Annotated in this window: 49 protein-coding genes, 1 tRNA gene and 1 pseudogene (1 of these 51 running past the window's edge); 28 read left to right on the plus strand and 23 right to left on the minus strand. The window is 60.4% G+C overall.

The features are described from left to right. The 4 genes from A9974_RS12075 to A9974_RS12090 all read left to right on the plus strand — a co-directional run. Positions 1-1,321: nucleobase:cation symporter-2 family protein (locus A9974_RS12075; protein WP_183004332.1), on the plus strand; the 1,321-nt coding region annotated here is incomplete at its 5' end. Between the two features lie 190 nt (positions 1,322-1,511). Beyond that, a tRNA-Leu gene (locus A9974_RS12080) sits at positions 1,512-1,596 on the plus strand. Between the two features lie 135 nt (positions 1,597-1,731). Further along, positions 1,732-2,862, plus strand: a complete 1,131-nt coding sequence (locus A9974_RS12085) for a site-specific integrase (RefSeq protein WP_183004333.1) — start codon at positions 1,732-1,734, stop codon at positions 2,860-2,862. Between the two features lie 61 nt (positions 2,863-2,923). Beyond that, complete coding sequence (locus A9974_RS12090) at positions 2,924-3,550, plus strand: hypothetical protein (RefSeq protein WP_183004334.1); 627 nt, start codon at positions 2,924-2,926, stop codon at positions 3,548-3,550. A 671-nt stretch (positions 3,551-4,221) separates the two neighbouring features. Here A9974_RS12090 and A9974_RS12095 read toward each other — a convergent pair. Further along, on the minus strand, positions 4,222-4,923 hold the full coding sequence (locus A9974_RS12095; RefSeq protein WP_183004335.1) for a metallophosphoesterase: 702 nt from the start codon (positions 4,921-4,923) through the stop codon (positions 4,222-4,224). A 734-nt stretch (positions 4,924-5,657) separates the two neighbouring features. Between A9974_RS12095 and A9974_RS12100 the strand changes: the two genes are divergently transcribed. The 10 genes from A9974_RS12100 (at position 5,658) to A9974_RS12145 (ending at position 15,528) form a co-directional block, all read left to right on the plus strand. Further along, entirely contained in the window at positions 5,658-6,617 is a 960-nt protein-coding gene (locus A9974_RS12100) for a hypothetical protein (protein ID WP_255468143.1), read from the plus strand. Further along, the gene (locus A9974_RS12105) at positions 6,614-7,156 is read left to right on the plus strand and encodes a plasmid mobilization relaxosome protein MobC (protein ID WP_183004337.1); all 543 of its coding nucleotides are present in this window, start codon (positions 6,614-6,616) and stop codon (positions 7,154-7,156) included. Before A9974_RS12100 ends, A9974_RS12105 begins: the two co-directional genes overlap by 4 nt. Then, on the plus strand, positions 7,153-8,148 hold the full coding sequence (locus tag A9974_RS12110; protein WP_183004338.1) for a relaxase/mobilization nuclease domain-containing protein: 996 nt from the start codon (positions 7,153-7,155) through the stop codon (positions 8,146-8,148). Before A9974_RS12105 ends, A9974_RS12110 begins: the two co-directional genes overlap by 4 nt. Before the next feature lie 27 nt (positions 8,149-8,175). Continuing rightward, a complete protein-coding gene (locus A9974_RS12115; RefSeq protein WP_183004339.1) occupies positions 8,176-8,433 on the plus strand; it encodes a hypothetical protein in 258 nt (85 codons plus the stop codon). Between the two features lie 363 nt (positions 8,434-8,796). Then, positions 8,797-9,522: a P-type DNA transfer protein VirB5 gene (virB5, locus tag A9974_RS12120; RefSeq protein WP_183004340.1), complete on the plus strand. Its 726-nt coding sequence runs from the start codon at positions 8,797-8,799 to the stop codon at positions 9,520-9,522. A 10-nt stretch (positions 9,523-9,532) separates the two neighbouring features. After that, positions 9,533-9,979, plus strand: a complete 447-nt coding sequence (locus tag A9974_RS12125) for a hypothetical protein (protein ID WP_183004341.1) — start codon at positions 9,533-9,535, stop codon at positions 9,977-9,979. Then, complete coding sequence (locus tag A9974_RS12130) at positions 9,976-10,236, plus strand: EexN family lipoprotein (RefSeq protein WP_183004342.1); 261 nt, start codon at positions 9,976-9,978, stop codon at positions 10,234-10,236. The genes A9974_RS12125 and A9974_RS12130 overlap by 4 nt, the downstream gene beginning before the upstream one ends. A gap of 1 nt (position 10,237) precedes the next feature. Then, entirely contained in the window at positions 10,238-11,290 is a 1,053-nt protein-coding gene (locus tag A9974_RS12135) for a type IV secretion system protein (RefSeq protein ID WP_183004343.1), read from the plus strand. A 1,099-nt stretch (positions 11,291-12,389) separates the two neighbouring features. Then, the gene (locus A9974_RS12140) at positions 12,390-14,096 is read left to right on the plus strand and encodes an AAA family ATPase (RefSeq protein ID WP_183004344.1); all 1,707 of its coding nucleotides are present in this window, start codon (positions 12,390-12,392) and stop codon (positions 14,094-14,096) included. Further along, the gene (locus tag A9974_RS12145) at positions 14,089-15,528 is read left to right on the plus strand and encodes a UvrD-helicase domain-containing protein (protein ID WP_183004345.1); all 1,440 of its coding nucleotides are present in this window, start codon (positions 14,089-14,091) and stop codon (positions 15,526-15,528) included. Before A9974_RS12140 ends, A9974_RS12145 begins: the two co-directional genes overlap by 8 nt. Positions 15,529-15,635: 107 nt before the next feature. On the opposite strand, the gene A9974_RS12150 is transcribed toward A9974_RS12145, so the two are convergent. From A9974_RS12150 to A9974_RS29655, 3 genes are all read right to left on the minus strand, one after another. Then, positions 15,636-16,847: a hypothetical protein gene (locus A9974_RS12150; protein ID WP_183004346.1), complete on the minus strand. Its 1,212-nt coding sequence runs from the start codon at positions 16,845-16,847 to the stop codon at positions 15,636-15,638. Between the two features lie 518 nt (positions 16,848-17,365). Then, positions 17,366-18,811, minus strand: a complete 1,446-nt coding sequence (locus A9974_RS12155; RefSeq protein ID WP_183004347.1) for an IS1182 family transposase — start codon at positions 18,809-18,811, stop codon at positions 17,366-17,368. 579 nt (positions 18,812-19,390) lie between these two features. Beyond that, positions 19,391-19,681 (minus strand): response regulator, encoded by a 291-nt coding sequence (locus A9974_RS29655; protein WP_370539627.1) that lies wholly within the window; start codon positions 19,679-19,681, stop codon positions 19,391-19,393. Between the two features lie 38 nt (positions 19,682-19,719). Here A9974_RS29655 and A9974_RS12165 point away from each other — a divergent pair. The 12 genes and pseudogenes from A9974_RS12165 to A9974_RS12220 form a co-directional block, all read left to right on the plus strand. Then, positions 19,720-20,055, plus strand: a pseudogene (locus A9974_RS12165) (ATP-binding protein); the annotation flags it as partial. Positions 20,056-20,163: 108 nt separating this feature from the next. After that, positions 20,164-21,381 (plus strand): ISL3 family transposase, encoded by a 1,218-nt coding sequence (locus A9974_RS12170; protein ID WP_155865383.1) that lies wholly within the window; start codon positions 20,164-20,166, stop codon positions 21,379-21,381. A 1,093-nt stretch (positions 21,382-22,474) separates the two neighbouring features. Beyond that, on the plus strand, positions 22,475-23,542 hold the full coding sequence (locus A9974_RS12175) for a lactonase family protein (protein ID WP_183004348.1): 1,068 nt from the start codon (positions 22,475-22,477) through the stop codon (positions 23,540-23,542). Further along, complete coding sequence (gene prpF, locus A9974_RS12180) at positions 23,539-24,735, plus strand: 2-methylaconitate cis-trans isomerase PrpF (RefSeq protein ID WP_183004349.1); 1,197 nt, start codon at positions 23,539-23,541, stop codon at positions 24,733-24,735. The genes A9974_RS12175 and prpF overlap by 4 nt, the downstream gene beginning before the upstream one ends. A 12-nt stretch (positions 24,736-24,747) precedes the next feature. Beyond that, a complete protein-coding gene (acnA, locus tag A9974_RS12185) occupies positions 24,748-27,399 on the plus strand; it encodes an aconitate hydratase AcnA (protein ID WP_183004350.1) in 2,652 nt (883 codons plus the stop codon). Positions 27,400-27,498: 99 nt separating this feature from the next. Next, the gene (locus A9974_RS12190; protein ID WP_183004351.1) at positions 27,499-28,806 is read left to right on the plus strand and encodes a CitMHS family transporter; all 1,308 of its coding nucleotides are present in this window, start codon (positions 27,499-27,501) and stop codon (positions 28,804-28,806) included. A gap of 56 nt (positions 28,807-28,862) precedes the next feature. Next, positions 28,863-29,888, plus strand: coding sequence for a tripartite tricarboxylate transporter substrate binding protein (locus tag A9974_RS12195; RefSeq protein WP_183004352.1), 1,026 nt, complete (start codon positions 28,863-28,865; stop codon positions 29,886-29,888). 58 nt (positions 29,889-29,946) lie between these two features. Further along, on the plus strand, positions 29,947-30,933 hold the full coding sequence (locus A9974_RS12200) for a GntR family transcriptional regulator (RefSeq protein ID WP_183004353.1): 987 nt from the start codon (positions 29,947-29,949) through the stop codon (positions 30,931-30,933). A 173-nt stretch (positions 30,934-31,106) separates the two neighbouring features. Then, a complete protein-coding gene (locus A9974_RS12205; protein ID WP_105560528.1) occupies positions 31,107-32,495 on the plus strand; it encodes a transposase in 1,389 nt (462 codons plus the stop codon). A gap of 219 nt (positions 32,496-32,714) precedes the next feature. Beyond that, positions 32,715-33,449: a metallophosphoesterase gene (locus A9974_RS12210; protein WP_183004382.1), complete on the plus strand. Its 735-nt coding sequence runs from the start codon at positions 32,715-32,717 to the stop codon at positions 33,447-33,449. A 191-nt stretch (positions 33,450-33,640) separates the two neighbouring features. Next, positions 33,641-34,039 carry a VOC family protein gene (locus A9974_RS12215; protein WP_183004354.1) on the plus strand — a complete coding sequence of 133 codons (399 nt, stop codon included), beginning with the start codon at positions 33,641-33,643 and terminating at the stop codon, positions 34,037-34,039. Between the two features lie 247 nt (positions 34,040-34,286). Beyond that, positions 34,287-34,493 (plus strand): hypothetical protein, encoded by a 207-nt coding sequence (locus A9974_RS12220; protein ID WP_183004355.1) that lies wholly within the window; start codon positions 34,287-34,289, stop codon positions 34,491-34,493. 564 nt (positions 34,494-35,057) lie between these two features. On the opposite strand, the gene A9974_RS12225 is transcribed toward A9974_RS12220, so the two are convergent. Together A9974_RS12225 and A9974_RS12230 are read right to left on the minus strand one after the other, a co-directional pair. Beyond that, the gene (locus A9974_RS12225; protein ID WP_370539624.1) at positions 35,058-35,456 is read right to left on the minus strand and encodes a PaaI family thioesterase; all 399 of its coding nucleotides are present in this window, start codon (positions 35,454-35,456) and stop codon (positions 35,058-35,060) included. Beyond that, the gene (locus A9974_RS12230; protein ID WP_183004356.1) at positions 35,453-36,358 is read right to left on the minus strand and encodes an SDR family NAD(P)-dependent oxidoreductase; all 906 of its coding nucleotides are present in this window, start codon (positions 36,356-36,358) and stop codon (positions 35,453-35,455) included. The genes A9974_RS12225 and A9974_RS12230 overlap by 4 nt, the downstream gene beginning before the upstream one ends. A gap of 108 nt (positions 36,359-36,466) precedes the next feature. Here A9974_RS12230 and A9974_RS12235 point away from each other — a divergent pair, with 108 nt between their 5' ends. Next, a complete protein-coding gene (locus A9974_RS12235; protein ID WP_183004357.1) occupies positions 36,467-37,381 on the plus strand; it encodes a LysR family transcriptional regulator in 915 nt (304 codons plus the stop codon). A gap of 7 nt (positions 37,382-37,388) precedes the next feature. On the opposite strand, the gene A9974_RS12240 is transcribed toward A9974_RS12235, so the two are convergent. From A9974_RS12240 to A9974_RS12250, 3 genes are read right to left on the minus strand one after another with little or no spacing between them, the layout of a single operon-like run. After that, positions 37,389-38,186, minus strand: coding sequence for an enoyl-CoA hydratase (locus tag A9974_RS12240; protein WP_183004358.1), 798 nt, complete (start codon positions 38,184-38,186; stop codon positions 37,389-37,391). Positions 38,187-38,197: 11 nt separating this feature from the next. Further along, positions 38,198-39,166, minus strand: a complete 969-nt coding sequence (locus A9974_RS12245; RefSeq protein WP_183004359.1) for a tripartite tricarboxylate transporter substrate binding protein — start codon at positions 39,164-39,166, stop codon at positions 38,198-38,200. Positions 39,167-39,183: 17 nt separating this feature from the next. Continuing rightward, a complete protein-coding gene (locus A9974_RS12250) occupies positions 39,184-40,368 on the minus strand; it encodes a CaiB/BaiF CoA-transferase family protein (protein ID WP_183004360.1) in 1,185 nt (394 codons plus the stop codon). A 273-nt stretch (positions 40,369-40,641) separates the two neighbouring features. Between A9974_RS12250 and A9974_RS12255 the strand changes: the two genes are divergently transcribed. Continuing rightward, the gene (locus A9974_RS12255; RefSeq protein WP_183004361.1) at positions 40,642-41,616 is read left to right on the plus strand and encodes a tripartite tricarboxylate transporter substrate binding protein; all 975 of its coding nucleotides are present in this window, start codon (positions 40,642-40,644) and stop codon (positions 41,614-41,616) included. Between the two features lie 101 nt (positions 41,617-41,717). Here A9974_RS12255 and A9974_RS12260 read toward each other — a convergent pair whose 3' ends face one another. The 14 genes from A9974_RS12260 to A9974_RS12325 form a co-directional block, all read right to left on the minus strand. Then, positions 41,718-43,817, minus strand: coding sequence for a 3-hydroxyacyl-CoA dehydrogenase NAD-binding domain-containing protein (locus tag A9974_RS12260; protein ID WP_183004362.1), 2,100 nt, complete (start codon positions 43,815-43,817; stop codon positions 41,718-41,720). Next, positions 43,814-44,950, minus strand: a complete 1,137-nt coding sequence (locus tag A9974_RS12265; protein ID WP_183004363.1) for an acyl-CoA dehydrogenase family protein — start codon at positions 44,948-44,950, stop codon at positions 43,814-43,816. The genes A9974_RS12260 and A9974_RS12265 overlap by 4 nt, the downstream gene beginning before the upstream one ends. Positions 44,951-44,952: 2 nt before the next feature. Then, a complete protein-coding gene (locus tag A9974_RS12270) occupies positions 44,953-46,140 on the minus strand; it encodes an acyl-CoA dehydrogenase family protein (protein WP_183004364.1) in 1,188 nt (395 codons plus the stop codon). Then, positions 46,130-46,792 carry a 3-oxoacid CoA-transferase subunit B gene (locus A9974_RS12275; protein WP_183004365.1) on the minus strand — a complete coding sequence of 221 codons (663 nt, stop codon included), beginning with the start codon at positions 46,790-46,792 and terminating at the stop codon, positions 46,130-46,132. Before A9974_RS12275 ends, A9974_RS12270 begins: the two co-directional genes overlap by 11 nt. After that, on the minus strand, positions 46,789-47,472 hold the full coding sequence (locus tag A9974_RS12280; protein WP_183004366.1) for a 3-oxoacid CoA-transferase subunit A: 684 nt from the start codon (positions 47,470-47,472) through the stop codon (positions 46,789-46,791). The genes A9974_RS12275 and A9974_RS12280 overlap by 4 nt, the downstream gene beginning before the upstream one ends. A gap of 7 nt (positions 47,473-47,479) precedes the next feature. After that, on the minus strand, positions 47,480-48,643 hold the full coding sequence (locus tag A9974_RS12285) for a thiolase (RefSeq protein ID WP_183004367.1): 1,164 nt from the start codon (positions 48,641-48,643) through the stop codon (positions 47,480-47,482). Next, positions 48,640-49,026 carry a Zn-ribbon domain-containing OB-fold protein gene (locus tag A9974_RS12290; RefSeq protein WP_183004368.1) on the minus strand — a complete coding sequence of 129 codons (387 nt, stop codon included), beginning with the start codon at positions 49,024-49,026 and terminating at the stop codon, positions 48,640-48,642. The genes A9974_RS12285 and A9974_RS12290 overlap by 4 nt, the downstream gene beginning before the upstream one ends. A 763-nt stretch (positions 49,027-49,789) precedes the next feature. Further along, positions 49,790-51,016, minus strand: coding sequence for a CoA transferase (locus A9974_RS12295; protein WP_183004369.1), 1,227 nt, complete (start codon positions 51,014-51,016; stop codon positions 49,790-49,792). A gap of 4 nt (positions 51,017-51,020) precedes the next feature. Beyond that, the gene (locus A9974_RS12300; RefSeq protein WP_183004370.1) at positions 51,021-52,217 is read right to left on the minus strand and encodes an acetyl-CoA C-acetyltransferase; all 1,197 of its coding nucleotides are present in this window, start codon (positions 52,215-52,217) and stop codon (positions 51,021-51,023) included. Between the two features lie 84 nt (positions 52,218-52,301). Further along, positions 52,302-53,078 (minus strand): enoyl-CoA hydratase/isomerase family protein, encoded by a 777-nt coding sequence (locus A9974_RS12305; protein ID WP_370539626.1) that lies wholly within the window; start codon positions 53,076-53,078, stop codon positions 52,302-52,304. Between the two features lie 43 nt (positions 53,079-53,121). Beyond that, a complete protein-coding gene (gene fabG / locus A9974_RS12310; RefSeq protein ID WP_183004372.1) occupies positions 53,122-53,871 on the minus strand; it encodes a 3-oxoacyl-ACP reductase FabG in 750 nt (249 codons plus the stop codon). Between the two features lie 58 nt (positions 53,872-53,929). Beyond that, a complete protein-coding gene (locus tag A9974_RS12315) occupies positions 53,930-54,814 on the minus strand; it encodes a MaoC/PaaZ C-terminal domain-containing protein (RefSeq protein ID WP_183004373.1) in 885 nt (294 codons plus the stop codon). A 13-nt stretch (positions 54,815-54,827) separates the two neighbouring features. Beyond that, the gene (locus A9974_RS12320; protein WP_183004374.1) at positions 54,828-56,996 is read right to left on the minus strand and encodes an acetate--CoA ligase family protein; all 2,169 of its coding nucleotides are present in this window, start codon (positions 56,994-56,996) and stop codon (positions 54,828-54,830) included. Between the two features lie 64 nt (positions 56,997-57,060). After that, positions 57,061-57,671 carry the 3' portion of a tripartite tricarboxylate transporter substrate binding protein gene (locus A9974_RS12325; protein ID WP_183004375.1) on the minus strand. Its footprint extends 364 nt past the window's final position, so 611 of the gene's 975 nt are visible here — the last part of the coding sequence; the start codon falls outside the window, past its right edge — the gene reads right to left on this strand; the stop codon is at positions 57,061-57,063.

The following is a 57,671-nucleotide window of genomic DNA, read 5'->3' on the forward strand; positions in this document are numbered from 1 at the left end:
GGTCTACGGCCCCGACGACCGCCCTGCCGCCCCCGTCGCCTTCGTCGCCGCCCTGCAGCACCTGCTGGCCATCCTGGTGCCCATCGTCACCCCCGGCCTGCTCATCTGCCAGGCCCTGGGCGTCAGCAGCCGCGACACCACCCTGATCGTGTCCATGTCGCTGGTCATCTCCGGCATCGCCACCTACGTCCAGTGCAAGCGCTTCGGCCCCCTGGGCGCCGGCCTGCTCATCGTGCAGGGCACCAGCTTCAACTTCGTCGGCCCGCTGATCGCCGGCGGCTCGGTGATGGTCAAGCAAGGCACCCCGGTCGAAGCCGTCATGGCAGCCATCTTCGGCGTCGTCATCGCCGGGTCCTTCGTGGAAATGGGCATCAGCCGCATCCTGCCCTTCGTCAAGCGCCTCATCACCCCGCTGGTCACCGGCATCGTCGTGCTGCTGATCGGCCTGACCCTCATCAAAGTCGGTCTCATCAGCATGGGCGGCGGTTTCGGCGCCATGGCCAGCGGCACCTTCGCCAGCGCCGAGAACCTGACGCTATCCGGTCTGGTGCTGGGCACCATCATCCTGCTCAACCGCGTACCGGTCGTCTGGATCCGCAGCACCGCCCTGGTCCTGGCCCTGGCCGTCGGCTACATCGCCGCCGCCTGCATGGGCCGCCTGGACTTCACCGGCGCCCGCGAAGCCGCGCTGTTCCAGATTCCCATGCCCCTGCACTTCGGCCTGGGCTTCTCGTGGGCCCTGTTCGTGCCCATGCTGATCATCTACCTGGTCACGTCCCTGGAAGCCATCGGCGACGTCACCGCCACCAGCAAGGTGTCCAAGCAGCCCGTCGAAGGCCCGCTGTGGATGCAGCGCATCAAGGGCGGCGTGCTGGTCAACGGCGCCAACTCGCTGCTGGCCGGCGTCTTCAATACGTTCCCCAGCTCGGTCTTCGCCCAGAACAACGGCGTCATCCAGCTCACCGGCATCGCCAGCCGCCACGTCGGCGTGTGGATCGCCGGCATGCTGATCCTGCTGGGCCTGTTCCCGTCGGTGGCCGGCGTGCTGCAAGCCGTGCCCGAACCCGTCCTGGGCGGCGCCGCCATGGTCATGTTCGGCGCCGTGGCCGCATCGGGCATCAACATCCTGGCCGGCATCCACCTGGACCGCCGCGCCCTGCTGATCATCGCCGTGTCCCTGGCCCTGGGCCTGGGCGTGTCGCAAGTGCCGGAAATCCTGTCGCACCTGCCGCATGCCGTGAAAAGCGTGCTGGAATCCGGCGTGGCCACCGGCGGCATCTGCGCGCTGGTGATGAACTGGTTCCTGCCTGAGAAGAAGTGAGTGGTGGCAGGCCGGGCTTGCGCCACGCCACGGCGCGCGGGGTCCGGCAGGCCACACACCAGGCCAAGCCGGCCCGCCTTGCCCGCGCCGGCCCGCCGCCTGACAATTTTTTCCAGACCGCATATAATCGCGGTCTTCGCTTCTCCCGCAGCCGTCTTCAAGTAGCACAGGACGCGTTCGCGACCCCCTTGCCCGGGTGGTGAAATTGGTAGACGCAGGGGACTCAAAATCCCCCGCCGCAAGGCGTGCCGGTTCGATTCCGGCCCCGGGCACCATCTAAAAATCTTCTGAAATTTCAATAGATTAGAAGGTTTTGCAGTACAAGCCCCGCACCGGGGGATTTCCCCAGAATTTTGGTCAGGTACAGTTTCGGTACAGTAATGCGGCGCTAGCCTCATACCGGAGTACACATGGCTACGATTGTTAAGACTTCCTCAGGCACTTGGAAAGCCCTCATTCGCAAGACCGGCTGGCCTGCCACGGCCAAGACATTCCGCACCAAGCGGGACGCCGAAGACTGGGCGCGCCGTACCGAAGATGAAATGGTACGCGGCGTATACATCCAGCGGGCTCCTGCCGAGCGCATGACGGTCGAAGCAGCGCTGACCCGCTACCTCAAGGAAGTCACGCCCACCAAGCGCGCCTCGACCCAAGTCGGCGAACACAAGAAAGCACAGGTCATCATCCGGCATCTTGGCAAGTATTCGCTAGCCGCCCTGAACGCCGAGATCGTGGCGCAGTTCCGTGACACTCGCCTGGCTGGCGACCCGGACAAGAATGGCAAGAAGCTACGCCCGCGCAGTAACAACACGGTACGCTTGGAACTAGCGCTGCTGGGCCACCTGTTCACTGTCGCCATCAAGGAATGGGGCATTGGGCTACCCTTCAATCCGGTGTCCAACATTCGCCGCCCGGCTCCCGGCTCGGGCCGCAACCGACGGTTGACCCAAGAAGAACAGAACCGCCTGCTGCAAGCCGTTGATAAGCACTCGAACCCGATGTTCGGCTGGATCGTGCGCATTGCCGTCCAGACCGGTATGCGGCTGTCCGAGATTGCGACGCTGCGTATTCGGCAAGTGGACATCGAGCGGCGCGTCGTGCGGCTGGAGCACACCAAGAACTCTTCGCCCCGCACCGTTCCTCTGACTGCCGAGGCAACGCGCGCGTTCACCGAGGCACTTGCCAACCCCGTGCGCCCAGCCGAAACCGAACTGGTGTTCTTCGGCGAACCCGGCCGGGATGGCATACGACGCCCCTACCTGTTCGACAAAGCGTGGACCGATGCCAAGCGAGCAGCGGGCCTTGAAGACTTCCGCTTTCATGACCTGCGGCACGAGGCTGTCAGCCGGTTCGTGGAAGCCGGCTTGAGTGATCAGGAGGTATCGGCCATCAGCGGCCACAAGTCGATGCAGATGCTCAAACGCTATACGCATCTTCGGGCGGAAGACCTGGTGCAGAAGCTGGACCGCATTGCGCGAAGCGCGCCGTCCGCTTCTAAAATCCGAACTGAAGCCGACCGCCATGCAGAGAACAACGCATAATCGCTCCACCGCGTTGCCATAATGAATAACTTATTGTCTTAACCTACGGAGGAAACTCGTTTTGCATACCGCTATCAAGATCGTCGCCATCAGCAGCCTTGCGCTTACCCTTGCAGCATGCGGCAGCGCCAAGGACGCCAACAAGAGCAACTTCAGCAAGGCCGTACAGGCGTACCTAGACACTCAGAAGGGCCTATGCGCTGCAATACCTGCAAAGGGCTTGCCGTTCACCCTGGCGAATCAAGACATGCTGGGTGGTCAGAACAAGAAGCGCGCCGATGCGCTGGTCGATGCCGGGCTGCTGACGAAGCGAGACACCGAAGTCAAGGCCATGTTCGGCAACAAGATGGAGCCGGCCACCGAGTACCAAGTCACTGACACCGGCAAGAAATTCCTCGTCGCCAATGGTGCCAACACGCTGGCTGGACAAGATGCCTTCTGCACCGGTAAGTACACCATCGTGGAAGTGGACAACTTCACTGAGCCCAGCGACACGATGGGCGTAAAGCTCTCGCGGGTGAACTACCGCTACAAGGTAGAGGGTGCAGATGACTGGGCTAAATCGGAAGGCATGCGTGCCAATTACAAGAATTTTGAGGAACAGACTCAGGGAGATATACAGGGCAAAGCGGCTGTCATCCTGACCAACGATGGGTGGATGCACGAACGCCTGTTCAAGCGCGGATAAACAGCGCTGAATCAGCGCCAAAACGAAAGGCCTTTCACTAATGCGTGAAGGGCTTTTTGCTTATGGAATATTGCATCAGTGGCCCGACATGCCCGGATGGTGCCTGTCATACTCTCGCATCCTGCGACGCAGCTACTCGATACATGGATTTTTCATTGGGCCGGGCCTACCCAAATCTCAAAAAAATGGCATAGCCAACCTAATGCCCCCGTGGTGGGTACACCAAGAAACGAGGAACGGAGTGACCCGCATCAGGCCATTCGGAACATTCATATTTTGTGGATGCGCCAGACAGCGCAATCGACTACATCGCAAATGCCGCCTTGATACTCACTTTATCAGGTGCTTGTTATCGTACAGCGAGACGGGGTAGAGCCAGTTTCTTTCCCGAACTGGTTAGGTTTCCACCATTCGCCTGTTTATCCTGCCGGAGTCCGGGGCGAGACCTGAGCATCAAGGGTGCAGATATGGGTTTAATGTCGTTGAATGGTTTTAAGCTGGTAGTGACAATGCTAGCCAGCCTTGCTAGGATGAGATTGCTACGTCTGGTTCCTAGCAGGTATCTGCAAGAATTAGAGTACCGAAGCCCTGTGATTCTGTCACGGGGCTTTTGTACATTTATCACCGGTCATTTTTAGACGTATGAAACGTCGGCAATGGAAAAAATCTAATTACCGTGATGGCAGTTTCAACGTATGCAGATCCAGCAACGTAAAGCGACCAGCATCCTGCCATCCCCCGGTATCAATGTAATAGACATTGCCGAGTTTCATGGGCTTGCGCAGGGTCATATGCCCATGAACCACCGCGCGTACGTTGCGAACTGGTTGGGCGTACTGCGCTCGATAACGGTCTATTGACCACAGGCAGGCATTTTCATCTTCTTGGCTGAAACCAGCGCCATGAATGGCGTTCCAATCGTCATAGGGGAAGTCGGCGTGAACCATTCCGATCAAGCCAAGCGGCGTTTCCACCTCGATAGCCAGCGGCAACGCACTCAAACGAGCCGCAATGCGCCCGCGAATATCGCTCACACACGCATCTAACCATTCGCCGCCGTGGGCACGGTGATCGAAGTCCGGAATCGGATTGCCCATTGCCCGTCGCAACGTCATCAGGTCATGATTCCCACAGATCGCATGAAACCATGGGCGTTCCAACCATTTCAGTACGTCTGGGGATTCAGGCCCCCTGTCCACCAAATCACCCACGGAAAACAATCTGTCCTTTTCGGGTGCGAACTTGACGGCGGCGAGCGCGGTATCGAGCCGGCCAAAATGACCGTGAATGTCACCCACGGCGAAATCACGACCATTAGTATTCAAGCGAAAGCGCTGGACTCGGACATTACCGACGTCATTCCTAATTTCCATGCAACTCCATAGCGACTCGTCCTGCATATCTCTCATGATACTTGGACTTTAGGGCTGCATGAAGCCAAAACGATGATCTAGCCACAATCAACCAAAGGTCCTGTTCAACGTGCGACGAAGCTTTCGTCGTTGGAAATTTTCCACAAAATTTTTCATACACAAACACGATTCCGGCGCTGAAAAGTAGCCATTCCGAAGCCCTTTCCTAAGTCGTTGATTTCCAAATTTATTTGATGCGACTCGAGCACTCGTGAAAATCCAATATGCCCTATCTTGGCATTTGACGATGCCCAATTTTGGCTTTCGCAGATACCCAATTTTGGCCTTTAGAATCAATCACTTAAGTACGTTTTTAGGTTGACATTTATGCTCCCACAGTAAAGACTCGTATTACCTACTGTGAACTTGTGAGGCATATGAATGACTACTGGAGAATACTTGTTGGGACGGTTTGGGCCGTTAATGAGCATCGTTGATGTTGCCACATTGCTAGGCCGATCTCCCGATGGCGTCCGCGTGGCGCTTTATGCAGACACTGAATTTTCGCGCAGGATGAAACCCGCGATGCTGAGGGTCGGCCGCCGCCTCTATTTCCGGACCTTGCAGGTCACGGAAGCACTGAGCCTGGAGCAACCTACAGACGACGAAACTATGCCTGCAGCGACATCGACGAAAGGGCCACGAGCATGAGTCGACAAAGAACCGTCAGCGACCAGATATGGCGCTCCACTCGCATGTCAGGCTTTACAGAAGAAGACAGATATGCGCTGCTCTACTTTCTGACTTCGCCATTCAGCAACGTCATCGGCGCGTATGAAGTTGTCATTCGGATTGCAGCTTCGGAAATGGGTTGGGACCCCGAATCACAACTGATGCCAGTGATGCGTCGTCTCATCGATGCCGGCATCTTGGATTTTGATCCTCAGGCGAATTACATCTGGGTCAAAGATTGGTGGGATCATCACTCAGCCAAGATGGCAGTGGCAACGACACTTAGGACAAAAACACTCGAACAGATTGAGGCACTACCTCATGGCTGGCGTGACGCATACGTGAGTGACTTTATCAATCGCCTGCCTGTCGGCGATCCCCTGCGCAGAACAGTGGCGAAAGCCCTCGCATACGGTCCATATAGGCTATCGACACCCTATGCAGAACCCGACGACGGTCGGATGTCCATTTCGGCATGCGCAAAGGATCTCCATAGAAATCAATCACTTAATGAAGGACATACGCTAGGGATAGCCTATCCCGAGGCTATGGACAGAGGCCCGGGTAACACTACTACTAACACTAACCTTATCTATAACCCTACTACTACGAGAGGCGACGACGGCCTGCATTACCCTAGAGCGCTCGTTACCGCTGAAAAGATGTCGATCCAAAACCTGCTGACCGACGTCCCATTAGCGGATGCGCAGGCGTTACTTGACGAACTGGAAGGGGCGATCAAGAAACCCGGGACCATCCAAAAATCAAAGGTCGCGTATTTCAAAGGACTCCTTAACAATCACCGCAAGGGTGGCTTCGTGCCGGCCGCAGGTATCCTGGTCGCAACAAGAAGGGAACATCAGACAGCGACCCATGATGCGTCGCGGGCATCGGATTCAGTGCAGCTCAGTAAGACTGAAACTCAAGCCCAGATTCAAAACCTCAAGGCTCAGTTGGGCATGCACACGAGGATGCCGAAATGAAAAACGACAAGGCCACCCTCAGTGTTCGACTCAATGGCGATCTAAAGCAGCGTTGGCAGGCGTTCTGCGCCCGCCAAGACACCAACCCCAGCGATGCACTGCGACAGGTGATCGTGCGGCTGCTCAACGGTGTGTCAGCGAGCGATTCGACCAAGCCGTCAGCGTATGAGCAACCGGACACCTCACGCCGCCGCATGGAAGTCCGCCTGACCGAAACGGAATATGCACGCGTCGAGACACTGGCCTTTCAGCAGGGCATGTCAGCCAATCGCTGGGTCATTCACCTGATACGCGCCAATCTCAGCGGCGAACCGCAGTTCGGCATGTCAGAACTGCGAACGCTGGGCGAATCGAATTCGAGGCTGCTTGCCATCGGCCGCAACCTTAACCAGATCGCCCGGCACATAAACGCAGGACGCACGCCGGAGACGGTAGTCACTGCCGAGCGTATCGACACACTGACCCGTCACATCAAAGCCCATACCGCGCGGGTGGCAGACATCATGCGCGCCAACATTGACCGCTGGAGGTTGGAATGAGTCGAGTCATTGATGGGATTCTGAAAGACTGGGGCGAACGCATCTATACCAAGCCCGTCACCAGCCAAGGGACAAAGCGCACAGTGACGCGGTCACGCACGTCGCCGCCGTCCAAGCCGCTACTGTTGACCGGTAGCGCTCGCGTTCGCGACAAGTTGATGCTGACCACCCGCAAAGCGCCCGAAGTCATGGTGAAGATCTCCGGTGGCGGCAAAGGCATCGCGCAGGTCAAAGCGCACCTCGACTACATATCGCGCAACGGCCTGGTAGAACTGGAGAACGAAGACGGCGAAATCATCCTTGGCCGTGAAGCGGTGCAGGACGTGCGCGACGAATGGAAAAGCGGCCAGTATGGCTTGCCTGACAACGGCACGCGCCGCGAAACGTTCAATATCGTGCTGTCCATGCCCCCTGGCACCGACCGGCGCGCAGTCAATGATGCCATCCGTGCATTCGCGAAAGCAGAGTTCGGCGACAACCATGCGTATGTCTTCGCCATTCATGACGATGAAGCGCATCCCCACGGCCACCTTTGCGTCAAGGCTCTGGGCATCGACGGCAGCCGGCTCAATCCGAGAAAAGCCGACCTGCAACGATGGAGAGAACGCTTCGCCGAAGCGCTGGGTGAACAAGGCATCGAGGCCAACGCCACACCGCGCAGGGCGCGGTCACACACGCGCGTTACCGTCAAGCAGGCGACGCGACATGCCGCCAAGCGTGGCAAGAGCACCAAAGCGACCGAGCGGGAACAGCGCAGGCGTTCCGGCGTTTCACGCGCCATCAGGAATGGCTACGGGCACATCGCAAAAGCCTTGGCCGCTGGTGACGACAAGGACAAATCGCTTGCCCTGAAAATTGTTCGGTTCCTCGATCCCACGCAGGACAGGAAGCTACAGGCTCCACAGCATAGCCAGAGCGACACCGAAGCGACCAAGGACGCTCAGCGACTGGATAAGACCCACCGTTCAGGCAAAGACAACCTGAGCCGTTAACTTGATTGCGCAAGAAGGACCATAAAGATGGCTTTACGCTACGACGCCCTGCAAGACTACTGCGATGATCCAGCGCGCACTGGTGACGTGCAGATCATCCTGTATGCGCACTACTGGAAGGGCTTTGCCTTGGCCGTACAGAACGGCACTACAGAGTATCCCGTCATGGATGACAAGGGCCGGCCGTTCCGATTCCGAACAGTAGAAATGGCACTGGCGGAGTTGGCGAATATCTCGTACCTGTCAGACCGCATCATCATTGACCGCAAGATGTGGTGGCCGTAGTCGGGAAGCTACTTTGCATTAACCGTAAGTACAATCAACTTCGGTTGTACTTTTAACTAATACGAACGCTGCAACCGCCCCAAGAACGCTTCGGCGTACCGGGTGCCGGCCCGAAAAGAAGGGCCTGACGCGGGGAGATAGGCCGCGTGACCGCACCGAAGAGTAGTGTGCTGACTGCCTCGGAAAAGTTGAGGATGACTGCCCCGGAAAAGCAGGGGATGACAACACGGTAGAGACGTGTCTTTGAAAGCCCCAAGAACACTGAACATGTGTGCTGGGCAAGAGCCTTAAATAAGCTCCCAATGACCGGCTGGAAAGACGGCCCAGCGTTCGCCATCAACCCTACTAAATGGAGTGGCGAACATGAAGAAATTATTAGCATCTTGCATTCTGGCCGTCGGCATTGCCGCGTCATCGGCTGCCTTCGCGCAAATCCCCGTGACGGATGGCGCTTCCATCGCCAAGAGCGTGGAAAACCAGATCGAAACGATGGCGAAGTGGAAGATGCAGTACGACCAGATGGTCAGCCAGATCGACCAGATGAAACAGCAATACGCTGCGGTCACCGGCGCACGCGGTATGGGCGAACTGTTCAACAACCCGCAACTGCGGGACTACCTGCCGCAAGACTGGCAAGGCGTCTACGATTCCGTCAAATCAAGTGGCTATGCCGGCCTGAGCGGGCGCGCTGAGTCCATCTACAACGACAACCAGGTGTATGACGCATGCACCGGCTTTGCCCTGACAGAGCAGCGCACGAACTGCGAAGCCCAAGCCGTCAAAGGTGCTCAGGATAAAGCCTTCGCGCTAGACGCCTACGACGCGGCGAAGAACCGCCTCAGCCAAATCGACCAGTTGATGCGGCAAATCAACCAGACCCAGGACCCGAAGGCTATCGCTGAACTGCAAGGCCGCATCGCCGCCGAGCAAGCCATGATTCAGAACGAGCAGACCAAGCTACAGATGTACCAAATGGTCGCGGCAGCCGAAGACCGCCTACAGCAACAACGGCAGAAGGAGATCAACGCAAAGATTGTTGATCAACGGGACTACCCCACCCTTCAAGTCTTCAACCCGCTTGCTCGCTAAGGAGGAAATCATGGCACCGTTCTACGCAATAACACTGGTCGTGGTCGTATTACTTTGCTTTCCCATCTATCGTTTTTGGGCTTGTGCTCGCCGCTTAAGTCCCGAGCATTACCGAGAGCTTATACGGCGTGCTCCGCTGATGAGAACCCTAGATGCCATTGCATTCCTCATGGCTGCGTTCACGGCCTACTACGCAGCTATGGGATTGTGGGGATTCACGCTCCCACCCCTTGACGACGAACCCTTGCCGGCATGGATGAATATCCTGCTATCGGCGGTTACGAGCGTTGGCTGCTTCGGCGTCATTTGGACAAACGCGCCAAATCGCTTCACGGACCCGACATGGGGTGGCATGCGCGAAAGCGTCGTGCGAACCCTTGCAGCGCTACGCATTATTGAGGCCGCCGAGGTGGCCCACGCACTCAACATCATCAACACACGTGAGGCGCACAAATGAAAAACACCATCTTCCCTTTCCTTGTCGTTCTCACACTCGCAGCTTGCAGTGATAACACCCCGGTTCAAACTGTCGATTGGTACAAGGCGCATGACCCCGAACGCAAGGCAATGATCGCGAAATGCGAAGCTAATCCAGGCGAGCTCGCCGCCTCCGCCAATTGCATCAATGCCAAGACCGCAGAGAACCACCTAGCCGTCGATAAGCGTGGCTATTTCGACCTTTCGCCTATTAATCCATTGAAGGGAGGCCAATAGTATGAAATTTGCGCTTTTTCAATGGGTAGGTGACAGTCTGGATTCCATGCTGAACTCCTTTATTTCGGGAACAGCATCTAATGTGATTTTCGGATTTCAGATGCTGATGCTAACGGGAGTCACCCTGTATATCACCATGACCGGTTACGCGATCAGCATGGGGGCAGTGGAGGCTCCGTTCCGGACGTTCCTCAAGCAATGCGTGAAGATCATCATCATCGCGACATTTTGCATGACGGCAGACTCCTATACGGCGACCATTGTGTCTGCCATTCAGGGACTGGAAACGGGTCTGGCCGACATCATGTCTACGTCCAACGCTCAGGCTATGAATATCTATCAAGTGCTCGACAACTCAGCCGACAAAGGGCTAAATGTCGCCTATGACATGCTCGGCAAGGTTGCGAAACGGGAGTTTTACGAAATCGGCCATATGGCCTGGGATACCGTGAACGCGCTATTAATGTCCGTCGCGGTATTTTTAGTTCACCTGCCGGCCGCAGGTACGATTATTTTGGCGAAACTATTTTTAGGTGTGATGCTCGGAATTGGCCCAGTTTTTATTGCTGCATTGATGTTCCCGATCACCGCAAAATGGTTCGACAAGTGGTTTCAACAGGTAATGACATACATATTGGAGATTGCCATTTCCATGGTTGTCGTGTCAGTAGGAATGGGCCTATTCAAAACACTCTACGACAAGTTGATTGGGACAAATACAGATATTCCTATAAATTCTTTCTTCTATATCATCATGCTGGCAGCTCTAATCTTCTTTGCTCATAGGAAGACGAGCGGCTTGGGTGCTCAACTAGCGGGGGGTCTCGCCTTTGAAGCCGTTACGCTCAGAAGCATGGCACAGGGCATGGGTAATGTGGTGAATCCCAAGACAACGCGTCGCGATATGCAGTCTGGCATGATGGTCACTGCGGGCCGCAGTAACCACATGATTGCAGGCAACACCATGTGGAACCCGGCCTATCGTCAACACGTCTTGCAGAACATGGGCAAGCACTGGGGACCGGCAACCGGTGGTTCAGTCAACGGCAAGTGACGTGCGTGTTGGCATCCGCATAGGCCTTGCCATCAGCAAGGCCTTTTCATTTATCGCCGCGCATACTCCGCGCTTCGCTTGGGCAACCCCTTCGGTTGCATCCCGCGTCCGTTCTTGCCGGACTGGCTGCGGGGGCAGGCCCGGCGGCCTTGCCTTGTTCCTACCCCCTGCCGACAGGCTGCATGGCCTCAGACGCGTCAAGGGTGAAGGCTACGCCCGGCATCCTCACCGTTCCCTACGCCTTGCTTCGGGCTGCGGCCTCCGGTCCCGCCCTTGACACCTCTTCCAGCCGGAGAATCACCAGCTTCGACCTCATACCGGCTTTTGATAGCACGGATGACGGGTCAAGGGGTTGGTGCGGCCCGCAGCCTTATGGGCGAGGACACGGCCCCTTGACGCGGCAGGAGTGACAACACGCTGCGCCCGGGGGAGGTGTTCAGGGCCGTCGGCCCGTAACCCCTGCCCCCGAGGCTCCCGCCGGCGAGGGTGGAGAGTCCAGAGAGGCAAAGCCTCTTTGGGAAGTGGCCTCGTTCGCAAATACCCGAGATAGCCGTCAATCGGGGAAATCTATTGGTTGGCAGAAAAACAAGACAATTTCTGCGCAAGGTCTTTTCTGTCGGCCTTGCCTCAAAGCCACAAAAAAATCCCACGTCTTGTAATATAGCGTTACCTAAAGCACGGGAGGCAACCATGGCTGAGAACGGTACGCATGAAACAGGGCTAAGCAAAACGTTATCCGATGTCGAGCGTGGTCGGCGTGAAGTGGCCGTTGATTACGCATGCGCATCTGTCAGCTTGGAGGGATTCTCGCTCAGCGCTTCATCAATGGAGAAATCGACCTCAACGAGTTTGTGACGCGGTGTGATGCCTTAGCGCACCTAAAAGCTTAGTCATGACGAAGAAACTTGAGGTGGTTGAGACTAGTGCAGGATAGGCTGTCGCCGGGTTTTGCATTACATGTGCATGCCAGTGTTTAGATAAGGTGGAAGTTCTGTAAAGACGCTGACTCAGAATCGTCTGCTGTCGGCCAGATTGAGACAGTCAAGTAATCAATGAAATCGCTCATTTTCATTGATATAGATTTGAAGGATTCTGCGCGGTGAAAATCAGAAAAATAAAGATCACGAACTTTCGGGGCGTGAAAGAGCTTGACTGGAGCCTTCCCAACGCCGACATATTCTGCCTGATTGGGAAAGGGGATTCTTCAAAATCCACCATTATTGAGGCCATCAGGTATGCCTTCTATCCTCAGTGGAACCTGACCCTAAGTGACGCCGATTTCTACCAGTGCAAGGTAGCCAACTCTATCATCATAGAAATCACCATTGGAGCCTTGACCGAAGCCTTCTGCGCCTTGGACAAATACGGTCAGTACCTCCGTGGCTGGGATTCCGCAGCCCTCAAGCTCACCGACGAGCCGGAAGACCACCTGGAGAGTGTCCTGACCGTGCGGCTTACGGTCGACAAAGATCTTGAGCCTAAGTGGATGGTTGTCTGTGATCGTCACCCTGACGGTGTTCAGTTCAAGCAGGGCGATAGGAACAAGGTCAGTGTCGGCCTCATTGGTGCCTATAGCGAGAAACAGTTTTCATGGGCTACAGGCACGGCGTTGGCGAAGCTCACTGAGGCCCAAAGTCTGAACGAGTTGCTGGCAACGGCCTCTCGCACGGCCAGAGCCTCTTTGGATGCGAACCGACCTGTCACTCTCAAGAACTTCGATGCTGCGGCTGAGAAGTCTCAAGACATCGCAAAGCTGTTGGGTGTGCCTGTATCGGAGGCTTACAAGGCTCATCTCGATCTGGCCTCTATCAACCTCAAGGTTGGCGGGCTGGTTCTCCATGACGGCGACATTCCTCTTCGTCAGCTAGGTCTGGGGTCACGGCGAATGCTGCTGTGCGGCATTCAGAAAATGGGCCTGGAAGAAGGACACATCACTTTGTTTGACGAGGTGGAGTTCGGCTTGGAACCACACCGAATCACTAGGCTCATCAAACACGTGCGAGAAGACAAGAAAGGCCAATACTTCCTCACCACGCACTCGCCTACAGTTCTGCGGGAACTGACGGTCAATGACCTGTACATCGTTCACAGCAAGGCAGGAACCGTACGGGTCACTCCCGCTTACTGTGAAGGGTTGGCTGCTCACGAGGCGCAAGGAAGAATTCGTTCTAGTGCCGAGGCGTTCTTGTCGAAGAAGGTTGTGGTCTGTGAGGGAGCTACCGAGGTCGGGTTCATGAGGGGCTATGACGACTATCAGGTTGGCAAGGGCAACGATCCATTCTCCTATCACGGCGTGTCTTTGCTGAATGCAGGTGGGGCGAGCAAGATTAAAGCTCTGGCAGAGGCTTTCAAGCTTCTCGGTTATGACGTCTGCGTTGTAGCTGACGGGGATGCAGAGAAACAGTTTTCTCCTGCTCATGAGGCTGAGTTGAGAGACAAGGGCATTTCGGTCCACGTATGGACCGACAAGCTCTCATTGGAGCAAAGAGCATTTCAGGACTTGCCGTGGATCAGCGTGATTTCGAGTGTGCAACTCGCCCAAACTGTTCCCAGTCTGTCTGTCTACGACAACGTGCGCTCTTGGTATAAGAAGCCACTTGATGAGGACGTTATCAAGTGGGAAGACAGCCCTGAGCTGAGGCTTGCTATCGGAAATGCAGCGAAAAGCAGCGACTGGTTTAAGGACATTACCCGTGGCGATTCGTGGATGCAGACTATCAGCCCTGCGTTCGATGACGCAGATTTCTCAAAGAAGGACATGGCCGCGAAGCTCGCCCAGCTTTGGGCTTGGGCAGAGCGTGTCTGAGGAACTGGCTCTCAAGCTCAACGACTTCACTACCAAGGGGTATGTGATAGCGCCGGCCGGCTATGGAAAGACACACCTTATCGCCATGGCGGTGAAAGCGGCTAGCAAGCGGCAGCTCGTGTTGACTCACACCTTTGCGGGTGTGAACTCCATCAGGGCCAAGATGAACAATCTTGGTGTGCCTGCTTCGAAGTACCATATTGACACGATTGCGAGCTGGTCCCTTCGGCTCTGTCTCGCCTACCCGAAGACTTCGGCGTGGAAAGCAGAGCACCCTACGGGTAAGCAGTGGAACAAGCTCTACGAGTGCTGTTCAGAGCTGCTTAGGAAGCAGTTCATTCGCCGCGTTGTCGCAGCCACTTATGCCGGCGTCTACGTGGACGAGTACCAGGACTGCTCCGATCTGCAGCATTCCCTAGTCTGTTCGTTTGCTGAGTTCATGCCGTGCCGAATTCTAGGCGATCCTATGCAGGCCATCTTTGACTTCGGTGGCGACGAAGGCAAGCCCGTTGATTGGACGGTAAGTGTCTATCCGGCCTTCACTTGCCTTGGTCAGCTAGAGACTCCATGGCGCTGGAAAACGACTGGAGATCCGACCCTTGGAGCTTGGCTCAAGAAGGCGAGAGAGACACTAAAACAGGGGCAGAAGATCAATATTTCAAACGGCCTGCCTGCATGTGTGAAACGTGTTCCCACCACCCCAGAATTCTTGGCGTCAAAGCAGTACTCCTCACTGATGGATTTGTTGGACCATCAGGAGAGTGTGATTGCCCTTCATTGCGGCGACCAGCAGTCCAAGAACAAGACCCATCTCTTGGCAAGAACCATGGGTGGACGGTTTTCTTCCATTGAAGAAGTTGAAGGCAAAGACCTTCACTCGTTCATCAGGAGACTGGTTTCAGCCAAGACACCCCAGCAAAGCTTTCTTCTGGCTTTGGATTTTTCCAAGAAGTGCTTCACCGGAGTGGGCGAGATCTTGACCGCCGGCACTAAGAGAGGCGAGGTCGCGAAGCAGAGCAAAGGAACCAAATATCCCTTGGTTCTTCATGCTGCGAATATCTACCTCAAAGAACCGACAAGTGCGCACCTTAGAGCTTTCTTCTTGGCGCTGAAAGCGAATCCCGATACATCAGCCTACCGGCGCGACTTGCTGTATCGCTTCTTCAATATCTTGAAAATTCACATTGACGGGGGAGCGGCGACATTGACGGAGGCAGCAAAATTGTACCAACGAGACATGAGGCACACGGGGCGACCGATCAGCCACCGCAAGCTCATCGGCACAACTCTACTGGTCAAGGGGTTGGAATACGACCATGCAGTCATCCTTGACGCTGACACACTGGACGCCAAGGATCTGTACGTTGCAATGACCCGTGGGTCCAAGTCATTGACGATCATTAGTTCCAAACACGAATTGCCTGTGAAGTAGCGGACGTTTAAATCCTGTTTGTACGCCAGCGGGCTTTCCTAAACGAACTTAGGCTTTTGGCCGCTAGCAGCAGGAAAGAGTAGGCACGCAAAAAGTGGCTATTTTCTTTACATTGGAATAGGGTCTGTAGCTGCGATCCAATCTGGAGGAATTTCCATTTCTCTGCCAGATTTACCCGTGTCTTCCATAAAAAGATTTAAGTGCTCTTTGTGCTGTTTTATTGCCCATGCCAAGCTCTGGAACTCAAATGCAACCCGCAGAAATGATTGCGTTGATACCCTAAACCCCCCGTCCAAAATATTTCCTGTGGCTGAAATTTGAGCATACCAATGCTCGTCCTGCAGGAAAATTATATGCAGACCATTTTTCTTAAATCTTCTCTTTATGACCTGGAAGTCTAAAAGAACCACTATGCTTAAATTTCCGTTGATGAAATTGTAGATATGCTCGGGATTTAGCGAAAGATGAAAAGGTGTATAGGGATGCCAATTCATTACTCTTTTATATTCGTTTAAATTGAGTATATGAATGTACTTTGAAGATATCTGGTCAAAAATTTCTTGCTTGAATTTTGTTATAGCTAGATAGTGAATTCCACTCTCTGGTGAAATATGGCTAGTGCCTTCTTCATAGGACTTACTTATGCAATCATTGATAGCTCGTAAGTGATACTGTTCTTTTCCTATGTGTTCGCGTCTTATTACAGGACCTACGCCTCGGAAGTTTTCAGCCTCATCTTTGATGAAAAATCCATTTAGCTCATCTATTTTCTTAAGTTGCCTCTCCCCTCTTTTGTCAAGTTTATTTGATGTTTTTACTTCAATAGGATAGGGGTCATTATGACCTAGTAGGCATACATCGCCATGCCTTAGCGTATTTGTAAGGTCGCAAAGCACTGCAGGCACATTATTTTGAGCCGCCGCTTTTAGAAGCATTATTTCCGCTTTGATGCCTTCCTTTCCGGAAATAAATCCGGCAGTTTCCTTTACATGATAATTTTCATCGTAAAGAAAGTGCTTTATTGCATATTTATCACAAAAATGAAATGCGATGCTATCTCCATACATCTTCCATATATAAATTATATACTTATAGCCCTCTATTTTTTCATCAAATCTCTTTATAAGCCCTGTTATTTCTTTCGACCGCTCTTTGGTTGGTCTATCATTTGCTTTCTCAAGACGCAGTTTTCTAATTACTTCTTTTGTGAGAATAATTGATTTTTCTGCCTCTTTAATTTTTTTCAAAAGCAACAATTGAAAATCTACGATTGCTCCTGTCGGCAAATTCTTTCGTGTCTTGATAATGTGAAGCATCATTGTTAATTGCTCAAGGCTCTTCTTGTATCTACCGACCATTATCATCCCCCCCCCCAAAAAAGCATGCTGCAAAACGTGTCATGAACTTACCACAAAGGCCGGCAGCCGTGCGGCTTGCGGCAGCCTTTAATAGCCCCGCAACAGGCGGCGAAATCTCGCCGGATCCAAAGCTCCGTTCACCCAAAAAATAATTTTGATCTTATTTTAATCGTGGTGGAAAGATAACGCGGCGTTATTCTCGAAACACCGAGCTAAAAAAGCTGCTTACCGCCACCCCATCCTTTTCTGTGCTAATGAACAGATTGGAAGCGCGACAGAAAAGCTAGATTGCGCAGGTTTGGTGACCGCTTTGGGTCGAGGCTGTGTGAAAACACAAAAATCTATCAACGTCTCAGCAAGTTGGTCAGTAGATTGCGGATGAAGCCCTATTTCAGCAGCTTTTGGGAATAAGAGCGGTCTCACCTCTTTGGTGGCGTTTCTGAGCGCTTTGATGCCCTGATTTCACACCTAAAAAGGGCTCACCCACCCACCAGACGCATTGCAGCCATTGTCTTGTCAAACCCAAGAATGCAAAGTACTCGCTTGAGGTTGTAGGCCAGTACATTCAAGCTCATCTCGGTACTGACGTTGCGCAGCCGCTTGGTCAAAAAGTGCGTGTATCCCATCCAATTCTTGAGCGTGCCAAACACGTGCTCGACTGTCCTTCTTCTGACCATCATGGCGTCGGGCATTTGCTCCAAGCGCTGTTGTGCGCGCTCCAGCACATCTTCGTGCTCCCACCGACTGATGCGGCGGTAGTCACTGGGTGTGCATTGGGATTTCATCATGCATTGCGTGCAAGCACTGCTCCAGTAGCGTCGTATCTGCAGTCCATTCTCTTCGCGCGTGAAGCGGTAGGTAGCACGTTGTCCAGCAGGGCATTGGTACTCATCCTCGCTCTGGATGTAGACGAAATCTGAACGGTCAAAGCGCCCTTGGGCTCGTGCACCTGATGTGTTGGGTTTGGGAAGAATGGCTGCAACGCCTGTGTCTTCACACGCTTTGATCTGCTCGCCGCTGTAGTAGCCACGATCCGCAATGGATTGCAGCTTGCGCTTTCCCATCGCCTTGCGTGCAGCCAGCGCCATTGATGCCAGAGCACTTCTGTCATGCCCCAGGTTGGTAACTTCCTGAGCAACGATGAGGTGATGTTTGGCATCCACCGCCACCTGAACGTTATAAGCCACCATGCCCGAGCCACGGCCACTGGTTGCCATGGAGCGCGCATCAGGGTCTGTCATTGATAGCTGCTTCTCAGGCAGTTCTTTGAGCTGCCCCTTCACTTGCTCGAGCACTTGCATTTGTTTGCGGAGCATGGCGATCTTGTCTTGGAGTCGCGCGGTACGTGCTTCAAGTTCCACAGGCTGCGTGCGATCTGCCGTATCCAGGGCCGCCAGATAGCGCTGAATACTTTCTTCGATCTGCTGCTGACGCTTGTCTATCTTTCCCAAGGTAAAGTTTTTGTCACGCGCGTTGACGGCCTTGAACTTACTACCGTCAATTGCAACCAGCGCCTTGCTGAACAGCTTCAAATCACGGCAGAGCACCACAAATCGTCGGCACACATTGCGGATGCCCGGGCCGTTGTCCCGACGAAAGTCAGCAATCGTTTTAAAGTCAGGCGCCAAGCGTCCCGTGAGCCACATCAGCTCAACATTGCGCTGAGCCTCTCGCTCCAGGCGACGACTGGATTGGATGCGATTGAGGTATCCGTAGATGTAGACCTTGAGCAGCACTGCGGGGCGGTATGCCGGGCGCCCTGTGGCTGCTGGCGTTGATCCATCAAAGCCAAGTGAGAGCAGGTCCAGCTCTTCAACGAACGCATCGACAATGCGCACAGGGTTGTCTTCGCCCACAAAGTCATCGAGACATTCTGGCAGCAAGGTCACTTGCTCGCGGCTCTGGCCTTCAATGAATCTCTTCATAGGTCACCTCGCTCAAAACGGGTGCCGTGATTTTAATTTCTGAAGCGCCTTCAACCAAGCGTTTTCACACAGCCTCGGTCGGAAGAGGTCTGCTGGCTCGACGTACTTTCCGCCCAGGTTACGGCCAACTTCAGTAAACCATGCTAAGAATCTGCCCCGGGTCCTACGTAGGGCGCGCGTCCATACGCCGTCCAATCGTCACATTCCTCGCGGCGTCTCAGCCTCTCGAATTCCGATTTCCCCGGTTCCGATAATGCCGCGATTTCGACATCTGGGCGGCCGGAGCCGGAGGCCGCCCGTTGGCGGGCGGCAGTGACGAGGTTCAGCGATCGCAGTTGTAAAAAGGTTGCCGCCTTCTTGACCCAGGGAATCTGGCGCATCCGTACCTGCCGAAGCTCAACAAGGACGTCACGGTTCGAAAAGATCATATGCAGTAATTCCCAATCCCAACAATTGACCAAATGTGGACTTCCGTCCACGCCTCCATCCTGGCATTGCGCCGCGAGCATGGAAAAAAGGACGTTCATCTCGTCCGGTAGCAAAGCGGTGCTTGAAGATAGACGAGCCAGGGCAAAGACCTTAGCGTTTAGGTACTCCCGCAGTCGCCGAGTCGGGCGCGAGCAGCACGTGCGTCAAAGTTTCAAGCGAATACGGTTTCTGCATCACCGGAAACGGGACGACCTCTTGGCCACTGATTGCGTCACTGTACCCGCTGGCGAGTACCACCCGTATGTCAGGCCATTGCGCTCGAATACGGCGACCCAATTCAACGCCATTCACACCAGGCAGGACGACGTCGAGGATCGCGATGTCACAGCCCCCCTTCCCTCCGTCAGATGCGCCAGCGCAGCCTCCGCGTCGAGAAGCCAGGTCGCATCTTGGCCCATGTCCTTTAACATCGAGACCACCACCTCGCCCACCGGCTCATGCACTCGCACGTCGTTACTCTCGACGAACTCGGGTATCTGCCATTCAGCCAAGCCGGCGGCGCGCTGCTGTTCCACCTCATCAGCAAGCTCTACGAGCACACAAGCCTCATCATCACCACCAATCTCAGCTTCGCTGAATGGGCAAACATATTTGGGGACGCAAAAATGACGACTGCTTTGCTCGACCGACTCACCCACCACTGCCACATCGTCGAGACCGGCAACGACAGCTACCGATTCAAAAACAGCAGCACACAGCCCAAAAAGGAGCGTAAAACAGCCGAATCTGTAGCAACCCTGACCCAATCAAATTAGGGCTGGGTCAGTTTTCGATGCAAACGCTGGGTCAGTTTGGGACTTCACTGCGTTGTGTGGGTTGGCAGGAGACGACCAAGATGAGCGTTGATGCGGTTAAATGTGCGCATGAACGACTCAAATCTCTACGCAAAGATTTTGGGCTTGCGCAAGCCGTGGCGAGTATTGACCATTACGGTCAGCGAGGCTTTGAAGACCATCACAGTGTTCATCGGGCCGGAGCCAGGCAGCCGGTTACGCTGCCCGCATTGCCGGCAGATCTGCCCCGGCTACGACAGTCGAGCACGTCGCTGGCGGCACTTGGATACCTGCGAGTATCAGACCTGGATAGAGGCCGATGTTCCGCGGGTGCAATGTCCTGAGCATGGTTGTGTGCAGGTCGGCATCGCCTGGGCCGGCAGCCATAGCCGATACACCAAGAAGTTCGAGATGATGGTGCTGGACTGGTTGCGCGAGACGACCATCCTCGCGGTCAGCCGCCGTCTGGGGTTAAGTTGGAGCGCGATTGACGGCATTCTGCGTCGGGCGGTAACCCGGGGCATAGATCGGCGCCGAGTCGCCAACGATGCCCATATTTGCGTCGATGAGGTCGCGTTTGCCAAGGGGCGGGATTACGTGACGATCGTTTCGTCGGCGCAGCGTGTGCTGGCGGTGGAAGACGGACGGGCTGCCGAAAGTCTGCGCCGTTACTTCAAAGTTCTGGGGCGCAAACGCTGCGAACGGCTTGAGTCCGTGTCAATGGACATGAGCGGGGCGTACATCAAAGCCGCGCTCGACAGCTTGCCCGATGCGCGAGAGAAGGTGGCGTTCGATCACTTCCACGTAGCCAAGGCGCTCAGTGAGGCAGTGGACAACACCCGCAAAAGCGAACTACACCGGGTTGACTATGGTCTGCGCCGGGAAATCCATCGCAGTCGCTACGACTGGCTGCGACGCGGCACACACCTGTCAGATTTTGGCCGCGAGCGGATGCAAGCGCTGTCAGTCAGCCTACTGGATACGGCTATGGTCTGGATGCTCAAGGAAAAGGCGCGCGAGATCTGGCATACAGGCTACCACCCGAGACAATCAGCCAAAACGTGGCAAGTGTGGATCCAGGCGGCTCGCCAAACGGGCATCACAGCATTGCGCGGCGTGGCCAACCAGATCGAGGCGCGGCTCTGGGGCATCCTCAACGCCATGCGGCTCAGGGTATCCAATGCCAGAGCCGAAGCCCTAAACAGCCAGATCCGGGCGATGCGCGTGAAGGCAAGGGGTTATCGCAACAAAGCGCGGTTCATGCTTGGCATTCTGTTCCACTATGGCAAGCTGAATATGGCTCACTAACATTTTTAATGTAGATCAGCGTCTACACACGAAGAAACCTACGATTAGCATTCCGATTAAGGTTCCGCCTATAGCCAGCGCTGCGCGCTCAGCACGCTCGGAACCGTGAAAATACAAAATGCATGAGGCCGCAGCGGTAACGGCAATTAGAAGGCCTAGGATAAATGGGCGCCAATTGTTCCGAAACGCACAGCACACCCCGCGCAAGGCAAATCTAAGTTTGCTCATGGGCTTCTGCGAAAAGAAATGGCCGGGATTTGATTCTGCCAAACATTCCGCCAGTGGAACAGTCTTTTCCGGTGGCGAGTCTAATCGCAAAAATTCAGATTTACTGCGGGGGAACCTACCTTTGGGTAGATCAGAGATGAATATCTCACGCGACCGAGTTTTTACAGAGGCCGCTGCGCCAATCGTGGCAATGAGAACTAGGCTTTTATGCCCAAGATCTCAATTCTGATTCCCCCATTCGCCCTATTAACTCGTTCTTGGGAGCTAATCCGAAGACCCACACAGATGGGTGAAGACCCGTCAGTTTTCAGTGCAAACCAACAGACACTCTAGTGATGCCCCCCCGAGGCGTCCAATTTAAAAGATTGAATCCACTATCTGCATCCTCGATAGGCACGTTGCATGAGGAGCACCCCATAGAGAAAAGGCACGACCATCCAGGAAGACGGCATCTAGTCCAGTGACGCTGCTGGCACGATCCCGGACACCGCTGCCGCGCCCGCCTTCGGCCGGCTGCCGAAAGCATCTCCCCTGCGGCCGAGTCGTTGATACCTCCATGAGGCAAATTTCCATTCGCTTGTCCGCAAGAGATTGAACTGCTTCAACGCAGCCACGGTCAACTGTGCGCGTTTGCGAGAAAGCTTGATTCCAACACCTAGGACCTCTTAGACGGTTCGCGCGACAACGAGCTTTATCTGTACACATAAGACAAAGCTGGGAACGATCACCCCGCCTAGGGATTTCCCTAAGACTTCGCTAGAACAGCAGAGTTTCGAGCAAAGAAACCCGGAGCAGACCTAAAAGACCGCTTTGCACACGTTCAATTTTCGGATTAATCTAATCACAAAATACATTAGAGGATCCGATGGAGACACAACCGAATCAACGGTGGCGCTCGGGAGCCGTCCTATACACCGGCTGTAGAAGCTCTACCGCTCGACAGGGCCGAGGCAGGGGTATCGGGGTATTCGCCCTCGCCGGCCCACGCCAGTTGGCTCCGTTGGGCGAGCAGGCAACGCCGGAAAATCCGTCCTATCTAGCATTTGGCCTCAGCGGTCGCGTGCTTTATGCCGCGCATGGCGATGGCACGACGGTCAGCGCATACCAGGTAGCGGAGGACGGCGGGCTAGCACCTATCGGCCTGAGGGACTGCGGCGGCAGAAATCCCGTGCATCTGCTGGTAAGCCGATCAGGACGCTGGATGATGGTGGCGAACTACGCCACCGGAACCCTCAGCGCGTTGCCCATTCTTGCCGACGGCGCATTGGGGCCCGTTGCGTCGTCGCTCGCCTTGCCCGGAGACGCCGGGCCGCATCGCACGCAGCAAACGGGTGCTCACCCGCACCAGCTTGTCTACCACCCTGCGAGCGACTGGATCGCGGTGCCGGACAAAGGCACGGACGCCATCCATACCGTGCGCATCGACGAGGCAACTGGCGCATTGCAATGGCAAGGCAACGCGCGCCTACCCGCCGGCAGCGGCCCTCGCCACCTCGTTTTCAGCCCCGACGGCGCCACTGCATGGATCACGCTGGAACTGTCCAGCCAGGTTCTTGCCGCCGCCGTATGCCCCGACAGCGGCACGTTCACCCCCACGCAGCGGTTATCGACCCTGCCGGACACCTACACGGGCGACAACACCGCCGCCGGCATTGTGTTGCTGTCCGATGACCGCCTGTTTGTTTCCAACCGAGGCCACGGCAGCGTCGTTGCGTTCAGCGTCCAAGGGGGCCGAATGACGTCCCCACGCTGGTACCTCACGCATGGCACGATTCCTCGCTTCATTACGGCGACGCCTGATCAGCAGCGCCTGTGGGTCGCCAACGAAGACAGCGATGTCATCGAGTGCCTGGATGGTGCAGGCCCGCTTCAACCGATCGTTCATACCGGCAGCCCAGTCTGCATCGTATTCAAGCCCGGAGTTTCAGCATGACCCAGCCCCCCCTTCCCCGCCAAGCCCCAATCCGTGCCACCTACATGCGCGGCGGCACCAGCAAAGGCGTGTTTTTCACGCTTGACGACCTTCCTGCCTGCGCACGCCGCCCCGGCGCGCTCCGCGACGCGCTGATGCTGCGCGTGAGCGGCAGCCCGGACCCATATGGCAAGCAGATCGACGGTATGGGCGCCGCCACATCGAGCACCAGCAAAGTCGTGATCGTCAGCCGCAGCGAGCGCGACGACTGCGATGTGGACTACCTGTTCGGCGCCGTCGCCATCGAAGATGCGGTAGTGGACTGGAGCGGCAATTGCGGCAACCTCAGCTCGGCCGTCGGCCCGTTCGCAATCCAGCGCGGGCTAGTCGATGCCCCAGCCGAGGGCTGGGCGACTGTTCGCATCTGGCAAGCGAATATCCAGAAGCGAATCGTGGCGCACGTTCCCGTCAGTGGAGGCCAGGTGGTGGAACTGGGTGACTTCACGCTGGACGGCGTGACGTTCCCCGCGGCGCAAGTCAAGCTCGAGTTCCTGGATCCCGGCGCCGATGACGATAGCGAAGGCGGCGCCATGTTTCCCACGGGCAACCGTATTGATACCTTGCGAGTGCCCGGGGTTGGCGATGTACAGGCAACGCTGATCAACGCCGGTAACCCGACGATCTTCGTCGCTGCCTCGGCGCTCGGTTTGCAGGGCAACGAATTGCAGCAGGACGTCAACAACAACGCCGAACTGTTGGCCCGCTGCGAAGCGATCCGTGCACATGCCACGGTTGCGATGGGCCTGGCCGCCAGCGCTCAGGAAGCGACCGAGAAGCGCCCGCATACACCCAAACTTGCCTTCGTCGCCAAGCCCACCGGCTACATCGCGTCCGATGGCAAACCCGTCGATACCGCATCCATCGACATCTGCGCGCGAATTCTATCGATGGGCAAGCTGCACCACGCCATGACAGGCACCGGCGCCGTCGCTATCGCGGTTGCCGCGTCGATTCCCGGCACTCAGGTGTCCGAACTGCTGGACAACGCCGCCCGTTCGGAGATCCGCTTCGGGCATCCATCCGGCACCTTGGCGGTCGGCGCGCAGGCAGTGCAGCGCGACGGCGAGTGGGTGGTCGAAAAAGCCCAGATGAGCCGGTCGGCGCGTCGCCTGATGGACGGCCAGGTCTACGTGCCCGCATCCCTTGTTCTGTAATTACCACGCATCATGAACGAACTTCCTATTCTGCCGCTGGCCGGCCGCACTATTTGCTACGTCCCGATCGCCAGCTTGCCCGGTGTGGAGCGGCTTCCCTTTTCCCTGCGCATCCTGCTTGAAAATCTGGCGCGGCAAGCGCGCCAGGGGCTGGATACCGCGTCCGAGATGTCCGCGCTGTTGAATCGCGACACCGGGGCCGGACTTACCTTCTACCCAGCGCGCGTCTTCGGCCAGGACATCCTTGGCCAGGTCATGCTGGTCGACATGGCGGGTCTGCGGGATGCCGTCGCCGATGCAGGCGGCGACGCCAGCGCGGTGCGCCCCAAGGTGCCGGTGGATGTCATCATTGACCACTCGCTGCAGGTGGACCGCTGGGCCAGCGCCGACGCGCGCCAGGTCAATCTGGACAAAGAGTATGAACGCAATGGCGAGCGCTTCGCGTTCTTGCGCTGGTGCAGCAGCAGCTTCGAAGGCGTGCGAATCGTGCCGCCGGGCAAAGGAATCATGCATCAGATCCATCTTGAAAACATCGGGCAGGTGGTTCGCATCGAGACGCAGCGGGGCGAGGAATTGGCCATTCCCGATACCTGTGTCGGCACCGACAGCCATACGCCCATGATCAACGGCCTGGGCATCCTGGGCTGGGGCGTGGGCGGCATCGAAGCAGAAGCCGTGATGGTCGGAAAGCCAGTTGCGCTGGCGTTGCCCGAAGTGGTAGGCGTTGAGGTGCGCGGCCAACTGCGCGAAGGCGTCATGCCCACGGATCTTGTACTGGCTATCACGCAGCAGATGCGCAAGATCGGGGTGGTAGGCCAGTTCGTCGAGTTCTTCGGCAACGGCCTTGAAACCCTGTCCCTAGGCGACCGCGGGATGATCGCAAATATGGCACCGGAATACGGCGCCACGGCGGTTTACTTTCCCATCGACCACCGCACCCTCTCGTACCTGCGCATGACAGGCCGCGACGAATCCCAACTGGAACTGGTGGAGGCCTATGCCAAGGCGCAGGCCCTCTGGCGCGATGCCGCCACGCCGGCGCCGGTGTTCGACCGTGTCATCACCATCGTGCTGGACGACATCGCTCCGTGTCTTGCCGGCCCGCGCAACCCCGAAGATCGCGTGCTGTTGGGCGAGGCGAGGCGCGCGTTCGAACAGCATCACATCGACATCGCCGGGGTACCCGTGGATGACCGTCGCAAGGTGGCCGTGCAGGGCGCGGACTACGCGCTGCACGACGGCGCCGTCGTCATTGCAGCCATCACTAGTTGCACCAACACGGCCAACCCGGTCAACATGATGGCGGCGGGCCTGGTGGCGAAGAAAGCCGTTGCTTTGGGACTGCGCACGCAGCCATGGGTAAAGACGTCACTGGTGCCCGGCAGCCATGTGACCGCCGCAGTGCTGGAAAAGGCCGGTTTGCAAAACGCCCTGGATACCCTGGGCTTTCACGTCGCAGGCTTTGGCTGCACAACGTGCAACGGCGGCTCCGGTCCGCTGCCCCAGCCCATCGCAGACGCCATCGAACGTGAAAAGCTGGTGGCCACCGCCGTGTTGTCCGGCAATCGGAATTTTGAAGGCCGCATCCATCCCAATGTGCGCGCGGCCTATCTGGCGTCGCCCGCCCTGGTCGTCGTGTATGCGCTGACCGGCACGCTGCTGCACGACGTCACCACCGACTCCATCGGGGTGGATGAGGCCGGCAACCCTGTGTACCTGCGAGACGTGTGGCCCACCGCGACCGAGATCGCCGCGCTGGTGGACACCACGTACGAACCGGAAATCTTCCGCGCCAAATACGCGGATCTTTTTGACGGCGGCCCGCAGTGGGACGCGCTATCGGGTACGGCCAGCGAACGTTTCAACTGGCAGCCCGACAGCACCTACATCCGCCAGCCCCCGTACTTCGACGGGCTGCGTGCGCAACCTTCGCCGGTGTCCGACATCATCGGCATGCGGCCGCTCGCCATCCTTGGCGACTCCGTCACCACGGATCATATTTCGCCGTCTGGCGCGATCAGCCTGGGCACGCCCGCCGCCGATTTCTTGCTGGCCAAAGGCGTGCAAAAGGCGGACTTCAACAACTACACCACGCGCCGCGGCAACCATGACGTCGCTGTGCGTGCCACGTTCGCGAACATTCGGCTGCGCAATCGTATCGTTCCCGGCGTAGAAGGCTGCTATACACGCCTGATGCCCGAAGGCGAGCAAATGCGGATCTTCGAGGCGGCAGAGGCCTATCTGCAACGGAAAACGCCGCTTACCGTGATTGCAGGCCGCAACTACGGGTGCGGTTCGTCGCGCGACTGGGCGGCCAAGGGCGTGGCATTGCTAGGCGTGAAGACCGTGATCGCCGAAAGCTTCGAACGCATCCATCGCACCAATCTCGTGGGCATGGGCATACTGCCGTTACAGTTCGAACCCGGCACCACAGCCGATTCGCTGGCGCTTGACGGCTCTGAAACGATTGATGTCCTGGGCTTGAGCGAACAACTAGCTGTTGGGGATCGTGTCAAGGCCGAAATTCACCGAGCTGACGGCACCACGACCACAATTGCGCTGATCGTGCGGCTGGACACGGCCGAGGACGTCGAATACTGGCGCCATGGCGGAATCATGCCCCTCGTCTGGCGAGACTATCTGCACCAAAACAGCCACCCCTAACCCCCTCCCCGCAGCGCGAAAGGCTCGCCCGGCATCGACCGGGCGGGGCATCGTTCGCCCTGCGATTTGATAACCATAACAAAGCCAGGAGACAAACCCATGCTTACCCTGCTTGCCTACGGGATGATCATCGCGTTCATGGCGCTCATCATGAGCGGACGAGCTACCGCCCTGATCGCCTTGATCACTGTTCCCATCCTGTTCGCCCTGCTTGGCGGCTTCGGCCCGGAGATCGGCCCGATGGTCATGAGCGGCCTGCGCGCCATTGCACCGACCGGCGTATTGCTCATGTTTGCCATTCTGTACTTCGGCCTGATGATCGACGTGGGGCTGTTCGACCCGCTGATCCGCGCCATCGTCCGCGTCTGCCAGGGCGACCCCATGCGGGTGATCGTCGGCTCTACCCTGCTCGTGCTGTTGGTGTCGCTGGATGGCGATGGCTCAACGACCTACCTGCTGTGCCTGACAGCCATGTTGCCCTTGCACCGCCAACTGGGGATCAATTCGCTGATCCTGCCCTGCCTGGCGATGCTGAGCAACAGCATCATGAACATCTCGCCCTGGGGCGGCCCGACGGCACGCGTCATGAGCGCGCTTCATCTGGATGCCTCTCAAGTCTTCCTGCCGCTGATTCCCGGCATGATCGCCGCGTCCGCCGTGACGCTGGGCATCGCATGGTGGTTCGGCCGCCGTGAACGCGCCCGGCTCAAGACCATTCAATGGCGCGACGCCGCACCGGTCATGGAATCTCCGCTGGGCGGCGACGCTCAGCTGTCCAGCCATCCTCGCAGCAAGCCGCTGATGATTTTCAACCTGATCCTGACCTGCGCGCTGATGGTCGGGCTGGTGGCCGGTGTACTGCCATTGCCGCTGCTGTTCATGGGCGCGTTCGCGATCGCGATCTCGGTGAACTTCCCGTCGCTGCAAGACCAAAAAGAGCGCATGGCAGCACACTCAGCAAGTGTGGTTGCCGTGGTTTCCGTGATTTTTGCCGCAGGGATCTTCACCGGCATCCTGTCGGGCACGAAGATGACTGACGCCATCGCCCAAAGTGTGATCGGCATCATCCCGGAGTCGGCGGGCAATTTCCTTCCGCTGATCACGGCGCTGCTCAGCGCACCGATGACTTTCTTCCTGTCGAACGACGCCTTCTACTTCGGTGTCGTGCCGATCCTGGCCGAGGCGGGCAAGGCCTACGGCATCGCGCCCGAGATCATCGCGCGCGCTTCGTTGCTGGGGCAGCCGGTCCACCAATTGAGTCCCCTGGTGGCCGCGAACTACGTACTGATAGGCATCGCGGGCGTGGAGTTCGGCGCGCACCAGCGGTTCACGTGGAAATGGGCAGTGCTGCTGGCGCTGGTGATGATTGCCGTGGCCGGTTTGATCGGCGTGGTGCCGCTGTACTGACGCGCAGCAGCAAAGCCCAGACTGAAGCACATTACAAAACACCTGAGGAGACAACCATGGACATTCACATGGCTACTGAGTATGACATTCAAAACGAATCCCGGCGCCGCGCCATGCGATCCTTATCGGGCTTGGCCATGGCGGCGCTGTCCCTGCCGCTGTCCCGGATGAGCTTGGCGGCGGGCCAGTATCCCGAAAAGGCCATTTCGCTCATCGTTCCGCAACCTGTCGGCGGCGATGCGGACGCCGTGTGTCGGCTGCTGCAACCGCTTTGGCAAAAGGCGCTGGGCCAGTCCGTAATCGTAGACAACCGCGCCGGGGCCGCGGGCAACATCGGCACGGCCGCCGGGTCCCGTGCGCCCAATGATGGTTACACGCTGACGTTTGTGAACCAGGGAACGATGACCATCAACCCCTTTCTATACAAGGACCCTGGCTATCACGTGGCAGACCTTGCGCCCGTGAGCCTCATGACGTCGATTGATCTCATCATCTGTGCGCATCCATCAGTACCCGCCGCGAACCTTGCCCAGTTCCTGGCGCTTGCCCGCAAACAACCTGGCGGCTTCACCTACGGCACTGCCGGCAATGGCAGTGCCAATCACCTTGCAGGCGAGATGCTCAAATCCATGGCGGGCGTCGATCTCGTTCATGTGCCCTATCGAGGCGGCGGCCCGGCAATGATCGGTGTTTTGGGCGGCGAGATATCCACGGTCGTTGCCTTTCCGTTGGCCGCGTTGCCGCACATACGCTCTGGCAAGCTGAAGGCCTTGGCCATTACCGGCAGCCAGCGCAACCCCGCTCTGCCGGACGTGCCCACGGTGGCTGAAAGCGGCGTGCCGGGATATGAATTCACGTCGTGGATGGGCCTAGTCGCGCCCAAAGGAACACCCTTGGACCGGATTGAAACTGTGGCCGACGCCACGCGGCAAGCCATGGGAGATCCATCGGTCCGTCAGCGCCTGAACGACGCAATGACCACGCCTGATGCGGGCGGACCGGAAGCGCTACGCGAAATCATCAATAAGGATTCGGAAAAGATGTCCGCGCTGATATCCAAGTTCCAGCTCAAAATCGACTGATACTCGGGGCGGCGGCCACTACGCCGCTTCATGGACGGCGACGCGCTAGAATCCTGCCATGGAGAAAACGAAGGAACTTACCTCGGTACAAGCCCGCGTTGTCCGCGAGATCGTCGCACTGGTGCGCCGTGAGAAGCGCGAGGCGGGCAGCCCTCTGGCAGAAGTCGCGCTTGCGGAAGCGATCGGTACGTCGCGAAGCCCCGTACAAGTCGCCTTGCGGCATCTGTCGGAGCTGGGCCTCGTGCACCGGGACGCCAACCGCCGCTTCGTGCTGACACGAGCTGCGCAGGACCTGGACGAAGAGGCGCGGACCTTACTCGCAGAGCCTGACGATCCTCTCTACGACAGGATCGCCCGCGCACGGCAAGCGGGGGAACTGCCTGACGAGGTCAGCGAAGCTCAGTTGATGAGGCTGTTCGGCGTCGCGCGCAGCACCCTGCGAAAGGTACTTTCCCGGATAGCAAAAGAGGGGTGGGTGGAACAACGGGTCGGCAACGGTTGGTTGTTCCTACCTATGATCGACTCCCCACAGGCCTACGAAGAGAGCTATTTGTTCCGGCAGTCGATAGAACCAGCCGCGATTCTGAGCCCGTGGTTTACAGCAGATCGAAACGAGCTCCAAGGCTTGATCCTGGAGCAGCGGTTCATCGTTGACGGTGGCTATCAAACGATGACTGCAATTGAGCTCTTTGAAGCAAACTGCCACTTCCATGAAACCCTAGCAAAATGGTCTGGCAACCGATTCGTCCTGCAGGCGATTCAACGCCTAAATGAACTTCGCCGCCTGGTAGAGTATCGGCAGGCCAGTGCGCGTACGCCACGGCGCGCCCAAGCAGAAGAGCATCTGGCCATTCTCGCCGCGATTCAAACGCAGGATCTTATAGAAGCTGCCGGCCTGATGCGCAAACATCTCGAGGATGCCAGACGCGCGAAGGTCTACGGACAGAGCGGGTTCTCTGCCAAAGAAGTCCAGGACCGGCCAAATGGTGTCTTAGCGCTTCAAGGGATGGAAGATTCCACGGTTTCCACGCGAGAAAGGTCTTGATCAGCATCGCATATGGCCTTATGCAGGGGGCGTGGCCAGCATCGATATGACTTTTTGAGTTCCCATGGACGGCCGCGAAGGTCAGCTCCCGGCCGATTCTGTTGAAAAACTCGCGGCCGTCTCGGTCGTCTGGCAGAATTTGCAAAGCGCCAACGAGTTCGGAGAGCACCGACATGATGGGTCATCAAGCGAGCGGGCAAGAGCGGCTGTTCTACGCTTTCAACCTTGAAGACGTCGTTCCGCCGACCCATCTTCTTAGAGCCATCGATCGCTGTCTGGATCTGAAGGAACTCCACCAACACCTGGCGAAGCACTACAGCCATACGGGCCGTCCGTCCATTGACCCCGAACTTATGATCCGTATGCTGATCGTTGGGTATTGCTACGGCATCCGCTCCGAGCGTCGTCTGTGCGAAGAGGTTCAACTGAATCTTGCATATCGATGGTTCTGTCGTCTCGGCCTCGAGGATGCAGTGCCCGATCACTCGACCTTCTCCAAGAACCGACATGGACGTTTCCGCGCCAGCGATACCTTCCGCTGGTTGTTCGATGAAGTGGTCCGTCGTTGCATGGCTGCGGGCCTAGTAAAAGGCGAAGGCTTCGCTGTCGATGCCAGCGTCGTGGCTGCTGATGCGAACCGCCAGCGCGGTGTTCCTGCCAGTGAGGCCACCGACTGGTCGAACCCCGCACTCAGCACGCGTGCCGTGCGCGAGTATCTCGAAGCGCTCGACGACGAAGCGTTCGAACAAGCCGTTCCCCGGCGAATCTCGCTGACCGATCCGCAGTCACGGTGGACGGCCGCCCCTGGCGGTCCCGCATTCTTCGCTTATTCGACAAACTATCTGATCGATACCGAGCATGGCGTGATCCTCGACGTCGAAGCCACCCCTGCACATCGCACCGCAGAAGTGGACTCTACCAAGACGATGGTGGATCGCGTCGAGGAACGATTCGACATCATCCCTGATCGGCTCATCGGCGATACCGCTTACGGCACGGCTCCGATGCTGGCGTGGATGGTGCAAGACAAGGGGATAGAGCCGCACGTCCCCGTCTGGGACAGAACCCAGCGCAAGGACGACAGTCTATCGAGCAGCGACTTCGAATGGGATGGCGAGGCCAACGAATATCGTTGCCCCGAGGGGCATGCACTGCGCAGCGAGCGGCGCATGTTCAAGATCGAACGCACTCACGTCACCAAGGCGGGCACCGTAATCTACCGAGCCAGCAAAACGGACTGCGGTAAGTGCGCGATGAAGTCGCAATGCTGCCCCAATACGCCGATGCGCAAGATCGCTCGCAGCATTCACGAGGATGCACGCGATGCAGCCAGGCGTATCGGCGCCACTGTGCAGTACCAGCGCTCACGTCACGAACGAAAGAAAGTCGAGGTGCTGTTTGCACACCTCAAACGTATTTTGAAGATCGACCGCTTGCGGTTGCGCGGACTTACTGGTGCAGCAGACGAATTCACGCTTGCAGCAGCCGTTCAGAACCTACGTCGTCTTGCGATGCTTACCTCTCCGGGGCCACCGATTCAGGGCACAGGTGCGCCCAGTTGAGGCGAAACCCACCGATTAACAAGGCAACCGGGCATCAGTACCCGGTTCCAATCGAAAAAATGGCGAAAGCCGCCAGGTCATCGGCCTTGTAAGCGCGACCAAGCGCGACGCGCAATCGAGTTTTTCAACAGAATCGGCCAATTCCGGACAATCGACACAATGCCCCGAATCGCTGACAATCTCGACTGATCACTGACCCAATGAACCATGATGAGCATCATGAAGATTGCAGCCCTGTCGGATATTCACGGCAACCTCGCGGCTCTAGACGCCGTGTTGAATGACGCCCATCAGCACAACGTTGACGTGATCGTGAATCTCGGTGACATACTATCCGGTGCACTCTATCCATCTCAAACGGCTGATCGGTTGATGCCTCTCGGACTGCCGACAATCAAGGGCAACCACGAAAGGCAACTGCTTGCCGGCGATCGGTCCCGCATGGGACTGTCAGACCGTTTTGCCCACCGCGCGCTACGAGATGATCAACTGGCATGGATACGCGATATGCCGACGACATTACGACTCGCCGAAGACATCTTGCTTGTGCATGGCACGCCAGAGAGCGATTTGTTCTATTTCCTCGAGACCGTAACGGAACATGGGTGTCGGCCAGCGACGTTTGATGAGGTCGAAAGCCGCGCTTGCGATGCCAACGCGACTCTGATTCTCTGTGGGCACACGCACCTGCAACGATCGATGCGACTCGATCAGAGGTGCCTGATCGTGAACCCAGGCAGTGTCGGGCTGCAAGCATATGAGGATAGTCTTCCGTTTCCGCATCGTATGGAAATGGGGTCACCACACGCTCGTTATGCCCTCGTCACGAGAACTCTGGCGGGATGGGACGTCGAATTTCGCGCTGTTGAATACTACTGGCACGAGGCTGCGAATGTAGCCGCCCGGAACCGGCGCCCCGAATGGGAAAAGGCTCTTCGTACAGGGCATTGCTGAATCTATCGTCGCGGGAATCAGAATGGTGCATCCGCGTCCGGGAAGCGCATTGTCGCTTGTGGGTCGTCCTCGACATTTCGACAAGGACGGTCGGCGGCCAAGACGGTCATTACTGTCCACCTCCGGGCCTTCCACCCGTGCACGGGCAATGGAATCCTGAGGTCTATTCGATTGATAGGAAAGCAGGCACTATGTTCTCCCACGTTTTTGTCAGCGTCGGCGATTTCGACCGGTCGCTGGCTTTTTACCGCGCGGTGTTCGACTGCATAGGTATCGAACTGCGGTTCTGCGATCGCGATAGGCCTTGGGCGGGATGGCACAGCAGCGGCAACCAACGGCCCTATTTCGTAATTTGTCGACCATACAACGGTCAGCCGCATGCCCCTGGTAACGGCCAGATGGTCGCTTTCATGGCGCGAACGCGGGAGTCTGTGCACCAAGCCCATCAGGCCGCTCTGGACAACGGGGGCGCTTGTGAAGGTCGCCCAGCATTGCGCCCTCACTACCACGAGCATTACTACGGCGCATATTTTCGGGATCCCGACGGAAACAAGCTATGCGTCGCCTGCCACACCCCGCCTGGTCAGTGACTACAGTCCGCAGCTCACTGCGTCATGTAGAACCTACAGCGACCAATAAACCTCGCATGTTGAGGGCGGACTGACGCGCAACGCTGCAAGGCCTACGCCTAAAGGCCAGAGCTGAACGGCAGCAACGGGTCGACAACGCCATTTGCGGTACGGCGTACAACCTTAACCTCGAACGCTTCAGGTCCTGCAACGGTTGTAGCCTCAGCGCCCGGCCGTAGTCCTAGATCCACGAGCACACGGAGAAATCGTGAAGTTTGACGTTTACGGTAGATTTGCGCTGGAAGTGCTTCATACGAGCCGCGGATGGGAGGTGTATCACCTTACCGACGGCAAGCATGTGCGTGCGGATGACATCATTATCCCGGAGGATGTGGCCGCTGGAGACATCGCGGAATACCTTGATGATCTCCTGCACGAAATGGCCCGACCTGGCGACAGGATCGTAAAGTTGTGAGGGGCATTCTCGCCAACGCTGACGGGCATCCAGACGCGAGCGGAACCACGGTCGCGGTTTCAGAGGATGGCGCCGGCATAGATCGGCGTGCAAAGCGAGACCGACTTTATTCCGCGCGACCGACTTTATTTCCCGTTGAAAGAGGGAAATAAAGTCGGTCGCAGTCGCGGCTCGCAACCCATTGATTTTGAAAGACTTCGAAGATTTGAAAACTTGGCTCAAAGTCGGTCGCACCCTAGGCTTTCCCGCCGTCAGCGCAAGAAAATTGAACAAAAGTCGGTCGCAGGCGGTTCGGATTCGTAAACGTAGGACGGCGATTGAATCAAGAGCGACCAGCAGATCACGTACGACCTGCTGGACCAAAACGCGTGTTGATCATCCACGGCACCGGCTCTAATTGGCTCAACCACGACCACTTTCGCGTGGTGTTCCTGGGCAACATGAAAGACATGACGGAAGCCATCGGCCGAATCGAGCGCTTCCTGTCGCGCATGCGCGAGAAAGGCTCAGTCCCCTCAGCCCCGCCGCGCGGCAGCCCGGTTGCCGCGCGCGCTTCCCGCAGTCTCAGTCACGCACGGCGAAGATCGCGTTGGCCTTGAGCACATTGCGATCTCCCACCCGCACATAGCAGGTGGCATAGATCAGGCGGCGGCCGCGCTTGTCGATCGTGCCGTGCACCTCCACCCAGTCATCCATCTTCACGCTGCTCAGGTAGTCCAGCGCCATCTGCGCCGTGACCACAGCCGTGCCGGTTTCCTCCACCAGCACGGTGCCCAGCGCGCAATCCACCAGCGTGGCCAGGAAACCGCCATGCGCGATGCCGTGCACATTGGCATGCGCCGGCGTGATCCGCACCGCCAGTACTTTCTCCGAAGCGTCCCAGTACAGCTCGCCCAGATCCGCCATGCGGGTCATGAAGACGCTGGTCGAGTCCCAGGGGACATATTGGCCAGGAATGTTCAAACTGGATCCCACGAGAAAACATCGGCGGACGTGTCCAGCGGCATGAACGATGCGCGCAGTGCCGTCATGCCATGCGCGGCGATGCCCTGCGCCGTCCAACCGTCGGAGCTGTGCACCGATCGAACGGGCCGCGACTGGCTCATCAGGAAGATCTCGTTGAGCCGGATCGCGAAGATCTGCCCAGAGACATCGCGCGAGGCATCGGACGCAAGATAGCAGACCAGCGGCGCGATCGTCTCGGGCCCCATGCGGCGAATCTTCTCGACGTGGCGCGCCTGCTCGGGCGTCCTGGCCGGAATCGTCTCGGTCATGCGGCTCCACGCCAGGGGTGCGATGCAATTGGAGCGCACGCCGAATGCCGCCATGTCGAGCGCCATGGCCTTGGACAGGCCTACGATGCCCAGCTTGGCCGCGCAGTAGTTCGCCTGGCCGCGATTGCCGATCACCGCGGAGTTCGACGTCATGTTGATCAGGCTGCCCGTCTGCTGCGCGCGGAAGTGCGCGGCTACCGCATGGCTCAGGTTGAAAGTGCCGTACAAATGCACGCGCACCACCGCGTCGAAGTCTTCGGGCGTCAGCCGGTGGAACATCTTGTCGCGCACGATGCCCGCGTTGTTGACGATGGCGTCGACACGGCCATAGGTGTCCAGCGCGGCTTGCACGATGCGTTTGGCCGATGCGTACTCGGCCACCGAGTCGCCGCTGGCGATCGCCTCGCCTCCCGCCGCCCGGATCTCGTCGGACACCTGCTGCGCTGTGCCCCGCACGGAGCCCGCGCCGTCCAGCGTCACGCCCAGGTCATTGACGACCACGCGCGCGCCCTCTTGCGCCAGTGCCAATGCCGCGGCGCGCCCAATGCCTTGCGCCGCACCCGTCACCACCACCACCTTACCTTCCAGCATGTCTGTCTCCAGTGTTTCGAAGCGAATCGAGAATTTCGTGGCTCGTCGCGCATCGGCGCGAATGCCCGCTAGAATTGCAAAAAAACCCTATAAAACGAGGATGACGGCATGCGCTACGAACTGACCGACCTGAAGCTTTTCCTGGCGATCGCCGATGCCAAGAGCCTGTCGGGCGGCGCAGACACCGTCCATCTCACGGCCTCGTCGGCCAGCTACCGCCTGAAGAACCTCGAACTGGCCATGGGCGTGCCGCTGTTCAAGCGCGAGGCGCGCGGCATGGAACTGACGACCGAAGGCGAGTTCGTGCTCAAGCACGTGCGCACCCTGTTGGCCGGCGTGGCGCGCATGCACGGCGAGGTCAGCGGCTTCGCCAGCGGACTCAAGGGCAACGTCAAGCTGTTTGCCAACAGCAGTTCGCTCAACAGTTTCATCGTGCCCAGCCTGGCGCGCTTTCTCAGTGCCAATCCCAGCGTCAACATCCAGCTCGAGGAACGCTCCAGCACCGCCATCGAATCGGCCATCGCGGGCGGCGAGGCGGACATCGGCATCTTTGCCGGCCACGCCGAGTCCGCCGGGGTCGAGGCGGTGCGCTATGCCGTCGATGAACTGGTGATCGCCGCGCCGCTGGACCATCCCATCGCCGAACACCAGGTCGTGCGCTTTCCTGCCGCTCTGGACCTGGATTTCGTCTGCATGAGCCGCAACAGCAGCAACTACATCTTCCTGCGTGACATGGCCAAACTGGCCGGGAAGATGCTGCGCATCCGCATCCACGTGCACACCTTCGAGGCCGCGCTGTCAATGGTGGAAGCCGGCGTGGGTGTCGGCCTGGTGCCGCGCAGCATCGCGGCGGCGGCCCTGCGCACGCAGCGCATCGCCGCCGTAGCCCTGAACGAGCCCTGGGCGCTGCGCGAGCTGACGTTGGTCACCTCGGCCTCCACGCCCATCTCGCCCTTTGTCGAGCAGGTCGCCCGCTACCTGCTGGACGACCCCGTCGTGGCGGCCACCCGCCAGGGACGCTGAGTCTGCGCTAGCCCGCTTGTTTCTCGCGCTTGCGCGCCAAGAACTCGTTCATGAAGCGCTGCGGTTCCCCCGTGTTGAAGGCGCGGCCAAACTCGGCCACGCTGTCCTCGATGGCCTCGTCGATCGACATCCGGTCCCAGCGGCGCAGCAGCGTCTTCTGCTGACGCAGCACCGCTGGCCCCAATGCGGCCAGCGCCAGCGCCTGCGTGCGCACCGCCTCGTCCAGGCCCTCGGCTGGCACAGCCTCGTTCACAAGGCCCCAGGCCAGCGCCTTGGACGCGTCGATCAGATCGCCGGCCAGCAGCATCCATGCGGTATGCGCCGAGCCGATCAGCGAGGGCATCAGCGCCGCATGGATCACCGAAGGAATCCCCACCTTGACCTCGGGCATTCCGAACTGCGCATGATCGGCGGTGATGCGCAGATCGCAGGCCAGCGCCAGCTCCAGGCCGCCACCCAGGCACCAGCCGGGAATGCGCGCGATGACCGGCACGGGGAAGTGGCGGACTGCGTTGCAGAGGTCGCGAAGATTGGAAATGAATTGGCGGGCAGAGGCCTCGTCCAGCGCGGCCATCTCGGCGATGTCCGCGCCCGCGACAAATGCCCGGTCGCCCGTGCCGCGCAACACCAGCACGCGCACTGCGGGGTTGTCGGCTAGGCGAACCATTGCATCGCGCAGATCGGCGATCACCGGTGTGCCCAGGATGTTCAACACGCCCGCGTTGGCGAGGGTCAGGACGCCGACACCCTCGGCGTCGATGTCCGCCCTGGCGTGGGCAAGCTCAAAAGAATACGCGCTGCTCATGATGCGATCTCCTAGTTCATCTTTTCGAACTTGATGTCCTCGACCACCTTGCCCCAGTGGCCATACGACTCGGCGATCAACTGGCCGAAGACCTTGCGCGGCATGTAGGCGGGAATGGCGCCCTGCTTCTCGATGGCCTCGATGGTGGCGGGGTCGGCCAGCGTTTCCTTCACCGCGGCGTTCAGCTTGTCCAGCACGGCGTCCGGCGTACCGGCGGGCGCGGCCAGCCCGAACCACGAGGGATTGTTCATGGCGGGCAGCCCCGCTTCCGCGTACGTCGGCACGTCGGGCAGCACCTTCAGGCGCTGCTGGGCGGCCACCGCCAGCGGACGGATGCGCTGCGCCTGCATCAACGGATAGGACGAAGGAATGTTGTCGAAGACCACCTGCACCTGGCCGGCCACCAGGTCGTTCAGCGCCGGGCCCAGTCCCTTGTACGGCACGTGCAGCATGCGCGTGCCCGTGGTCTGCATGAACAGTTCGCCGTTCATGTGGCTCAGCCCGCCGTTGCCGGATGAACCGAACGCGTACTTGTCCGGCGAGGCCTTCAGCAGGGCCAGGAAGGCGCCGATGTCCTTAACAGGCAGTTCGGGATTGACCACCAGCACATTGGGCACGTCGGCCAGGTTGCTGATCGGCGCGAAGTCCTTGACCGGGTCGTAGGCCTGCTTGACATACACGTTGGGATTCACGGCGTGCGAACTCTCTACCGCCATGACCAGCGTATAACCCTCGGCGGGCTGGCGGGCCGCATAGGCCGAACCGATGTTGCCGCCCGCGCCAGGCCGGTTCTCGATGATGACCGACTGGCCCAGCACCATGCCCAGCTTGTTGCCGACCACGCGGGCGACGATGTCGGTGGTGCCGCCCACGGCATAGGGCACGACCAGGCGGATGGGTTTGTCGGGATAGCCGGCGGCGGCAGCAGGCAAGGCCGCGCAGGCCAGCAACGCGGCCAGGGCGTGATGGATGATTTTCATTGCAGTCTCCAGTGTGGTTATCGATTCTTCGTCGCGTCCGCCAGCACGGCGCCGGTGTGCTCGCCTAGCAGGGGCGGCGCGCTGCCCAGCGATTGCGCGGGCGTGCCAGCCAACAAGGGATTGCGTACCAGCCTGACCGGGCCCAGCACCGGATGCGTCGTTTCTTGCAGCAGTTGCCTGTGCTTGACCTGTGGATGCGCGAACACCTCGTCCAGCGTGTGGATCGGCCCCCAGGGCACGCCCGCCGCGTCGAACGCATCGGTCCAGCGGATGCGGGCCTCGCGCGCCAACACCTCGGCGATCAGAGGACGCAGGATCGCCATGTTGACCAGCCGCGCGCTGTTGGTGCGAAAGCGCGCGTCGCTGGCCCAATGCGGCTGTTGGACGACGCCGCAGAATTTCGTGAACTGGCCGTCGTTGCCGATCGCCAGGATCAGGTGGCCATCGGCGCAGGCGAAGACCTCGTACGGCGCGCAGTTGGGATGGGCGTTGCCGGTACGTTGCGGCACCTGGCCGGACACCAGGTAGTTCGCTGCCTGGTTGGCGTTCAGCGCCACCGCCACGTCCAGCAGGCAGATGTCCAGCGGCCTGCCCCGCCCCGTCTGGTCTCGCTGGCGCAGCGCCGCCAACACGGCCGAGGTCGCATACATGCCGGTCATCAGGTCAACCACGGCCACGCCCGTGCGCAAGGGGCCAGCGCCCGGCGTGCCGTCGGGCTGGCCCGTATAGCTCATCAGCCCGCCCATGCCCTGGAACACGTAGTCGTAACCCGGTTTGGCCGCCATCGGGCCATCCTGGCCATAACCCGTGATGGACAGGTATACCAGCCGTGGATTGATCTCGGACAGCGCGGTGTAGTCCAGGCCGTACTTGGCCAGTCCACCCGCCTTGTAGTTTTCGACGAACACGTCGGCATCGGCCACCAGCTCGCGGATCCGGGCTTGGCCCTGCTCGCTGGCGAAGTCGATGGCCACCGAGCGCTTGCCGCGGTTGCAGGCCATGAAATAGGCCGACATGCGGTCTTGGCCATCGGGTGCGATCTGGTCAGGCGGTCCCCAGCCGCGGGTATCGTCGCCGCGCTCGGGATGCTCGATCTTGATGACGTCCGCCCCCATGTCGGCCAGGTTTTGGGTACACCAGGGGCCTGCCAGGATGCGCGAGAGGTCGACGACCTTTACGCCGTGCAAAGCGTTGTGAAGCATGTTGTCTCCGGATTTTCGGGGTATGCGAAAAATTATGTCAGCGGCATGTCCGGGCGAGGAGTCGAATGTTTCGAACGCAGCGTTCGCGAGGATTCAAGCAGCCCCACCCGTCCCAGAGACGGCTGCCTCGCGTTTGAGACACACGAAGCCAGCGTTCGAATTTTCCTGATTGAGTCCCCAAAACCACGCCTCCATACTCGTCGGGCAACGGTGACGCGCGCCCCGAAGCGCCGCGCCGTTACGCAAGCGACTAATCAAAGATCTGGAGACAGCATGACCCGCAAGCTCTTTCGCCGTGCCGCGCTCTGCGCCGCGTTCATCGGTACGCTGGCCTCGGCGCCGGCGTTCGCCGATTACCCCACCCGCCCCGTCACCGTCGTCGTCTCGTTCGCGCCTGGCGGCATGACCGACATCGTGGCCCGCATGCTGAGCGCCGAACTGGGCAAGAAGCTGGGCCAGACCTTCGTGGTCGAGAACCGTCCCGGCGCCGCCGGCCAGGTCGGCACCGAAATGGTGGCCCGCCAGAAGAACGACGGCTACACGCTGCTGATCAGCGCCACTGGCCACGTCATCGGCCCCGCCGTCAACGACAAGGTCCACTACGACCCCATCAAGGACTTCGCCCCCATCTCCATCCTGGCGCGCGCGCCGAACTTGCTGGTCGTCAACGCGGGCCTGCCCGTGCACGACATCAAGGAGTTCCTTGCCTGGGGCAAGCAGCAGAAAGGCGTGCCGTACGGGTCGGCGGGCTTCGGCGGCTCCACTCACCTGGGCGGCGAGTGGCTGAAGAAGATCACCGGCATCCCGATGGAGCACATCCCCTACAAGGGCGCCTCACCCGCCACCAACGCGGTGGTCTCGGGCGAATTGAAAGTCGCCGTGCAGGACTCGATGAGCGTCGCGGCGTTCATCAAGTCGGGCCAGCTGCGACCCATCGGCACCGTCAGCGCCGAGCGCAGCAAGCTGTTCCCCGACCTGCCTACGTTCGCAGAGTCCGGCGTCAAGGGCCTGGACGTCTACACCTGGCTGGGGTTCTACGCCCCCGCCGGCACCGACCCGGCCATCATCGCCAAGCTCAACGCGGCCACCAACGAAATCATGAATTCGCCCGAGATGGTGGAGCGCCTGACGGCGCAGAACAGCGAGACCCTAGGCCGCATGACGCCGCAGCAGGCCGCTGACTTCGTGGCGCAAGAAACGGCCAAGTGGAAGAAGGTGGTGCAGACCACGGGCGTGAAGGTCGAGTGACCGCAAAGGCCCGGCGCGCAGCCGGGCTCTTTGGGATCTCCTGAGAAAAAGCCGCCGGCGGGAGCCTAGACATCCCGCCGGCGGCTTTCCCACATGGGGCATCAGAACGATTTCGCTCCTTGCTCGGCCAGCTTCAGCAGCAAGGGCGCGGGCGTCCAGTGTTCGCCGTGCTCGTGCTGCAGGGCCTGTATGCGAGCCAGCGTCTCTGAAATACCCAACGTCTGGGCATGGAACATGGGACCGCCCCGTGCGCCCGGAAACCCGTAGCCGTGCACGTAGACCACGTCCACGTCGGAGGCTCGCTGCACGATGCCCTCGTCGATGATGCGCGCGCCTTCGTTCACCAGCGCCAGCACGCAGCGCGACACGATCTCGTCGTCGGTGACGGCCCGGCGCTCGATACCGGCCTCGCGCGCGCATTGCTCGATGAGGCCGTCGACGACCGGATCATACAGCGGCTGCCGGCTGCCCGCCTCGTAGCGGTAGTAGCCGCCACCCGTCTTCTGCCCGAAACGCCCCTGCTCGCAGATGCGGTCGGCCACCTTCGAATAACGCAGATGCGCCGGCCGCGTGGGCGCCAGGCGCTTGCGGGCGGCCCAGTTGATGTCCATGCCCGCTAGGTCCGCCATGGCCAGGGGACCCATCGCCATGCCAAAGCGCGTCATCGCGTCGTCGATCTGCCGGACGGACGCGCCCTCTTCCAGCAGGAAGCCGGCTTCGCGCCAATAGCCCGTCAACATGCGGTTGCCGACAAAGCCCTCGCACACGCGCACCAGCACCGGAATCTTGCCGATCTTCTGCGCCATGGCCATGCAGGTGGCGATCGTGTCCGCGCCGGTGGCCTGGCCGCGCACCACCTCCAGCAGCTTCATCACATTGGCCGGGCTGAAGAAATGCAGGCCGATCACGGCCTCGGGACGGCGGGTGACGGCGGCGATCTCATCGATGTTCAGGCGCGACGTGTTGGTGGCCAGGATCGCGCCCGGCTTGCAGACCTCGTCCAGTTGACGGAACACCGCCTGCTTGACGGCCATGTCCTCGAACACGGCCTCGATGGCCAGGTCCACGGTCTTCAGGTCGCCGACATCCAGGCTGGGCGCGATGCGCGCCAGCCTGGCCTGCACGCCCGCCGCATCGAGCTTGCCCTTGGCGGCGGTGATCTCGTAGTTCTTGCGGATCAGCGCCAGCCCCCGGTCCAGCGCCGCCTGGTCGCGTTCGTACAGCACGACCTCGCAGCCCGCATTGGCGAACGCCATGGCGATGCCGCCGCCCATGGTGCCCGCGCCCAGGATGCCGACGCGCGCGACTTCGCCCGGCCTGGCGCCGCCGATCACCCGCGCGGCTTCCTTTTCGGCGAAGAACAGATGACGCAGCGCCTTGGACGTGTCTCCGGCGACCAGGGCATCGAAATGCCGGCGCTCTTCATCCAGGCCCGCCTCCAGGGGCAGGCGAGTCGCCGCCTCGACGCAATCGATGGCCGCGCGCTGCGCCAGAGCATTGCGGGCACGGGCGTTGACCTTGGCGCGCGCCTGCGCGAAGTCCACGTCGCCCCGAACCGCCCGCTGGCCGGCGACCGGGTGGCGGGCATGGGCGGCGCAGCGGATCGCATATCGCAGGGCGTTGCCCAACAGGTCGTCCTGCACCACCTCGTCGACCAGGCCGGCCTGCCGGGCACGGCCCGCGTCGAAGGGCTTGCCCGACTGGATCATCTCCAGCGCACGCGCCACGTCCATCACGCGTGGCAAACGCTGCGTGCCGCCTCCGCCAGGCACCAATCCGAGGTTGACCTCGGGCAGCCCCAGGCGGGCGCCGTCCAGCGCCAGCCGGTAATGGCAGCCCAGCGCCAGCTCCAGGCCGCCGCCCAGGGCAAAGCCCTGGATGGCCGCCACGATGGGCTTGCCCGATGCCTCGATGGCGGCGATCACGTCCCGCAGCATGGGGCGGGCCGTTGCCGCGGGCGTGTTGAACTGGCGGATGTCGGCGCCGCCGCAGAAGGCCCTGCCTTCGCCGATGACGACCACGGCCACGATGGCCGCGTCCGCCCGCGCGCGCGCCAGGCCCTCGTACAGGCCCGCCCGCACCGTATCGCCCAGCCCGTTGACGGGCGGGTTGTCCAGGAACAGGACGGCAACGGCATTGTGCGTCTCGTAGCGTACGGTGGTCGACAGCATGGTCGACCGGCGTTCAGTGCTGTCGGTCATGGAAGATCCTGCAAAGTTGCCGCCGGCGCCAGGCGCTGGTAGCGGTTGAGATGATGGTGCGCATCGCCCAGCGTGTAGTCGATCGCCATCAGGCGCTTCACGTGGCGGCCGACGCCCAGTTCCTGCGTCATGCCCATGCCGCCATGCAGATGGATGCTCTGCTGCCCGATATGGCGGCCAGCCTGGCCGCACTTGTACTTGGCCGCCGAGGCCAGCCGGGCGCACGACGGATCGCCGGCCTGGGCTGCCGATGCCGCCCGCCACATCAGCGAGCGCGACGGTTCCAGCAACAGCAGCATGTCGGCCAGCCGATGCTGCAAGGCCTGGAACGCGATCAGGGGCTTGCCGAACTGTTTGCGGGTTTCCAGATAACCGCGTGTGGTGTCCAATAGGGCCTGCATCGATCCCACGGCTTCGGCGCACAGGCCGATGCGCGCCAGGTCCGCCGCATGCGCCAGCGCCTGTCCCGCCAGGCCCAGGCACGCATCGGCCGGCACCCGGCAGCCGGAGAAGCGCAGATCCGCGTAACTGCGCCCGTCCAGCCCGGCCTGTCCGCGCCGGGCGAGTCCTTGCGCCGCGCCATCCACCAGGAAGACCGCCACGCCGTCATCGGTACGGGCGGTCACCAGCAGATGCGCCGCGCCGGCGCCATGGGCAATCCGGCACTTCGCGCCGTCCAGTACCCAGCCATCGCCGTCGCGCCGGGCCAGGGTCCGCACATCGTCGAGCGAGGCGTCGGAATGCGCTTCGGTATGCGCCAGAACGGGTGCCGCGCGGCCTTCGGCCAGCGCCGCCAGCAAGGCCTGGGCACGGTCTGCCGCAGGCAGCAGGGCCAGCAGCTGGCCGCACAGCAGCGCACTGATGTCGTACGGCTCGGTCACCTGGGCATATCCGAGCCGCTGCATCACCACGCAGACGTCGGTCAGCCCTGCCCCCATGCCGCCCGCCGATTCCGGCAGGCCCAACCCGATCAGGCCCATGCCGGCGAACGCCTGCCAATGCGCCGAATGGACCGGATCGGCCGTGGGGTCGCAGGCGCCACGCGGCTGGCCCACGGCCGGATACTCCTGCGACACGTAGCGCGCCACCGCGTCATCCAGCAGGCGCTGGTCTTCGGTCAGGTCTCTTTGCACGGTTATGCCTCCAGGCCCGACTTGGCGATGATGTTCTTCTGCACTTCGTCCGTGCCACCATAGATCGATATCTTGCGCAGGTTCAGATAGAACCCCGGTATGGCCTGCAAGGCCTCTTCCAGCGTGGGTTCACCGTCCATGTATGTGCGCTCCAGCGCCTCGGAACAATAGGCCAGTCCGTGCATGCCGGCCATGTCGGCCTGCATCCGCGAAATCGCCTGCGCCAGGTTGGACCCCATCAGCTTCAACATCGACGCCTCGGCGCCGTGCCCTGCGCCGCGCTGCGTCCGCGCGATCAGCCGCAGGTTGGTCTGCTCCAGCGCCAGCGTGTCGATCTCGAGTTCCGCCAGCCGGCTGGCATGCAGCGGATCGTCGGCCAGCGGCTTTCCATCGACCAGGCGCTCGGTGGCATAACGGCGCAAATGGGCAAGCTCGCGCTTGGCCCGCCCCACCCGCGCGGCGCCGAAGCGCTCGTGCGACAGCAGATACTTCGCGTATGTCCAGCCCTGGTTCAACTCGCCGATCCAGTGCGAGCGCGGCACGGCCACCTCGTCCAGGAACACCTCGTTGATCTCGTGGCCGCCATCCAGCGTCTCGATCGGCCGCACCGACACGCCGGGACCGCGCATGTCCACCAGCACGAACGAGATGCCCTCCTGCGGCTTGCCCCCCGCGTCGGTACGCACTAGGCAGAACATCATGTCCGCATACTGCGCATACGTGGTCCAGGTCTTCTGGCCATTGACGACCAGCACGTCGCCCACCTGCCGGGCGGACGTCTTCAAGGACGCCAGGTCCGATCCCGATCCCGGCTCCGAATAGCCCTGGCACCACCAGTCCTCGCCGCTGAGGATACGCGGCAGGAAATGCCGCTTCTGCCAATCCGAACCATAGGCCATGATCACCGGGCCGACCATGCGCAACCCGAAGGGCACGGTCTCGGGCGCGCCGGCCAGCGCGCTCTCTTCGTCGAAGACATCGCGTTGCTCGATGCTCCACGCCGCGCCGCCGTGCTCCGCCGGCCAGTTGGGCGCGACCCAGCCCTGCTCGCGCAGGATGTGATGCCAACGCAGCAGGTCCTGCTTATCGAGGCGCTGGTGATCCATCACTTTGCGCCGCAAATCCGCGGGCAGGCGCTCGCGCAGGAAATCCCGCACTTCCTGACGAAACGCAGCCAGATCAACCGCCATCGCCCACCTCCAGCGCGAATTGCAACGGCGCCTCGGTCGCGTCCTGCAAGGCCCGGCGCGTCAGGCCGGGTGCCATGCCGCGCACGACGAAGCCCTCGGCCGTCACGTCCAGCGTCGCCAGATCTGTGTAAACGCGGTCGACGCAGGCCGCGCCGGTCAGCGGCAGGTCGCACACGCGCTTCAGGCGCGGACGGCCATCGCGCGTGGTGTGCTCCATCAGTACGTGCACACGCTTGGCGCCCACCGCCAGATCCATCGCGCCGCCCACCGCGGCGGCCAGGCGCGTATCGCCCAGCGACCAGTTGGCCAGGTCGCCGCGCTCCGACACCTGGTAGGCGCCCAGGATGCAGTAATCCAGATGCCCGCCCCGCATCATCGCGAACGAGTCCGCGTGATGGAAGAAGCTGCCGCCCACCGCCAGCGCCACGCTGGTCTTGCTGGCGTTGGTCAGGTCGGGGTCGACGGGATCATCCGCCGTGCGGGCGCGCATGCCCAGGATGCCGTTCTCGCTGTGCACCGTGATGCCATCCTCGGGCCGCCAGTGATCCAGCGCCATCACGGGCATGCCGATACCGAGGTTGACGTAGGAGCCCGCGGGAATGTCCCGCGCGGCGCGGCGCGCCATTTCGTCGCGTGTGAACCGTTCGATCATGATTGCGCTCCATACCAGGCGTCGGACACCTGCACCACGCGCTGCACGAAAATGCCCGGCGTGACGATGTGTTCCGGGTCCAGCTCGCCCGCCTGACCGAGGGTATGCACCTGCACGATGGCCGTGCGGCCCGCCATGCACATCAGGGGACCGAAGTTACGGCCCGCCTTGCGATACATCACGTTGCCCAGCGGGTCCGCCCGATAGGCCTTCACCAACGCATAATCCGCGCGCAACGGCCTCTCAAACACATGGCCCACGCCGTCGATCATGCGCGTTTCCTTGCCTTCGGCCAGCAGCGTGCCGTAGCCCGTGGGCGTGAAGAAGCCTCCCAGCCCGGCGCCAGCGGCCCTCAACCGTTCAGCCAGGGTGCCCTGCGGCACGCACTCGTACTCGATGCGCCCCTCGGCGAAGGCAGACTCGAAGGCCTGCGACTCGGCTCCGCGCGGATACGATGCGATCAGCTTGCGTACCCGTCCCAGCCGGATCATGCGGGCCAGGCCCGCGTCGCCGGTGCCGCTGTTGTTGCACACCACCGTCAGGTCGCGCGCGCCCTGCTCCACCAGGGCATCGATCAATTCGACCGGCTGTCCGGCCAGGCCGAAACCGCTGATCAACACGGTCGCGCCATCGGGCACGTCCGCCAGCGCCCGTGCGGGCGACTCCACTATCTTGTCCATGTCCGCCTCACACGCTATGCGAAAGAATGGCTGTCGCCTGGCTGGACAGCACGCCGCCATTGCCATGCACCAGCGCGACGTCGGCACGCTCCACCTGCCGCTCGCCGGCCTCGCGGCGCAATTGCGCCACCGCCTCGATCACCAGGAAGATGCTGTACATGCCCGGATGGCCAAACGACAGGCCGCCACCGTTGGTGTTCATGGGAAAATCGCCGCCGGGCGCGATACGGCCGCCACTGACGAACGCGCCGCCCTCGCCCTTGGCGCAAAAGCCCAGGTCTTCCAAGAACAGGATCGGGTTGATGGTGAAGGCGTCGTACAGCTGCACCAGGTCGACGTCCGAGGGGCCCAGCCCCGCCTCGGCGAACGCGTCCCGGCCCGAGTCCACGGCAGGGGTCACCGTCAGGTCTGGCATGCACGAGATCTGCCGGTGCCAATGCGCGTGCCCCGACCCCAGCACGTAGATCGGCCGCTCGTGCAGGCCGCGGGCCCGGTCCGCGCGCGTGACCACGTAGGCGCCGGCGCCGTCTGTCACCAGGCAGCAATCGCGCACGCTCAGCGGGTCGGACACGAGCGGAGAAGCCAGCACGTCCTCAACCGTCAGCGGTTTGCGCGAGAAGGCCTGCGGATTTAGCTGCGCCCACCGCCGGGCGGCCACCGCCACCTCGGCCAGTTGCCGACGCGTGGTGCCGTACTGGTACATGTGCCGCGATGCGGCCAGCGCATAACTGGAAACGGGATTGAAGGGCTTGTACGGATGCTCGTAGGGCTGGGGATCCAGTGCGGCGCGCATCTGGTTGATCTGGCTGCTGCTGGGCACGCTGCGCGGGTTGGCGCCGTAGCAAACCAGCACGTTCTCGCACAGCCCGGCGTCGATGGCCATCGCGGCGACCTTCAGGTCGGCGATGAACGACGAACCGCCGAACATGGTGCTATCCGAGAACGATGGCCGGATACCCAAGTACTCGGCCATGCGCATGACCCACCACGGCGACGTCAGGCTGGACGTAATGATGCCGTCGATCTGTGCCATCTTCAGTCCGCTGGTGGCCACCGCGTGGTGCGCCGCCTGCGAGATGATCTCCTGCTCGGTGCGGCCGCCGCAATCGCCCAATCCCGCCATGCCGGTACCCAGCACAGCGATCGCGCCTCGATAGCTCTTCCTGGTCATGCCGCCTCCGTCGCTGAGAACACCAGCAGCGGCTGGCCATCCTGGCGCGCCACGCGGGCCCTCACGCGCAGCCCGATGGCAACGCGCTCGCTGTCCGTATCGACGACGGTGCTCATCAGGCGAGGGCCCTCGTCCAGATCGACCAAGCAGACATTGTGCGAGCCGTTCTTGCCTCGCACCGTCGTGGTGGCGTAGACCGTGCCCCGGCCGCTGGGCGATACCCATCGCAGGCTGTCGGCGCCGCAATGTGGGCAGATCACACGGGGAAAGAAATGGTGCCGGTTGCAGGCCTGGCATAGGGGGATCATGAACTGGCCGTCGGCCAAGAACTCAAAGTATTCGCGATCGGCGCTGCCGGCCGCTTCACTGCTGGTATGCGACATGCGTTCCCACGCTGCCCGATGGGCAGCAGTCTCCGGTTCTAGGTATGCCCGCCGCGCAAGAGGCCGGCGAAGATTGGTGAACCATTCTAGGATTGGCGGCCTCGCACGACCATCCGAAAGATTCGAAGTCGCCATTGGTGAGATTCGAATCGAGGCCCGGCCCGGAGGAAAAGCAGTGAACTCATGTCCTGCGAGGTTCATTCGCCGCGTAATGCAATTGGCGCTTTCGAAACCGCACGCGAGCGCTGATGTCGCCTCTCAAGGTCGATCAGTCTCGGCTCTCGGCGGGACGCGTCCATAAATTCCCCCCGCGCCAAGGTGGCGCGCAGTAGCCGCACGGCACGTTCTTCATCAACGTGCTCGACGCCCTGATCATCGGCATCACCTTCATGATGCTAGCGTTGAAGACCGCGCTACCGCGGTCGGTCCGCCTGTTCGGTGCGACCTATCGGCGTTGTGTTGGCGCGGACAGGCGCGGGGCATGGCAGGCCTGAGGAGGCTTTGCCAAGATATCCGCGACCACGACCGGCGCCGAAAAAGAGACGGCGCAGTATTCCGCGCCGCTCTGCGGCCCTTCAACGTTCTAACGACTGTTGAGTCTAACTTGTTGCCCTCTTGGCGCGGAGCCCCGTGAGCATAGACTCGTGGTGACAGCTGCAATCCCAATCGCAGCCTTCACGCCCTCGACCAAGTAGTCTGACCTGCTCCGGGCCACTTGCTGACGCCCATTCGGTCGCACACTCCATGGCGGCCAGTTTCTATCTTATGGTGCAGCAATGATCCCGGCATCATGCAGACGGCCAATGGCGCCGCTATCCAAGCCGAGCACTTCGTGCAGCAGGATATCTGTATGCGCTCCCAGCTGTGGAGCGGGCGCGGTGGGCGTGCGATCAAGACCGGAAACTCGAGATGCAGCGCCGGCGCTCCAATGTTCTCCGATGCCCTCGGTGGTGATGCGCTCGAAGACAGGATTGGCTGCGCCCATGCGCGGGTCCCTCTCGAGCAGTTCAAGCACTGTGCCGTAGCGGCCCCAGCACACTTTGTGCTCGCTGAGCGCCGCTTCGACTTGGGCTGCCTTACGTGTGGCGAACCAGGGCTCAACCAGACTGGCGATCACGTCGCGGCCTTGGAAACGTTGAGCCTCGTCGCGAAAATCGAGGCCCAGGCGGTTTTCGGCCGCGCTAATCGATTCAGCGATGCTGCAGCATTGGACCAGGGCCCTCCACTGTCCGGCGGAAATCGCCGCCACCATGATACGAACGCCGTCCGCGGTAGCGAAGTCGCGTCCGAATGCACCATACAGGTGATTTCCAATAGAGGGCCTCTCTTGCTTTAGCAATTCGGCTTCGGCAAGTACCCCCAAATGCGACAGCATTGAGAATGCGACATCCGACAGGGCAAGCTTGATTTCGGCGCCGCTTCCTGTCGCCATACGGCGGTTTAGCGCCGCCGTAATTGCGAACGCGGCTTGGTAGGCACAAGCGATGTCCCAAGCGGGCAAGACGTGATTGACGGGCCGTTCGATGCCCCCCCCGCCCGTGACGGCGGGATAGCCCGTTGCACAATTCACCGTGTAGTCCACAGCAGTACTGCCGTCGGGGTTTCCCTGAATGGTGCAACTGATCAGGTCGGCACGGCGAGCAGCAAGCACGTCATGGGCCAGCCAAGGTGCGGCGACATTCGTCAGCAAGACACCGGCTTGCGGACCGGGCGCGGTGGCTAATGCCTGGATAAGTTCGCGGCCTTCGGGCTTGCGCAGGTCGATGGCGATGGATCGCTTGCCTTTGTTCAATGCGGTCCAGTACAAGCTGCGGCCGTTGCCGTCGGCTTGCGGCATGCGCGGCATGCGGCCGTAGTCGATGCCGCCTCCGATCATGTCCACGCGGATGACATCGGCGCCGAACTGCGCCAGCGTCAAGCCAGCCAGCGGTGCGGCGATAAAGGCCGAGCTTTCGATGACGCGTACGCCGCCGAGGAAGGAATAAGTCATTGCGTCAGGCCCTTTCGAACACAGCCGCCATGCCTTGGCCGCCGCCTATGCACATGGTCTCCAGGCCGTAGCGCTCGCCACGGCGGGAGAGCTCGTGCAACAGTGACGTCATGATGCGCACGCCAGTTGCGCCGACGGGGTGGCCCAGCGAAATTCCGGATCCATTCACATTGAAGCGATCCGGGTCGTTCCAGCCCCATCCTTTGGCGCAGGCTAGCGCCTGGCAGGCGAAGGCTTCGTTCAATTCAACCAGGCCCATGTCGTCAAAGCCCAGGCCGTTGCGGGCGAACAGCTTCTGCACGGCGGGAACGGGACCAATGCCCATATGCGAGGGCTCGCAACCGGCTGCGGCCCAGCTGTGCAAGTAGCCGATGGGCTTGAGCCCCAGGGCTTCCAACTTGTCTTCGGCCACAATCAGGCAAGCCGCTGCCGCGTCGTTCTGCTGGCAGGCGTTGCCGGCGGTCACGACGCCGTCCTTCATGATCGGCCTCAGGCTTGCCAGCTGATCCAGCGTCAAGTCGCTGCGTATGCCTTCATCACGCGAGACGACCAAGGCGTCGCCCTTGCGCTGGGGAACGCGCACGGACACGACTTCGTCTTGGAATTTACCGGACTCCCAAGCGGCAGAAGCACGCTGATGGCTGCGCAGCGCAAAGGCGTCGGCCTCTGCGCGCGTGATGCCGTAGTCCCGGGCCAGGTTTTCGGCGGTTTCTATCATGCCGCTTATCGTGCCGAACCGCGATACCGGTTGCGAGCGTTCGCGTCCACGCTCCAACCGGTCGTGAAAGCGTACAGTGCCCGCGCGCTTACCCCAGCGCATATCGGTGGTGTAGTACTCGACGTTGCTCATGCTTTCTACGCCGCCGGCCATGACCACGTCGGCAGCGCCGGTTTGCACCATCATCGCGGCGGTAGCGATGGCTTGCAGACCACTACCGCAACGGCGGTCCAGCTGCATGCCGGCGACTTCGATGGGAAAGCCCGCCTGCAAGGCGATCCAGCGCCCCGTGCACGGCACCTCACCATTGGCATAGGAATGCGCGAATACCACGTCCTCGATGCGAGCTGGGTCCAGGCCGGTGCGCTCGATGATGGCGCGGGCGACGGTAGCGCCCAGTTCTTCGACCGGCACGGGGCGCAGAACGCCACCAAATGCGCCGATCGGCGTACGAAGGGGAGAGACGATAGCGGCGCGTTTCATGCGGCTTCCTGGAAGTAAGGTCGGATGGAGCGGATCAATTTCGGTGTGGGAGAGTCACCGCGCGCGCTCAGCGCGGTGGGAGCTTTAGCTGTTTTCCTGTCCATGACCACGCGGGTTCTCATGGAGCGCATCCGGATATCGGGGAGGCTCCTTAGCTAAAAAGGCACGGACGCCCTCGCAAGCTTCGGCCGAGGTGAATGCGCGTTCCGACAACGGCAAGGCGCGCGCGATCGCGCCGGCTTCGGTGTCGTCCCAACTATAGCTAATGGCCGTCTTGCACAGAGACAGCGCGAGCGGCGGGCGCGTAGTCAATTGTTGGGCCAAGGTCAGTGCCTGTGCCAGAGCCTCGCCCGAAGGCGAGATCCGGTTGATCAAGCCCCACGCCAATGCCGTAGCCGCATCGATGGGCTCGCCCAACAGCATCATTTCCTTGGCGCGCGTAGCGCCGATGCGGCGCGTAACCCTTACCGGCCCGCCACTACCGGGGAATACTCCAAGCTTGATTTCGGGCAGTGCAAAGCGCGCTGCGGGATCTGCCACGATGAAATCGCAGCACACCGCGATTTCCAGACCGCCACCGAACGCCACGCCATGCACGGCGGCAACCGTGGGCTTGGGAAAAGCGGCCAGCGCCGCGAACACCTCATGCTGCAGTTCCAGTTTTTCCGGGCCTATCCGTCCGGGCTGCATCAAGGGTTGGAACTCCTCGATGTCCGAACCCGCGCAGAACGCCCGTCCCGCGCCGGTCAGCACCAGGGCGCGTACGCGGGCATCGGTAGACAGAGAATCCAGCGCCTGGCCGAGCGCGATCGTCAGCCCCCGGAACATCACATTCAGCGGCGGATTGTCCAGCGTCAGCACGGCGACGCCGTCATCCCGAATGTCGCAACGAACAGACACGCAATCAGCCATAGCGGCCACCCGTCACATGCAGGACCTCGCCCGTGATGAAGCCGGCCGACTCCGCGACCAAGAACGCCACGGCGTTGGCAATGTCCTCGGGCTTGCCCACGCGCTTGATCGGCTGCATCTGGATCGCGCGCTCTTTGATGGTGGCGTAGGTCGACAGCGCCTGCACCATCTCCGTTTCCATGAAACCAGGCGCCACACAGTTCACCGTGATGCCATATCGGCCTTCTTCGATGGCCAACGCCTTAGCCATACCAATCAGACCTGCCTTGGCCGCGGAGTAATTTGCTTGTGTGGCATTACCCAGGTGCGCTCTCGAGCTGATATTGACGATGCGTCCCCAACCTTGATCGATGAAGTGCGGCATGACGGTCCGGCAGGCCAGGAAAGTTCCTTTCAACATGACTTCCATGACCAGGTCCCAGTCCTGCTCGGTCATCCTGACGAGGTACTTGTCGCGCGGAAAGCCGGCGTTGTTCACCAGGATGTGGACGCCGCCAAACGTAGCGATGGTCTCGTCAACCAGACGCTGCACATCGGCAGCCTGGGTAATGTCGGCCATAATTGCATGCGCTTGCAAGCCTTCGGCCCGCAACGCGGCGGCCGTGGCTTCGGCCTGTTCAGCCAGGATGTCAGTGATGACGACGCGCGCGCCTTCGGCAGCCAATTTGCGGGCGGTCGCCGCGCCCAGTCCGCGCGCGGAACCCGTAACGATGGCAACTTTGTCGTTGATCTGCAGATCCATGTCGGTCTCTCTTTATGTAAGGTAGTGCGTACCCGCCAGTGCAGATACGCGTATAGATTCAGTCGGACAGGTCGATGCGGCCAGCACTCAGCACCATGACGTCGCGTTCCACGGCCGTGGTGCGAAGCGAGATCAAATTCCCATCGCGCCAAGCGTCGGTGCGCAACGTGTCGCCCGGCAGCACGGGCGCGGTAAAGCGCACGCGCATTCCGCGCACCGCGCTGGAGTCATAGCCCAGCAGCGCGCGCAGCACGGCGTGCAGGGCCACGCCCATCGTGGCCAAGCCGTGCAGGATCGGCCTGGAAAATCCCGCTTCCCGAGCAACCGCCGGATCCGCGTGCAAAGGATTGCGGTCGCCGTTCAGGCGATAGAGCAGCGCGGCTTGCGGCAGCGTGGACAGCTCGCACACGGCATCGGGGGTACGGTTGGGCAGATGGTGGGCAGGCAGCGGCGCCAATCCATGGCTCGCGCCATAGGCTGCGCCAAAACCACCGTCGCCACGCAGCATCGTGGTTTGCGTGACCGTGGCGAGTAGATCGCCGCTGGCGGCGTCGGTGATGGTCCGGTCCTGCAGCATAAGTGCACCTTTATCAGGACCCTTGTCGTGCAGGCCCACGACCCGGCTTGCGCCGATAACGTGACCGCTAGCAGGCAAGGGACGCTGCAGTTCAATCTTCTGCTCGGCGTGCACGAGCTTGCGCCATGCGATGCCGGTATCCGGCTGGTCAGCCCAGAATCCTTGATAACCCAGGATGTTTGCCAGCGTTGGCAAGGCGCATAGGCCGCCCCGCACGCCTTCGTAAACGTAGCGGAGCTGGCCGGCGCTCTGCGGATCGGCACCCAGGCCGCAGCCTAAGGCATAGAGCATGGTGTCAGACTCGCTGTAACGATGCGATCTCGGCTCGAAAGTCCGGTTCAATAAATGGTCGGGGATCACTGACATGCTGACTGCCCCGTTAGTACGAACCGTGACCGACGGTACCGATCGCCGGCTCTGCGGGCGAGATGTCGTCCGAACCGGTGTATGCACGCGCGCTCAGGTCGATCACCGCGTCCACGGCATAGGCACCGTGGCCCGCCGGCAACGCGATAACCGGATTCAGGTCTATCGACTGCAGGCGCGGACCGGCCTGGTGGGCGAACTGCGACAAGCGAGACAACATCGCGGCCAGTGCCTTGATATCGGCTGGCGGCTTTCCGCGCGCGCCTTGCAGCAGGGGCGCACCCTTGATGGACAGAATCATCTGTTCCGCGATATCGGCATCGAACGGGCAACGGCGCAGCACAACGTCTTTCATGATCTCCACGAAAATGCCGCCCAACCCGAACATCGCAACCGGCCCGAAAACCGGATCACGTTGGATGCCCAGGATGCACTCGACGCCGCCAGACAGTTGGCGCGCAACCAGCACGCCCTCAATGCGCGCCTGAGGTGCAGCGCTACGCGCGCGCTCGAGCAACAGCGCGTGTCCATCGCGCACCGACTGCGCATTGGCAATATCCAACAGCACGCCGCCGATCTCCGACTTGTGCAAAATGTCGGGCGACAGGATCTTCATGACGACGGGATAGCCGATCAAGTCCGCGGCCGCGGCCGAGGCCTCGGCATCGACGCAGGCGCGCTCTTCGGCTACGGCGATACCCGCCTGCGCCAGGATGCGCTTAGCCGTCGCTTCGCTGGGCGTGACGTCAGGCAACTCAATCGAAGCATGCACGGACGCGGTCTGCCGGGCGGGGCGGGCGAACGCTGCGCCGAAACGTCCCATGGCTTCAATTGCGGCCACGGCGCGTGCGGGATCCTCATAAACCGAGAAGCCGTCATCTTCGTATTGCTGCACGCGTTCGCGCGAGGCGAGGATGGACAGCACGAATAGGCGATCCGGATGCCGTTCGCGGACCGCCTTCAGTTGCGCTCGCAAGCCATCGGCGATGGACGCTGCGCCAACGGTGTAAGTGAAAAATCCCAGAATGGACTGATAGCCACCAGACTCAACCACCGCGTCCGCGAACCTTCCCGCGATCGTCAGATCATTCATGAATTGCGCAGTGCAATCCACGGGATTGCGTGGTGCGCAGAACGGAATCAGTTCTTTCAGGTGTCGCTGCGTGTCGGCTGGCATTTCGGGCATGGGCAGGCCCGAAAGCTCGGCCGCGTCCGAGACGATCACGCCAGCGCCGCCGCTAACGGTAATCACGCCCAACGAGTTTTCGACCGGATAGATGCGACGCGTGGCCAAGCGCGCCACGTCCAGCATATGTTCGGTGGAACGGGCTCGCACTACGCCGTACTCGGCCAGCACGGCGTCCGTCACGGCGTCGTTACCCGCGATCGACGCGGTGTGAGACTGGGCTGCAGCGCTGCCGACTTCGCTGGTGCCCACCTTCATCATGACCACGGGCTTGCGAGCGAGACGCGCAGCCTCAAGCGCCCATAGCAGACGCTGGCCGTCGCGTATGCCCTCGGAATACACGGCAATGATATCGGTGTCGGGGTCATCGACAAGGACCTGGACCATATCGCCCAGGCTGATGTCGCATTCATTGCCACTCATGATGCACGAGGACACGCCGATGCCGTCGTCACGCGCCAGGCCAAGAATGTGACTGCCATAGGCGCCCGATTGGCTGGCAATACCCACCCGGCCCGCTTTGGGAAACCCACTTTCCACCACGGAGGTAAAGCTGCCGTAGAAGCCAACGCGCGGATTCAGCACGCCTAGGGAGTTAGGTCCCAGCAGTCGCATGCCATGACGGCGGGCGGCAGCCATCATCCGGTCCTGCAAAGCTGCGCCCTCGGCATCGGCCTCGGCAAAGCCAGCGGAGAACACAATGGCGACTCGAGTGCCACGCTTGCCCAACTCCTCCACGACCTCGGGCGCCAGTCTAGCCGCCACTGCTACGATGGCCATTTCCGGCGTTTCGGGCAGATCAGCCACGCTGGCATAGGCGGGCAGGCCCTGGGTCGTGGGGCGCTTAGGATTAACCGGCATCAACAAGCCCCGATATCCCTGTTCGCGCATGTAGGCAATGGGTCGGCCGCCGATTCGCAGCGGGTCGTCAGATGCGCCAATGACGGCGACGGATCGGGGATTTATCAAAGCCCCCAGGGCGTGACGGTCTGACATGGAGAGAAGGCTCCGAAGTGTGAGCGTGACCGGGCTGCGGCCAAGGTGCCTCGCCCGGAGAAAATTATTGGACGGAAGCACCCGATGCCTGGACAACCGGCGCCCAGCGCTTGATCTCAGAAACGATCTGTTTGTCGAAATCGGCCGGGGTGGACCAGCTTGCCGGAAAGCCCTGCGCGTCCAGACGCTGTTTGATTTCTGGGTCTTCGAGCACCTTCTTGAGCTCGGCGTTTAAGCGGTCGATGATGGGCTGCGGGGTTTTTGCTGGGGCCATGAGGCCATTCCAGACTTCCGCATCAAAGCCTGCCACGCCGGATTCCGCCACAGTAGGCACGTCGGGCAAAAGCGGCGACCGCTTCGTTCCCGTGATCGCGATAGCCCTCAAGCGGCCGGACTGCACTTGCGGCAATGCAGAGAACATCAGGTCCAGCACAACTTGTGTATTGCCGGCCATGACGTCGGACATGGCCGGCGCGCTACCGTTGAACGGAATGTGGGTCAGCTTGATACCGGCCTTGCTGGCCAGGAGTTCGGCCGTCAAGTGGGTGGAAGAGCCATTGCCCGCGCTCGAGAAGTTCAGGGTGCCAGGCTCGGCTTTTGCCCGGGCGATCAGATCCTTGAGATTGTTGATAGCCAGCTTGGGATTGACCATAACCAACATGGGACCGCTGGACA

The sequence above is a fragment of the Achromobacter sp. UMC71 genome (genome assembly GCF_014170305.1).
GTDB lineage: Bacteria > Pseudomonadota > Gammaproteobacteria > Burkholderiales > Burkholderiaceae_B > Achromobacter.

What these genes read in the sequence shown, in the direction of transcription:
- A9974_RS12085 (WP_183004333.1), top strand. Translation starts at nt 1,732, where the DNA reads ATGGCTACGATTGTTAAGACTTCCTCAGGCACTTGGAAAGCCCTCATT.
- A9974_RS12095 (WP_183004335.1), bottom strand. Translation starts at nt 4,923, where the DNA reads ATGGAAATTAGGAATGACGTCGGTAATGTCCGAGTCCAGCGCTTTCGC.
- A9974_RS12100 (WP_255468143.1), top strand. Translation starts at nt 5,658, where the DNA reads ATGTCAGGCTTTACAGAAGAAGACAGATATGCGCTGCTCTACTTTCTG.
- A9974_RS12105 (WP_183004337.1), top strand. Translation starts at nt 6,614, where the DNA reads ATGAAAAACGACAAGGCCACCCTCAGTGTTCGACTCAATGGCGATCTA.
- A9974_RS12110 (WP_183004338.1), top strand. Translation starts at nt 7,153, where the DNA reads ATGAGTCGAGTCATTGATGGGATTCTGAAAGACTGGGGCGAACGCATC.
- A9974_RS12115 (WP_183004339.1), top strand. Translation starts at nt 8,176, where the DNA reads ATGGCTTTACGCTACGACGCCCTGCAAGACTACTGCGATGATCCAGCG.
- virB5 (WP_183004340.1), top strand. Translation starts at nt 8,797, where the DNA reads ATGAAGAAATTATTAGCATCTTGCATTCTGGCCGTCGGCATTGCCGCG.
- A9974_RS12125 (WP_183004341.1), top strand. Translation starts at nt 9,533, where the DNA reads ATGGCACCGTTCTACGCAATAACACTGGTCGTGGTCGTATTACTTTGC.
- A9974_RS12130 (WP_183004342.1), top strand. Translation starts at nt 9,976, where the DNA reads ATGAAAAACACCATCTTCCCTTTCCTTGTCGTTCTCACACTCGCAGCT.
- A9974_RS12135 (WP_183004343.1), top strand. Translation starts at nt 10,238, where the DNA reads ATGAAATTTGCGCTTTTTCAATGGGTAGGTGACAGTCTGGATTCCATG.
- A9974_RS12150 (WP_183004346.1), bottom strand. Translation starts at nt 16,847, where the DNA reads ATGATGCTTCACATTATCAAGACACGAAAGAATTTGCCGACAGGAGCA.
- A9974_RS12155 (WP_183004347.1), bottom strand. Translation starts at nt 18,811, where the DNA reads ATGAAGAGATTCATTGAAGGCCAGAGCCGCGAGCAAGTGACCTTGCTG.
- A9974_RS12170 (WP_155865383.1), top strand. Translation starts at nt 20,164, where the DNA reads ATGAACGACTCAAATCTCTACGCAAAGATTTTGGGCTTGCGCAAGCCG.
- A9974_RS12175 (WP_183004348.1), top strand. Translation starts at nt 22,475, where the DNA reads ATGGAGACACAACCGAATCAACGGTGGCGCTCGGGAGCCGTCCTATAC.
- prpF (WP_183004349.1), top strand. Translation starts at nt 23,539, where the DNA reads ATGACCCAGCCCCCCCTTCCCCGCCAAGCCCCAATCCGTGCCACCTAC.
- acnA (WP_183004350.1), top strand. Translation starts at nt 24,748, where the DNA reads ATGAACGAACTTCCTATTCTGCCGCTGGCCGGCCGCACTATTTGCTAC.
- A9974_RS12190 (WP_183004351.1), top strand. Translation starts at nt 27,499, where the DNA reads ATGCTTACCCTGCTTGCCTACGGGATGATCATCGCGTTCATGGCGCTC.
- A9974_RS12195 (WP_183004352.1), top strand. Translation starts at nt 28,863, where the DNA reads ATGGACATTCACATGGCTACTGAGTATGACATTCAAAACGAATCCCGG.
- A9974_RS12200 (WP_183004353.1), top strand. Translation starts at nt 29,947, where the DNA reads ATGGAGAAAACGAAGGAACTTACCTCGGTACAAGCCCGCGTTGTCCGC.
- A9974_RS12205 (WP_105560528.1), top strand. Translation starts at nt 31,107, where the DNA reads ATGATGGGTCATCAAGCGAGCGGGCAAGAGCGGCTGTTCTACGCTTTC.
- A9974_RS12210 (WP_183004382.1), top strand. Translation starts at nt 32,715, where the DNA reads ATGAAGATTGCAGCCCTGTCGGATATTCACGGCAACCTCGCGGCTCTA.
- A9974_RS12215 (WP_183004354.1), top strand. Translation starts at nt 33,641, where the DNA reads ATGTTCTCCCACGTTTTTGTCAGCGTCGGCGATTTCGACCGGTCGCTG.
- A9974_RS12230 (WP_183004356.1), bottom strand. Translation starts at nt 36,358, where the DNA reads ATGCTGGAAGGTAAGGTGGTGGTGGTGACGGGTGCGGCGCAAGGCATT.
- A9974_RS12235 (WP_183004357.1), top strand. Translation starts at nt 36,467, where the DNA reads ATGCGCTACGAACTGACCGACCTGAAGCTTTTCCTGGCGATCGCCGAT.
- A9974_RS12240 (WP_183004358.1), bottom strand. Translation starts at nt 38,186, where the DNA reads ATGAGCAGCGCGTATTCTTTTGAGCTTGCCCACGCCAGGGCGGACATC.
- A9974_RS12245 (WP_183004359.1), bottom strand. Translation starts at nt 39,166, where the DNA reads ATGAAAATCATCCATCACGCCCTGGCCGCGTTGCTGGCCTGCGCGGCC.
- A9974_RS12250 (WP_183004360.1), bottom strand. Translation starts at nt 40,368, where the DNA reads ATGCTTCACAACGCTTTGCACGGCGTAAAGGTCGTCGACCTCTCGCGC.
- A9974_RS12255 (WP_183004361.1), top strand. Translation starts at nt 40,642, where the DNA reads ATGACCCGCAAGCTCTTTCGCCGTGCCGCGCTCTGCGCCGCGTTCATC.
- A9974_RS12260 (WP_183004362.1), bottom strand. Translation starts at nt 43,817, where the DNA reads ATGACCGACAGCACTGAACGCCGGTCGACCATGCTGTCGACCACCGTA.
- A9974_RS12270 (WP_183004364.1), bottom strand. Translation starts at nt 46,140, where the DNA reads ATGGCGGTTGATCTGGCTGCGTTTCGTCAGGAAGTGCGGGATTTCCTG.
- A9974_RS12275 (WP_183004365.1), bottom strand. Translation starts at nt 46,792, where the DNA reads ATGATCGAACGGTTCACACGCGACGAAATGGCGCGCCGCGCCGCGCGG.
- A9974_RS12280 (WP_183004366.1), bottom strand. Translation starts at nt 47,472, where the DNA reads ATGGACAAGATAGTGGAGTCGCCCGCACGGGCGCTGGCGGACGTGCCC.
- A9974_RS12285 (WP_183004367.1), bottom strand. Translation starts at nt 48,643, where the DNA reads ATGACCAGGAAGAGCTATCGAGGCGCGATCGCTGTGCTGGGTACCGGC.
- A9974_RS12290 (WP_183004368.1), bottom strand. Translation starts at nt 49,026, where the DNA reads ATGTCGCATACCAGCAGTGAAGCGGCCGGCAGCGCCGATCGCGAATAC.
- A9974_RS12295 (WP_183004369.1), bottom strand. Translation starts at nt 51,016, where the DNA reads ATGACTTATTCCTTCCTCGGCGGCGTACGCGTCATCGAAAGCTCGGCC.
- A9974_RS12300 (WP_183004370.1), bottom strand. Translation starts at nt 52,217, where the DNA reads ATGAAACGCGCCGCTATCGTCTCTCCCCTTCGTACGCCGATCGGCGCA.
- fabG (WP_183004372.1), bottom strand. Translation starts at nt 53,871, where the DNA reads ATGGATCTGCAGATCAACGACAAAGTTGCCATCGTTACGGGTTCCGCG.
- A9974_RS12315 (WP_183004373.1), bottom strand. Translation starts at nt 54,814, where the DNA reads ATGTCAGTGATCCCCGACCATTTATTGAACCGGACTTTCGAGCCGAGA.
- A9974_RS12320 (WP_183004374.1), bottom strand. Translation starts at nt 56,996, where the DNA reads ATGTCAGACCGTCACGCCCTGGGGGCTTTGATAAATCCCCGATCCGTC.